Source organism: Streptomyces sp. NPDC030296 (assembly GCF_055572815.1).
Genome location: NZ_JBVICQ010000019.1, coordinates 57,672 through 115,080 on the forward strand (window position 1 = coordinate 57,672; position 57,409 = coordinate 115,080).

Annotated in this window: 45 protein-coding genes and 4 pseudogenes (2 of these 49 only partly in view); 20 read left to right on the forward strand and 29 right to left on the reverse strand. The window is 69.8% G+C overall.

The genetic code is table 11. The features are described 5' to 3' along the window. Nucleotides 1-207 carry the 5' end (the start) of a glycoside hydrolase family 6 protein gene (locus tag ACZ4Z3_RS37385; protein WP_468505233.1) on the reverse strand. The gene continues 1,515 nt to the left of window position 1, outside the view, so the window shows 207 of its 1,722 coding nt (coding positions 1-207); its start codon is at nt 205-207; the stop codon falls past the left edge of the window. Nucleotides 208-1,104: 897 nt separating this feature from the next. Here ACZ4Z3_RS37385 and ACZ4Z3_RS37390 point away from each other — a divergent pair. Further along, on the forward strand, nt 1,105-4,020 hold the full coding sequence (locus ACZ4Z3_RS37390) for a glycoside hydrolase family 48 protein (RefSeq protein ID WP_468505234.1): 2,916 nt from the start codon (nt 1,105-1,107) through the stop codon (nt 4,018-4,020). Between the two features lie 302 nt (nt 4,021-4,322). Further along, nucleotides 4,323-5,459, forward strand: coding sequence for a glycoside hydrolase family 12 protein (locus tag ACZ4Z3_RS37395; protein ID WP_468505235.1), 1,137 nt, complete (start codon nt 4,323-4,325; stop codon nt 5,457-5,459). Nucleotides 5,460-5,598: 139 nt separating this feature from the next. On the opposite strand, the gene ACZ4Z3_RS37400 is transcribed toward ACZ4Z3_RS37395, so the two are convergent. Continuing rightward, nucleotides 5,599-6,420 (reverse strand): glycoside hydrolase family 16 protein, encoded by an 822-nt coding sequence (locus ACZ4Z3_RS37400; protein WP_468505236.1) that lies wholly within the window; start codon nt 6,418-6,420, stop codon nt 5,599-5,601. A gap of 210 nt (nt 6,421-6,630) precedes the next feature. Between ACZ4Z3_RS37400 and ACZ4Z3_RS37405 the strand changes: the two genes are divergently transcribed. Beyond that, complete coding sequence (locus tag ACZ4Z3_RS37405; RefSeq protein ID WP_468505237.1) at nt 6,631-7,653, forward strand: LacI family DNA-binding transcriptional regulator; 1,023 nt, start codon at nt 6,631-6,633, stop codon at nt 7,651-7,653. 142 nt (nt 7,654-7,795) lie between these two features. On the opposite strand, the gene ACZ4Z3_RS37410 is transcribed toward ACZ4Z3_RS37405, so the two are convergent. The 8 genes from ACZ4Z3_RS37410 to ACZ4Z3_RS37445 form a co-directional block, all read right to left on the reverse strand. After that, the gene (locus ACZ4Z3_RS37410; protein ID WP_468505238.1) at nt 7,796-8,263 is read right to left on the reverse strand and encodes a LutC/YkgG family protein; all 468 of its coding nucleotides are present in this window, start codon (nt 8,261-8,263) and stop codon (nt 7,796-7,798) included. A gap of 164 nt (nt 8,264-8,427) precedes the next feature. Next, nucleotides 8,428-9,927 carry a LutB/LldF family L-lactate oxidation iron-sulfur protein gene (locus tag ACZ4Z3_RS37415; RefSeq protein ID WP_468505239.1) on the reverse strand — a complete coding sequence of 500 codons (1,500 nt, stop codon included), beginning with the start codon at nt 9,925-9,927 and terminating at the stop codon, nt 8,428-8,430. After that, a complete protein-coding gene (locus ACZ4Z3_RS37420) occupies nt 9,924-10,664 on the reverse strand; it encodes a (Fe-S)-binding protein (protein WP_468505240.1) in 741 nt (246 codons plus the stop codon). Before ACZ4Z3_RS37420 ends, ACZ4Z3_RS37415 begins: the two co-directional genes overlap by 4 nt. Before the next feature lie 13 nt (nt 10,665-10,677). After that, nucleotides 10,678-10,989, reverse strand: coding sequence for an L-rhamnose mutarotase (locus tag ACZ4Z3_RS37425; RefSeq protein ID WP_468095377.1), 312 nt, complete (start codon nt 10,987-10,989; stop codon nt 10,678-10,680). Next, complete coding sequence (locus tag ACZ4Z3_RS37430; protein ID WP_468505241.1) at nt 10,986-11,996, reverse strand: aldo/keto reductase; 1,011 nt, start codon at nt 11,994-11,996, stop codon at nt 10,986-10,988. Before ACZ4Z3_RS37430 ends, ACZ4Z3_RS37425 begins: the two co-directional genes overlap by 4 nt. Then, a complete protein-coding gene (locus ACZ4Z3_RS37435) occupies nt 11,993-12,766 on the reverse strand; it encodes an SDR family NAD(P)-dependent oxidoreductase (RefSeq protein ID WP_468505242.1) in 774 nt (257 codons plus the stop codon). The genes ACZ4Z3_RS37430 and ACZ4Z3_RS37435 overlap by 4 nt, the downstream gene beginning before the upstream one ends. Then, a complete protein-coding gene (locus tag ACZ4Z3_RS37440) occupies nt 12,763-14,100 on the reverse strand; it encodes an L-fuconate dehydratase (protein ID WP_468505243.1) in 1,338 nt (445 codons plus the stop codon). Before ACZ4Z3_RS37440 ends, ACZ4Z3_RS37435 begins: the two co-directional genes overlap by 4 nt. An 11-nt stretch (nt 14,101-14,111) precedes the next feature. After that, nucleotides 14,112-14,963: a fumarylacetoacetate hydrolase family protein gene (locus tag ACZ4Z3_RS37445; protein WP_468505244.1), complete on the reverse strand. Its 852-nt coding sequence runs from the start codon at nt 14,961-14,963 to the stop codon at nt 14,112-14,114. Nucleotides 14,964-15,829: 866 nt separating this feature from the next. Between ACZ4Z3_RS37445 and ACZ4Z3_RS37450 the strand changes: the two genes are divergently transcribed. The 4 genes from ACZ4Z3_RS37450 to ACZ4Z3_RS37465 all read left to right on the forward strand — a co-directional run bounded on the left by ACZ4Z3_RS37450 (nt 15,830) and on the right by ACZ4Z3_RS37465 (nt 20,448). Then, nucleotides 15,830-16,879, forward strand: coding sequence for a sugar ABC transporter substrate-binding protein (locus ACZ4Z3_RS37450; protein ID WP_468095370.1), 1,050 nt, complete (start codon nt 15,830-15,832; stop codon nt 16,877-16,879). Between the two features lie 147 nt (nt 16,880-17,026). Next, nucleotides 17,027-18,622 carry a sugar ABC transporter ATP-binding protein gene (locus ACZ4Z3_RS37455; protein WP_468505245.1) on the forward strand — a complete coding sequence of 532 codons (1,596 nt, stop codon included), beginning with the start codon at nt 17,027-17,029 and terminating at the stop codon, nt 18,620-18,622. 2 nt (nt 18,623-18,624) lie between these two features. After that, nucleotides 18,625-19,668, forward strand: a complete 1,044-nt coding sequence (locus tag ACZ4Z3_RS37460) for an ABC transporter permease (RefSeq protein ID WP_468505246.1) — start codon at nt 18,625-18,627, stop codon at nt 19,666-19,668. A 78-nt stretch (nt 19,669-19,746) separates the two neighbouring features. Then, nucleotides 19,747-20,448, forward strand: a complete 702-nt coding sequence (locus ACZ4Z3_RS37465; protein WP_468095364.1) for a FadR/GntR family transcriptional regulator — start codon at nt 19,747-19,749, stop codon at nt 20,446-20,448. Nucleotides 20,449-20,683: 235 nt separating this feature from the next. Here ACZ4Z3_RS37465 and ACZ4Z3_RS37470 read toward each other — a convergent pair whose 3' ends face one another. Both ACZ4Z3_RS37470 and ACZ4Z3_RS37475 read right to left on the reverse strand, forming a co-directional pair. Then, nucleotides 20,684-20,941, reverse strand: coding sequence for an RICIN domain-containing protein (locus ACZ4Z3_RS37470; RefSeq protein ID WP_468505247.1), 258 nt, complete (start codon nt 20,939-20,941; stop codon nt 20,684-20,686). Further along, on the reverse strand, nt 20,859-21,107 hold the full coding sequence (locus ACZ4Z3_RS37475) for a hypothetical protein (protein WP_468505248.1): 249 nt from the start codon (nt 21,105-21,107) through the stop codon (nt 20,859-20,861). Before ACZ4Z3_RS37475 ends, ACZ4Z3_RS37470 begins: the two co-directional genes overlap by 83 nt. Before the next feature lie 127 nt (nt 21,108-21,234). Between ACZ4Z3_RS37475 and ACZ4Z3_RS37480 the strand changes: the two genes are divergently transcribed. Beyond that, complete coding sequence (locus ACZ4Z3_RS37480; RefSeq protein ID WP_468505249.1) at nt 21,235-22,185, forward strand: expansin EXLX1 family cellulose-binding protein; 951 nt, start codon at nt 21,235-21,237, stop codon at nt 22,183-22,185. Nucleotides 22,186-22,361: 176 nt separating this feature from the next. Here ACZ4Z3_RS37480 and ACZ4Z3_RS37485 read toward each other — a convergent pair. The 12 genes and pseudogenes from ACZ4Z3_RS37485 to ACZ4Z3_RS37540 form a co-directional block, all read right to left on the reverse strand. Then, nucleotides 22,362-24,115 (reverse strand): annotated as a pseudogene (locus ACZ4Z3_RS37485) (MMPL family transporter). 1,059 nt (nt 24,116-25,174) lie between these two features. Then, nucleotides 25,175-25,417 (reverse strand): lactate racemase domain-containing protein, encoded by a 243-nt coding sequence (locus ACZ4Z3_RS37490; RefSeq protein ID WP_468505250.1) that lies wholly within the window; start codon nt 25,415-25,417, stop codon nt 25,175-25,177. A 126-nt stretch (nt 25,418-25,543) separates the two neighbouring features. Beyond that, on the reverse strand, nt 25,544-26,437 hold the full coding sequence (locus ACZ4Z3_RS37495) for an amidohydrolase family protein (RefSeq protein ID WP_468505251.1): 894 nt from the start codon (nt 26,435-26,437) through the stop codon (nt 25,544-25,546). A 221-nt stretch (nt 26,438-26,658) separates the two neighbouring features. After that, a pseudogene (locus tag ACZ4Z3_RS37500) lies at nt 26,659-26,793 on the reverse strand (sugar kinase); the annotation flags it as partial. After that, a complete protein-coding gene (locus ACZ4Z3_RS37505) occupies nt 26,742-26,969 on the reverse strand; it encodes a hypothetical protein (RefSeq protein ID WP_468505252.1) in 228 nt (75 codons plus the stop codon). The gene ACZ4Z3_RS37505 and the pseudogene ACZ4Z3_RS37500, both read right to left, overlap by 52 nt. Beyond that, nucleotides 26,966-27,286: an SDR family oxidoreductase gene (locus tag ACZ4Z3_RS37510; protein ID WP_468505253.1), complete on the reverse strand. Its 321-nt coding sequence runs from the start codon at nt 27,284-27,286 to the stop codon at nt 26,966-26,968. Before ACZ4Z3_RS37510 ends, ACZ4Z3_RS37505 begins: the two co-directional genes overlap by 4 nt. Continuing rightward, a complete protein-coding gene (locus ACZ4Z3_RS37515) occupies nt 27,283-28,326 on the reverse strand; it encodes a zinc-dependent alcohol dehydrogenase (protein ID WP_468505254.1) in 1,044 nt (347 codons plus the stop codon). The genes ACZ4Z3_RS37510 and ACZ4Z3_RS37515 overlap by 4 nt, the downstream gene beginning before the upstream one ends. Nucleotides 28,327-28,686: 360 nt before the next feature. Continuing rightward, nucleotides 28,687-30,030 (reverse strand): enolase C-terminal domain-like protein, encoded by a 1,344-nt coding sequence (locus ACZ4Z3_RS37520; protein ID WP_468505255.1) that lies wholly within the window; start codon nt 30,028-30,030, stop codon nt 28,687-28,689. Between the two features lie 971 nt (nt 30,031-31,001). Further along, a complete protein-coding gene (locus ACZ4Z3_RS37525) occupies nt 31,002-31,934 on the reverse strand; it encodes a helix-turn-helix domain-containing protein (protein ID WP_468505256.1) in 933 nt (310 codons plus the stop codon). A gap of 383 nt (nt 31,935-32,317) precedes the next feature. Continuing rightward, a complete protein-coding gene (locus ACZ4Z3_RS37530; protein WP_468505257.1) occupies nt 32,318-33,481 on the reverse strand; it encodes a 2,3-butanediol dehydrogenase in 1,164 nt (387 codons plus the stop codon). Further along, a complete protein-coding gene (locus tag ACZ4Z3_RS37535) occupies nt 33,478-34,827 on the reverse strand; it encodes an MFS transporter (protein ID WP_468505258.1) in 1,350 nt (449 codons plus the stop codon). Before ACZ4Z3_RS37535 ends, ACZ4Z3_RS37530 begins: the two co-directional genes overlap by 4 nt. A gap of 31 nt (nt 34,828-34,858) precedes the next feature. Then, nucleotides 34,859-35,392 carry a 2,4'-dihydroxyacetophenone dioxygenase family protein gene (locus ACZ4Z3_RS37540; protein WP_468505259.1) on the reverse strand — a complete coding sequence of 178 codons (534 nt, stop codon included), beginning with the start codon at nt 35,390-35,392 and terminating at the stop codon, nt 34,859-34,861. A 326-nt stretch (nt 35,393-35,718) separates the two neighbouring features. Here ACZ4Z3_RS37540 and ACZ4Z3_RS37545 point away from each other — a divergent pair, with 326 nt between their 5' ends. The 4 genes from ACZ4Z3_RS37545 to ACZ4Z3_RS37560 are packed head-to-tail and all read left to right on the forward strand — an operon-like array spanning nt 35,719 to nt 39,490. After that, the gene (locus ACZ4Z3_RS37545) at nt 35,719-36,648 is read left to right on the forward strand and encodes an ABC transporter ATP-binding protein (protein WP_468505260.1); all 930 of its coding nucleotides are present in this window, start codon (nt 35,719-35,721) and stop codon (nt 36,646-36,648) included. Beyond that, the gene (locus ACZ4Z3_RS37550; RefSeq protein WP_468505261.1) at nt 36,648-37,481 is read left to right on the forward strand and encodes an ABC transporter permease; all 834 of its coding nucleotides are present in this window, start codon (nt 36,648-36,650) and stop codon (nt 37,479-37,481) included. Before ACZ4Z3_RS37545 ends, ACZ4Z3_RS37550 begins: the two co-directional genes overlap by 1 nt. Nucleotides 37,482-37,505: 24 nt before the next feature. Next, nucleotides 37,506-38,825 carry a sensor histidine kinase gene (locus tag ACZ4Z3_RS37555; protein WP_468505262.1) on the forward strand — a complete coding sequence of 440 codons (1,320 nt, stop codon included), beginning with the start codon at nt 37,506-37,508 and terminating at the stop codon, nt 38,823-38,825. Continuing rightward, nucleotides 38,822-39,490, forward strand: coding sequence for a response regulator (locus ACZ4Z3_RS37560; RefSeq protein ID WP_468505263.1), 669 nt, complete (start codon nt 38,822-38,824; stop codon nt 39,488-39,490). Before ACZ4Z3_RS37555 ends, ACZ4Z3_RS37560 begins: the two co-directional genes overlap by 4 nt. A 432-nt stretch (nt 39,491-39,922) precedes the next feature. Here ACZ4Z3_RS37560 and ACZ4Z3_RS37565 read toward each other — a convergent pair whose 3' ends face one another. Further along, nucleotides 39,923-40,528 (reverse strand): TetR/AcrR family transcriptional regulator, encoded by a 606-nt coding sequence (locus tag ACZ4Z3_RS37565; RefSeq protein ID WP_468505264.1) that lies wholly within the window; start codon nt 40,526-40,528, stop codon nt 39,923-39,925. Between the two features lie 348 nt (nt 40,529-40,876). Here ACZ4Z3_RS37565 and ACZ4Z3_RS37570 point away from each other — a divergent pair, with 348 nt between their 5' ends. Both ACZ4Z3_RS37570 and ACZ4Z3_RS37575 read left to right on the forward strand, forming a co-directional pair. Continuing rightward, nucleotides 40,877-42,094 carry an oxygenase MpaB family protein gene (locus ACZ4Z3_RS37570; RefSeq protein ID WP_468505265.1) on the forward strand — a complete coding sequence of 406 codons (1,218 nt, stop codon included), beginning with the start codon at nt 40,877-40,879 and terminating at the stop codon, nt 42,092-42,094. A 108-nt stretch (nt 42,095-42,202) separates the two neighbouring features. Further along, nucleotides 42,203-43,711: an MFS transporter gene (locus tag ACZ4Z3_RS37575; RefSeq protein WP_468505266.1), complete on the forward strand. Its 1,509-nt coding sequence runs from the start codon at nt 42,203-42,205 to the stop codon at nt 43,709-43,711. A gap of 341 nt (nt 43,712-44,052) precedes the next feature. Here the strand turns inward: ACZ4Z3_RS37575 and ACZ4Z3_RS37580 are convergent, their stop codons facing one another. Together ACZ4Z3_RS37580 and ACZ4Z3_RS37585 are read right to left on the reverse strand one after the other, a co-directional pair. Next, a complete protein-coding gene (locus tag ACZ4Z3_RS37580; protein WP_468505267.1) occupies nt 44,053-45,492 on the reverse strand; it encodes a glycoside hydrolase family 43 protein in 1,440 nt (479 codons plus the stop codon). A gap of 576 nt (nt 45,493-46,068) precedes the next feature. Continuing rightward, nucleotides 46,069-47,508: an RICIN domain-containing protein gene (locus tag ACZ4Z3_RS37585; protein ID WP_468505268.1), complete on the reverse strand. Its 1,440-nt coding sequence runs from the start codon at nt 47,506-47,508 to the stop codon at nt 46,069-46,071. A gap of 378 nt (nt 47,509-47,886) precedes the next feature. Here ACZ4Z3_RS37585 and ACZ4Z3_RS37590 point away from each other — a divergent pair, with 378 nt between their 5' ends. The 3 genes and pseudogenes from ACZ4Z3_RS37590 (at nt 47,887) to ACZ4Z3_RS37600 (ending at nt 53,158) form a co-directional block, all read left to right on the forward strand. Continuing rightward, entirely contained in the window at nt 47,887-50,190 is a 2,304-nt protein-coding gene (locus tag ACZ4Z3_RS37590) for an alpha-L-fucosidase (protein WP_468505269.1), read from the forward strand. 77 nt (nt 50,191-50,267) lie between these two features. Continuing rightward, nucleotides 50,268-52,645: pseudogene (locus tag ACZ4Z3_RS37595) on the forward strand (glycosyl hydrolase family 95 catalytic domain-containing protein); the annotation flags it as partial. After that, nucleotides 52,625-53,158, forward strand: a complete 534-nt coding sequence (locus tag ACZ4Z3_RS37600) for an RICIN domain-containing protein (protein WP_468505294.1) — start codon at nt 52,625-52,627, stop codon at nt 53,156-53,158. The pseudogene ACZ4Z3_RS37595 and the gene ACZ4Z3_RS37600, both read left to right, overlap by 21 nt. A 274-nt stretch (nt 53,159-53,432) precedes the next feature. On the opposite strand, the gene ACZ4Z3_RS37605 is transcribed toward ACZ4Z3_RS37600, so the two are convergent. Next, nucleotides 53,433-54,398 (reverse strand): pirin family protein, encoded by a 966-nt coding sequence (locus tag ACZ4Z3_RS37605; RefSeq protein ID WP_468505270.1) that lies wholly within the window; start codon nt 54,396-54,398, stop codon nt 53,433-53,435. A 140-nt stretch (nt 54,399-54,538) separates the two neighbouring features. On the opposite strand from ACZ4Z3_RS37605, the pseudogene ACZ4Z3_RS37610 reads away from it, so the two are divergent. The 3 genes and pseudogenes from ACZ4Z3_RS37610 to ACZ4Z3_RS37620 form a co-directional block, all read left to right on the forward strand. Next, a pseudogene (locus tag ACZ4Z3_RS37610) lies at nt 54,539-54,991 on the forward strand (MarR family winged helix-turn-helix transcriptional regulator); the annotation flags it as partial. Nucleotides 54,992-55,131: 140 nt separating this feature from the next. Next, complete coding sequence (locus ACZ4Z3_RS37615; RefSeq protein WP_468505271.1) at nt 55,132-55,611, forward strand: MarR family transcriptional regulator; 480 nt, start codon at nt 55,132-55,134, stop codon at nt 55,609-55,611. Nucleotides 55,612-55,690: 79 nt separating this feature from the next. Further along, nucleotides 55,691-56,041, forward strand: a complete 351-nt coding sequence (locus tag ACZ4Z3_RS37620; RefSeq protein ID WP_468505272.1) for a tetratricopeptide repeat protein — start codon at nt 55,691-55,693, stop codon at nt 56,039-56,041. Here the strand turns inward: ACZ4Z3_RS37620 and ACZ4Z3_RS37625 are convergent. Beyond that, nucleotides 56,038-57,409, reverse strand: partial view of a PepSY-associated TM helix domain-containing protein gene (locus tag ACZ4Z3_RS37625; protein WP_468505273.1) — the 3' portion only. The gene runs 62 nt beyond the window's last position; 1,372 of the gene's 1,434 nt are visible here — the last part of the coding sequence; its start codon lies beyond the right edge, outside the window — the gene reads right to left on this strand; it ends in the stop codon at nt 56,038-56,040. The two genes, ACZ4Z3_RS37620 and ACZ4Z3_RS37625, sit on opposite strands and share 4 nt — an antisense overlap.

Below are 57,409 nucleotides of genomic sequence, written 5' to 3' on the forward strand. Positions count from 1 at the left end.
CACCGACCAACCCGACTTGGCAGCCGCGTTGTTGGTGATGGTGACGGCAGCGGTGAAGCCGGTGTCCCACTGGTTCTGCACCTTGTAGTCCACCGTGCAGGGTACGGAGGCGGTGGCGGCACCGGCCGGTGCCGTGAGAAGCGCAGCCCCTGAGCTTCCGGTGAGCAGCGCGAGGGCGGCGAGCAGTGAGGTCCTGGTGCGACTCATGAGTGTGGGTTCCTTCTCCTTCGACATTCTTCTACTGATCACGGCCGCGCAGGCGGTTGCGCGGTCCGATGGCGTGCAGGGGGGCGTAGTGTCGTGGTTCGAGACCGGGGACGGGGCGCAGGAGCGGTGCCGGGTCCCCGCTCCGTCCCAGGTGGGGCGGTTCGCGCCGGGAGCGACCGGATCGCCCGCCAGGTCGGTGGGCTCGTGCGGTAGCCACAGCTCGAGGTCGCCGGGGTATGCCGGTCCACCCGTCAGGATCACGTTCTTCGCTCGGACGGAGCGCACATGAGCGTCCATCAGGTCCGTGTCGGCGACCTCGCACGAGGCGGCCGGTCGGCTCGGATCCCTCGGTCATGGCGGGCACAGTCGTGCCGGAGCGGGACCGGGCGGTGTTCCGGTCCTGGGTGAGCTTGCGACCGTCGGTGAAAGTCGAACGGTTGTGTCCGACTGTGTGACGCGGCGGACTTGTCGGTGCTTTGCGCTGATCCGTGGAAGCCGTTGTCCCACTGGCCGTGGACGGTGTACTCCCTCGGCCCGGGGAGGCATTGCTCCCTGGGCCGAGACCATCGGGACGGCCGTGGTGGCGACGAGCGTGTCGGCGCCCGCAACGGCTGATAACGAGGGTGGGGGGTGTCGCATGAGCGACTCCTTGCAGTTGAGCGCGCCGTGACCGACGCGTCACCTGGTTGGAACCGCTCCCACTGGTGCGAAGGAAGGTAGCGCCCAGTGGTGCGGTTGCCCAGAGGTGCAGCGAAACTTTTCGACAACCAACCGGTTTTGCGCCTTCGACTCTTCAAGCGTCTTGACCGCCACTGCCCGCATCCCCATGATGGGAGCGCTCCCACTGCCCAAGACTTGTCCTTCCCCGAGCCGCAAGCCGCTAGGAGGAACCAGTTCATGGAGCCCGGACGCAAACGCAGAGCCGTTCGGCGGGTGTGGACCGCCGTGGCGACCGCCTTAACCCTGCCCCTGTCGTTGCTGGCCACAGGTTCGACTCCCGCCCAGGCAGCCGCACTTCGGTGCAGTGTCGACTACAAGACGAACGACTGGGGCTCCGGCTTCACCGCGGACCTGACGATCACCAATCGCGGTACGGACGCCATCGACGGCTGGACTCTCACGTACAGCTACCCGGGCAACCAGAAGCTCAGCAACGGCTGGAACGGCACCTGGTCCCAGTCGGGCCAGGCGATCACCGTGAAGGACGCCGGCTACAACGGGCGGATCGCCGCCGGAGCCGCCGTGTCGACCGGCGCCCAGTTCAGCTACAGCGGCACCAACGCCGCCCCCACGAACTTCGCGATCAACGGCACCAGCTGCACCGGCGCCCACCAACCCCCCATCACCGTGCTCACCAGCCCGGCGGCCGGCGCCGTCTACACGCAAGGAGACGCGGTGCCGCTCGCGGCCACCGCCGCGGCCGCAGACAACGCCACCATCAGCAAGGTCGAGTTCTACGACGACACCACACTGCTGGGCACGGACACCACGGCGCCGTACTCGCTCTCGACCTCAAGTTTGACCGTGGGCAGTCATTCACTCGTCGCGAAGGCCTACGACAGCCTCGGCGCGTCCGCGTCGTCCACGCCCGTGGGCATCACGGTCGCCTCAGGGCCCACTGTGGTCGCCACGCCCACCCAACTGGGTATCCAGCAGGGCAAGACGGACACGTACGAGGTGAAGCTGTCGAAGCAGCCGTCCTCGAACGTCACCGTCAACACGGCCCGGACGGGCGGTAATTCAGGTCTGTCGGTGACCGGCGGCGCCTCGCTCACCTTCACGCCGCAGAACTGGAACACGGCGCAGAAGGTGACCATCACCGCCGACAGTTCCGGTACCGGCGCCGCGACCTTCGAGTCGACGGCCCCCGGGCACGCGAAGGCCTCGGTCACCGTGACCCAGCTGGGAGCGACGAAGGCGTACGACGCCCGTTTCCTGGAGCTGTACGGCAAGATCACCAACCCGGCGAACGGTTACTTCTCGCCCGAGGGCATCCCCTACCACTCGGTCGAGACGCTGATCGTCGAGGCGCCGGACCACGGTCACGAGACCACGTCGGAGGCCTACGGCTACCTGCTGTGGCTGCAGGCGATGTACGGCAAGGTCACGGGTGACTGGTCGAAGTTCAACGGTGCCTGGGAGATCATGGAGAAGTACATGATCCCGACCCACGCCGACCAGCCGACCAACTCCTTCTACAACGCGTCCAAGCCGGCGACGTACGCGCCCGAGCTGGACACCCCGAACGAGTACCCGGCCAAGCTCGACCCGTCCGTCGCGGCAGGCCGGGACCCGATCGCGGCGGAGCTGAAGAGCGCGTACGGCACGGACGACGTCTACGGCATGCACTGGCTGCAGGACGTCGACAACATCTACGGCTTCGGCAACTCGCCGGGCAAGTGCGAGGCGGGTCCGTCGGACACGGGTCCGTCGTACATCAACACCTTCCAGCGCGGCGCGCAGGAGTCGGTGTGGGAGACGGTGCCGCAGCCGACCTGCGACGCCTTCAAGTACGGCGGCAAGAACGGCTACCTGGACCTGTTCACCGGTGACTCCTCCTACGCCAAGCAGTGGAAGTTCACCAACGCCCCGGACGCCGACGCGCGTGCGGTGCAGGCCGCGTACTGGGCCGATATCTGGGCCAAGGAGCAGGGCAAGGGGTCGGACGTCTCCGCGACCGTGAGCAAGGCCGCGAAGATGGGCGACTACCTGCGGTACGCGATGTACGACAAGTACTTCAAGAAGATCGGCAACTGCGTCGGCCCGTCCGCCTGCCCGGCGGGCACCGGCAAGGACGCCTCGCACTACCTGCTGTCCTGGTACTACGCCTGGGGTGGCGCCACCGACACCTCGGCGGGCTGGGCCTGGCGCATCGGCTCCAGCCACTCCCACAGCGGCTACCAGAACCCCCTCGCGGCCTACGCACTGGCAAACTACGCACCGCTGAAGCCGAAGTCGGCGACGGGGCAGGCGGACTGGGCCAAGTCGCTGGAGCGGCAGATGGAGTTCTACCGCTGGCTGCAGTCGAACGAGGGCGCCATCGCCGGCGGTGCGACCAACAGCTGGGAGGGCCGGTACGCGACGCCGCCGGCCGGGAAGTCGACCTTCTACGGCATGTATTACGACGAGAAGCCCGTCTACCACGACCCACCGTCCAACCAGTGGTTCGGCTTCCAGGCGTGGTCGATGGAGCGGGTCGCCGAGCTGTACCAGCAGACGGGGAACGCGACCGCGAAGACCGTCCTGGACAAGTGGGTCAAGTGGGCGTTGTCCAAGACCACGTTCAACCCGGACGGCACCTACCGGATCCCGTCGACACTCCAGTGGTCGGGCCAGCCCGACACCTGGAACCCGTCAAGTCCCGGTGCCAACAGCGGACTTCACGTCACCGTCGCCGACTACACCAACGACGTCGGTGTGGCGGCCGCGTACGCCAAGACCCTGACGTACTACGCCGACCGGTCCGGCGACACCGAGGCCGCGTCCGCGGCGAAGAAACTGCTGGACGGGATGTGGTCCAACTACCAGGACGCCCTGGGCATCGCCGTCCCGGAGACCCGCACCGACTACAACCGCTTCGACGACGGTGTCTACCTCCCGAGCGGGTGGACGGGCACCATGCCGAACGGTGACGCGATCAACGCGTCGTCGACGTTCGAGTCGATCCGGTCCTTCTACAAGAGCGACCCGGCCTGGTCGAAGATCGAGGCCTATCTGAAGGGTGGGGCCGTCCCCTCCTTCACGTACCACCGGTTCTGGGCCCAGGCGGACATCGCCCTGGCCATGGGCTCGTACGCGGAACTCCTCGAGTAGCCCCCGCCGAGGCCCGCGTGCGCGACCCCGTCACAAGGAGACGGGGTCACCCGCCGGGCGGCCCCCAGCCACACGGGGGCCGCCCGGTGACCGCCCGCTTCTCCACCGCTCCGTGAGCCTGTCCGCCTGGCATCGAGTTGTCCTCCGCGTGAACGACCCGCAGTCTCGGGATCCACACGAGAGGGCTGCACGCACCACCTTGTCAGGTACATGCCCCTCTCATAGAGTCCCCCTAAAAAGGAACTGGGAGCGCTCCCATTCTGAGTGCCCCTCTCCCCCCACATCCACTGCGGAGGAGCCGCATGCAACCATCACGTCATCAAGCCCGCAGGGTGCGCGCCCTGACCGGTGCGCTGCTCACCTCACTCGTCGCGCTGGCAGCGCTTCTCACAAGCGCTTCGACGTCGCACGCCGACACAACGATCTGCGAGCCGTTCGGCTCCACCACCATCCAGGGCCGTTACGTCGTGCAGAACAACCGCTGGGGGACCAGTCAGCCCCAGTGCATCGCCGTCACGGACTCGGGCTTCAGGGTTACCCAGGCCGACGGCTCGGTCCCGACGAACGGCGCCCCGAAGTCCTACCCGTCCGTGTACAACGGCTGCCACTACACCAACTGCTCCCCCGGCACGAAGCTCCCGGCACGGCTGAACTCGATCGCCGACGCTCCCACGAGCATCTCCTACGGCTACGTCGGCGGCGACGCCGCGTACAACGCCTCGTACGACATCTGGCTGGACCCGACGCCCCGCACCGACGGCGTGAACCGGACCGAGATCATGATCTGGCTCAACAAGGTGGGCCCGATCCAGCCCATCGGCTCCCAGGTCGGCACGGCGAGCGTGGGCGGACGCAGCTGGCAGGTGTGGCAGGGCAGCAACGGCTCCAACGACGTGCTGTCCTTCGTCGCGCCGTCGGCGATGGACAGCTGGAGCTTCGACGCGATGGACTTCGTCCGGCAGGCCGTCTCCCGCGGACTCGCACAGAACGACTGGTACCTGACGAGTGTTCAGGCGGGCTTCGAGCCTTGGCGGAACGGCGCGGGGCTGGCGGTGAACTCCTTCTCGTCAACCGTCAACCTCGGCGGCGGCACACCCGGCCCCGGCACTCCCAGCGGACCCGCGGCATGCAAGGTGGCCTACAGCACCAGCGTGTGGCAGGGCGGCTTCACCGCCGATGTCACCTTGACCAACACGGGTTCCTCGCCGGTCAACGGCTGGAATCTCGCGTTCACCCTGCCCGCGGGGCAGACGATCACCGGCGCGTGGAACGCCGGGATCTCTCCGTCGTCGGGAGCGGTCACGGCCGGCAACCTGGCGTACAACGCGTCTCTTGCGCCTGGCGGCCAGGTCTCCTTCGGCTTCCAGGCCTCTTACAGCGGCAGCTTCGCCAAGCCGGCCGCCTTCAGCCTGAACGGCACTCAGTGCACCACCGCGTGATGTCTTCAGGATGACTCGCCTGACCCGAGCCGCCGGCCGGCCGCCCCACTGCCGAGCACACACCGGACCCGAGTCGCAGTCACTCACCCGGGACCCGCCCGCCAGTCTCGTGCCTGACGGGCGGCGGGTCCCGTCTTTCTCATGAGGCACCCGTCTCCGACTGTTCGAGTGCGTTCCACCCGCGCACACCGTGGACATGAGCGGTCTTCGGGTAGGAGGTCTCGGCGTCCGAGCGTGGGCCGATCTCGAACAGGTCGATCATCAAGAAGAGCGGGTAGGTGGGAGCCTGACGCGTCCGCTTCACCATGACGCCCTCGCAGCCGATGATCGTGCCCGATGGCCCCCACACAGCCGTCCAGGTGTGGGGTTTCGAGGCGTCCAGGGGAAGGACGACTTCCGTCATGTCGGTTGTCAACCGCCTGTCCGAATGCGCTTTCACCCCGCACCGGGCGTGACTCCGCCCCTCGCCGACGGCGTCGGCGTCGATCTCGAAGACACAGATCTCACCGCTCTCCCCCTCCGACAGATGCTCCGTGCCCACAAGCCACGCCGCGAGCATGCACCCCTCGTCCACGCTCGCGCTCACCGTCACCTCCACCCGTCCGGCCGTGGGCGCCCAGAGCAACCGCTCGGGGGTCTCCGTGCGGACGGCGAGTCCGTCGGAACGGTGTCGGTGTGTTCCCCGGTGAGAGCCCACCGGGCCGGAGAACACCCCGGTCTGCACATTGGACACACGGAGCGGAGCGTCCTCCTCTCGCCAGTCCGGCTGGTCGGCGTCGATACGCAGCCGGAGTCCCGAATCGTCGATGTCGTAGCGTGCCCGAGACCGCTCGGGTGACGTCCAGTGAGGCAGATAGTGATCGACCCAGCGATCCTTCCTGAGCTGCGGACCGGCGAAATCGTCCTCGAAGTCAGGCTCACGAGCCGGAGAATCGGGGAGCAGCAGGACATCTTCACCCATGCCACCATCGTCCCAGACGACGGCCCCTGCCGTGTCGGCGCCGCTCCCCCGGTGCGCGGAACGAAGCCGGGGATGTGCACAGCGCGTTGACTCATGAATGACGCGAACGCGACGTCGTCACCTGGCCGACTCAGCACGGGTCACGCCGGGAAGCCGTGTGCCCCGTTCCTTCGCCCCGTAAGATCGGATGATCTCGTGGGGGAGGTGGTCATGGGCAGGCGACGCCCCGGTACACCAACGCTGGAAGAGGTCGCCGCTCACGCCGGGGTGGGGCGTGGCACGGTGTCTCGCGTCATCAACAACGCGGCCGGTGTGAGGGAGTCGACGCGCGAAGCCGTGCAGCGAGCCATCGAGGAGCTGGGGTACGTTCCCAATCTCGCGGCGCGCTCCCTGGCCGGGCAGCGGACCGATGCCGTCGCTCTCGTCCTGACGGAGCCCGACTGGCGCGTGTTCGCCGAGCCGTTCTTCTCGGAGATCGTCCGCTCGCTCGGGGACGCGCTGGCGCACACCGGGATGCAACTGCTGCTGACGCTGGTGCGCTCGGACATCGAGCGCAAGCGCTTCCTGGAGTACGCGCGCGGCGGTCGGGTCGACGGGGTACTGCTGTTGTCCGTGCATGCGGGAGACCGGCTCCCGGACATGCTCGCCGAGGCGCGGCTGCCGACCGTGATGCTGGGCCGCCGCTCGGGCGACGAGTACGTCAGTTACGTGGACGCGGACAACGTGGGCGGTGCCCGCAGCGCCGTCTCCCACCTGTTGGCACGGAGCCGCGGAACGATCGCCACCATCACGGGGCCGCTGGACATGTACGTCGCCCAGTGCCGGCTGCGCGGCTACCGGGATGCTCTGACGCTTGCCGGCTTGAGGTACGAGGAGTCCTTGGTCGCCGAAAGCGACTTCTCGGAGGACAGCGGGCGCCGCGCCATGGCGGAACTCCTCGAACGGAACCCGGACATCGACGGCGTCCTCGCCGCGTCGGACACCACGGCGGCGGGGGCTCTGCATGCACTGCGTGCGGCGGGACGGCGCGTACCGGAGGATGTCGCCGTGATCGGTTTCGACGACTTTCCGCTGGCTCAGCGCACCGATCCGCCTCTGACCACCGTGCGTCAGCCGCTGGAGGAGATGGGCCGGGCCATGATCCGGCTGCTCCTGGAGGACATGGACGAGCCGTCGGTGGCCTACCGCCACGTCATCCTCCGCACGCAGCTGCAGGTCCGTGAATCGGCGTGACGAGCGTCGTCGCCCGCCGGGTGTCCCGAGCCGGAGACGACCGCCACGGGTTTCGGGAGCGCTCCCACTCGCTGGGCCGTGCCGGCGGCCCACCGCTCGGGTACATCGCCCACCATCGCCTGCTGCCACCCGGATCCGGCCGCTACGTGTCCCCGATGACAATGATGTCCAGCGTCCGCGGTCCGTGCACGCCCTCGACGCGGTCCAGCTCGATGTCGCTGGTCGCCGAGGGACCGGACACGAGCGTCAGGGGCCGGTACGGATCGATGCGGCCAAGAGCCTCGGGCACATCGAAGACGATCTGGCCCTCGCGGACCAGGCAGATGTGCTGGTCCGGAAGGAGGGTCAGGGCCCGGCGCCCCTGGCCGGGGCCATGGTCGAGTATCACGGTCCCGGTCACGGCGATGGCGGTCGCGGCGGTGGTGAGCACCGCGTCCGCCGCGTCGAGCTGCCCCGGCGTCAGCGGCGGGGAGTCCTGCAGCCGGGACCAGGGTCCCTGGGGAATCAGGTCGGCGGGAAGGCCCGGCGGGACGACCAGCGAACGTGCTCCGGTCCGCACCAGCGCGTCCTGGACCGCTACGGCGGCCCGGGCCACCGGAACACGGACCACCGTGGCACGGTACTCGGCTGTGCGTTCGCTGAAGAGCCCGACGATGTCCGGCGCCGCGTGGTCAGTCCGGTGGGCGGGTGAAGAGGGTGCGTCATCGGGGCTCTCGGAGCGGGGCACGTCGGTCAGTGCTTTCCTCACCGCCCGCACAACGGCGTCACGGCCGGTCACCGGCGCGCCTCCTCATTCGTCGTCGTATGGTCTTCTGTTCCGTTCACGGCTTTCGTCCTGCGCCACCACGCGCGCAGTGACTCCCGTGGGGGCGCCGGCGTGTCCCGGGTGCCCGTCCAGCGGGCCAATGGACCCGGCAGGGCCCCGATCCGGCCGTCCCGGGCCACGAGACGGGCGCCGAGCGCGGCCAGCCGCTGAGCCGCCGCCAACCGCGTCGGGGAGGACAGAACCGATCCGGCGGCCTTCATGGCGAGCGCCTCGACGGTGGGCAGGAACCGACCACGGCGTTTGGCCTCCACGGCCTCGGCGCGCAGGTGGACCAGCACCTCCGGGATGTTGATCTTCACGGGGCAGGCGTCGTAGCAGGCGCCGCAGAGAGTCGAGGCGAAGGGAAGGGAAGCCGCGTTCTCGACGCCGACGAGCTGCGGGGTGAGCACGGCGCCGATGGGGCCGGGGTAGACGGAGCCGTAGGCGTGACCGCCGGTGCGCTCGTACACGGGGCAGACGTTCAGGCAGGCCGAGCAGCGGATGCAGGACAGCGCCTGGCGGCCCGCCTCGTCGGCCAGGGTGGCGGTGCGGCCGTTGTCGAGCAGCACGAGGTGGAAGTTCGTGGGGCCGTCGCCTTCGGTGACCCCCGTCCACAGCGATGTGTACGGGTTCATCCGCTCGCCGGTCGAGGAGCGCGGCAGCAGTTGCAGGAAGACGTCCAGGTCGGCGAAGGAGGGCAGGACCTTCTCGATGCCCATGACGGTGATGAGGGTGTCCGGCAGGGTCAGGCACATCCGCCCGTTGCCCTCCGACTCCACGACCACCACCGTGCCGGTGTCGGCAGCGGCGAAGTTGGCACCGGAGACGGCGACCTTGCACCGCAGGAACTTCTCGCGCAGATGCAGCCGGGCGGCTTCGGCGAGCTCGCGGGGATCGTCACCGAGCCCCTCGGGGGCCGGTCTGCCCCACTCCCCCATCTCCCGCAGAAAGATCTCCCGGATCTCGGAGCGGCCCCGGTGGATGGCCGGCACGAGGATGTGGGAGGGGCGGTCACCGCCCAACTGCACGATGAGTTCCGCGAGATCGGTCTCGTAGGCACGGATGCCCGCGTCGGCGAGCGCCTCGTTGAGGCCGGTCTCCTGGGTGGCCATCGACTTGACCTTGACGACCTCGCTCTCGCCGGTCGCCTTCACCAGGTGGGTGACAATGCGGTTGGCGTCGGCGGCGTCCGCGGCCCAGTGGACCGTACCGCCCGCGGCGGTCACCGCCTTCTCCAGCCGCAGGAGATGGTGGTCGAGGTGGCGCAGGGTGCGGTGTTTGACCGCCGCCGCCCGCTCGCGCAGTTCCTCCCAGTCGTGAAGTTCGGCCGCTGCCTTCAGCCGTTTGTCCCGGATGGTGCCGGTGGCGCGTCGCAGGTTCGCCCGCAGCCGGGTGTCGGCGAGCGCCCCTCGGGCGGCCTCGGGGAAGGCCGGGGTGCCCAGCCACACGACGTTGTCGGCGCCGCTCACCGTGTGTCTCCTTCGGTGGCGGCCAGAATCTCGGCCAGGTGCCGGGTTCCGATGCCCGTGCGGAGTCGGGACAGGCCGCCGCCGATGTGCGTGAGGCAGGAGTTGTCGCCGGCGCACAGGAACTCGGCGCCGGTGCCTTGGACGTGGTGCATCTTGTCGGCCAGCATGGCGTTGGAGACCTCGTGGTTCTTCAGGGCGAAGGTGCCGCCGAAGCCGCAGCAGGTGTCGGCGGCGGGCAGTTCGACGAGGTCGATGCCCTTCACGGCGCGCAGCAGCCGCAGTGGCCGGTCGCCGACGCGCAGCATGCGCAGGGAGTGGCAGGTCGGGTGGTAGGTGACACGGTGCGGGAAGTAGGCGCCGACGTCGGTGACGCCGAGGACATCGACGAGGAGTTCCGACAGTTCGTACACCGTCGGCGCCACCTCCTCGACCGCCTCGGTGAGGGCGCTGTCCCCGTACTGGGCGGCGACCACCCGGTGGTGGTCGCGGACCATGCCCGCGCAGGAGCCGGAGGGGGCGACGACGGCGTCGTAGCCCGTGAAGACCTCCGCGAACCGGCGCACCATCGGCAGGGTCTCGGGGCGGTAGCCGGTGTTGAAGTGCATCTGGCCGCAGCACGTCTGGCCCTGCGGGAACTCCACGGTGTGGCCCAGGCGTTCCAGGAGTTGAGTGACCGCCCGGCCGGTGTCCGGGAACATCGTGTCGTTGAAGCAGGTGATGAAGAGGGCTATGCGCATGGGTGGGTCCCGGTCACAGCTGCCACACCACGGGCAGTGAGGCGTCGGCTCCGTCGGCGGAGTAGTCGTGTACGACGTCCAGCAGTTCGGCCATCCTCGCCTGCCAGGCGATGTTGACCGGCAGCTTCTCGAGTGCGGCGATCATCGCCGGGTAGTCCTCGACTTCCAGGAGATGGAACAGGTCGGTACCGCTGCGCCAGATCGTCCACTCACTGACCCCCGCGGCGCGGATCGCCGCGGTCAGTTCCTCGGGGACCTCGCGGTGCGCCGCCTCGTACTCCGCGATGCGGTCGGCTCGGACCTTGGTGTGCAGGGCGACTCTCATGGCGCCTCCTTCGACGGTGTGGCGGTGGGGGCCGGCGTGTCCGGGGCCAGCAGTCCTTCGGCGTGCAGTTCGTCCCACAGTGCGGCGGGGACCGGGTGCCGCAGCTGGTCCACGGTGTCGCGCACTTCCTCGGCGGAACGGGCTCCGCTCAGGACGCTCGCGACCGCCCGGTGGCCGAACGGGAAGTGCAGGGCGGCGGCGCGCAGCGGCACACCGCGGCGTGCGGCGATCGCCTTGAGCCGCAGGGCCCGGTCCAGGACGGACCGCGGGGCGGGCGCGTAGTCGTACGTCGCACCGGGCCTCGGATCGGTCAGCAGCCCGGAGTTGAACACCCCGCCGACGATCACGCTCCTTCCGCGGGCGGCGGCCCCGGGCAGTACCTCGGCGAGCCCCTCCTGTTCCAGCAGGGTGTAGCGGCCGGCGAGCAGGACCACGTCGATGTCGGTTTCCCGCAGGAAGCGGGCGGGCAGCGCGCAGTGGTTGGTTCCGATGCCGATCGCCTTGACGACACCTTCGTCCCGCAGCCGCTCCAGCGCCGGATACGCCTCGGTGAGGGCCTGCTCGGCGTGGTCGTCGGGGTCGTGCAGGAGGGCGATGTCGACGCGGTCCAGACCGAGGCGGTCCAGGCTCGCTTCCAGGGAGCGCAGCACTCCGTCGGCGCTGAAGTCCCAGACACGCCGATGAGTGTCGGGGACGGCGAAGCCGTGCGCGAGGTCGTCGCCCCCGCCGCCCCCTGGATTCGGCTCCAGCAGCCGTCCGACCTTCGTGGACACGGTGTACGTGTCCCGGGGGTGGTCGCACAGGGCGGTGCCCAGGCGGCGCTCGGACAGGCCGAGCCCGTAGTGGGGGGCGGTGTCGAAGGTGCGGATGCCCGCGGCCCAGGCGGCGTCCACGGCGGCGAAGGCCGCCTCGGCGGTGACCGGGCGGTAGAGGTTGCCGATGCCCGCGGCACCGAACGAAAGTTCGGTGACCCGGACACCGGTGCCGCCCAGGGGCACTGTCCTCATGAGTCGGCCGCCGGGCGGAGTCTGAGCCCCTGCATGCCGCCGTCGACGGCGAGGGCCGTACCGGTCACGGAGGCGGCGGCCGGGGACGCCAGATAGACCACGGCCGCCGCGATCTCGTCCGCGGTGACCAGGCGGCCCATCGGCTGGCGTGCGTTCAGGGCGGCACGTTCCGCCTCGGGGTCGTCGGCGGCGCCCAGGAGCCGGGCCACCCAGGGGGTGTCCGCGGTGCCCGGGTTGACGCAGTTGACGCGGATGCCCTCGCGGACGTGGTCGGCGGCCATGGCCAGGGTGAGGGACAGCACGGCGCCCTTGCTCGCGGAATACAGGGCGCGTTGCGGGAGGCCAGCCGTGGCCGCGATCGAGCCGATGTTGACGACGGCCGCGGTGCCCGGGCGGGCGGTGGCAGCGCGCCGCAGGTACGGCAGGGCGGCGCGGGTGGTGCGCACCATGCCGAGGACGTTGACGTCCAGGACGCGGTGCCACTGTTCGTCGGGGTTGTCCTCGACGGTGCCGACGGCGCCGGTGCCCGCGTTGTTGACGAGGATGTCCAGGCCGCCGAGCCGCGCGGCCGCTTCCGTCACGGCGCGGCGGACCGAGGTGTCGTCGCCGACGTCCGCCTTGAGGGCGTACAGCGGCTCCGGCACCGCGGACGGTTCCAGGTCGAGCACGGCCACCGCCGCGCCTTGCGCGGCCAGCGTCTGGGTCGTGGCCAGTCCGATGCCGGACCCGCCGCCGGTGACGATGGCTCTGAGGCCTGACATCCCGGTCATGCCACCTCCTCCCGTCCGGCGCGGTCGGTCACCCAGAACGTCCCGTCCGGGTAGCGGTACTCGGCGATGGACTCCTCCTTCATCGTGGCGGAGAAACCCGGTGCGAGAGGCGCGGTGTAGTGCCCGTCGCGCATCACCACGGGCACGGTGAAGTGCTGGTGGAGGTGGTCGACGTACTCGATGACGCGGTTCTCGGTGGTACCGGACAGGGCCAGGTAGTCGAACATCGACAGGTGCTGCACCAGCTCGCACAGCCCCACCCCGCCGGCGTGCGGACACACCGGCACCCCGAACTTCGCGGCGAGCAGCAGGATGGCCAGGTTCTCATTGACCCCGCCGACGCGGGCGGCGTCGATCTGGAGCACGTCCAGGGCTCCGGCCTGGAGGAGCTGCTTGAAGATGATGCGGTTCTGCACGTGTTCGCCGGTGGCCACCTTCACCGGCGCGACCGCTTCACGCACGGCGGCGTGTCCGAGGATGTCGTCGGGGCTGGTGGGCTCCTCGATCCAGTACGGGTCGAAGGCGGCGAGCGCGTCGGTCCAGCGGATCGCCTCGTCCACGTTCCACCGCTGGTTGGCGTCGATGGCGATGCGTATGCCGTCACCGACGGCGGCACGGGCGGTGCGCAGACGCCGGACGTCGTCCGCCAGGTCCGCGCCGACCTTCAGTTTGATCTGGGTGAACCCGTCGGCGACCGCCTGCTTGGCCAGCCGGGTCAGCTTGTCGTCGGAGTAACCGAGCCAGCCGGGCGAGGTCGTGTAGCCCGGGTATCCGCGGTTCACCAGCACGGCCTCGCGCTCGTCGAGCCCCGTGCGGCCCTCGCGCAGGAGGGTGAGGGCGTCCTCGGGGGTGAGGGCGTCGGCGATGTAGCGGAAGTCGACCTGGGACACCAGCCACTCCGGTTCGGCGTGGGCGAGCAGCCGCCACAGTGGCTGACCGGCTCGCTTGGCGGCCAGGTCCCACACGGCGTTGACGACGGCGCCGATCGCCATGTGCATCACGCCCTTCTCGGGGCCGAGCCAGCGCAGCTGACTGTCGCCGATCAGGTCGCGGCTCAGCGAGCCCGGGTCGGCGCACAGCTCCGTGACGGAACGGCCCACGACGTGGTGGCGCAGGGCTCCGATCGCGGCGACCTGCACATCGTTGCCGCGTCCGATGGTGAAGGTGAAACCGTGGCCTTCGAGCCCGTCACCGGCGTCCGTACGCAGCACGACATAGGCGGCGGAGTAGTCGGGGTCCGGGTTCATCGCGTCGGAACCGTCCAGCTCCCGCGAGGTGGGGAAGCGGACGTCGTAGGTGTCGACCGCGGTGATCCGGGCTGAGTTGGCAGTCAAGGGGGTGCCTTTCACGCTTGGCCGAAGGTCTGGCGCTGGCTGCCGAGCCTGTCGACGGAGAGTTCGACGATGTCGCCGGGGCGGAGGTAAGGAGTGCCGGGCAGACCGAGAGCCACGCCCGCGGGCGTACCCGTGTTGATCACGTCGCCCGGCTCCAGGACCATGTACTGACTCAGGTACGCCACGACGTGGTCGACCGGGAAGATCATGTCGCTGGTGTGACCGTCCTGCCGCTTCACGCCGTTGACGCTCAGGTGCAGCCCGAGGTCCTGCGGGTCGCCGACCTCATCGGCGGTGACCAGCCAGGGCCCGAGGGGATTGAAGGTCTCGCAGGACTTGCCGAGGTCCCACTGCGGGGAGTACTCCAGCTGGAACTCACGCTCCGAGACGTCATGGCTGATCGCGTACCCGGCGATGACGGCGTGCGCGGCCTCGGGGCCGTCCAGGTACCGGGCCCGGCGGCCGATGACGACCGCGAGCTCGACCTCCCAGTCCGTCTTCACCGAGCCCCGAGGGACGAGCACCTCGTCGTAGGGCCCGACCACGGTTACCGGGTCCTTCATGAACACCACCGGCCGCTCCGGGATCGCGGCACCGGTCTCGGCGGCGTGGTCCCGGTAGTTCAGACCGACGCAGACGATCTTTCCGGGGCGGGCGACGGGTGGACCGATCCGCAGGCCGTCAGCGTCCACAACGGGGAGGGCTCCTGCCGCGACCGCGGCGCGGGCACGGTCGATGCCGTCCGAGGCGAGGAACGCGCCGTCGACGTCGGAGGTCACGGAGGACAGGTCCAGCAGCCGGCCGTCGTCGGTGCGGACAGCGGGCCGCTCCTCGCCGGGGGCGCCGACTCGTAGCAGTTTCACTGGCGTTTCCCTTGCCATAGGGGGTTCAGGGAGGGAGTGACGGTCGGTCGTACGGGCCATTGCCGCCGGTAGCGCCCCGACCGGACCGTGCGGAGAGCCTCAGCGGCCCACCCCCTCAGTCATCGGATGAATGGCGGCATCGAGACTGTAGACGTAAGGAAACTCGCTGACAACGGATTCCTCGGATGTTTTTTCCCTGACCTGAGCGTTCACTCGGACATGACGGGGAGTTACACCCTGCTCGCCGCTGATGCGGGGGTGGCCACCGATGTTTCATCCGATGACTCCGTGCGAGCCAGATGGGGGAGACTCCGCTGGTGGCAGCCCTGGCCGTGTACCGCCGACCCTGGCCGGAGTGGGTGACAGCAGCCCGGCGGCGCCGTTCCGTCGGCGTGACGGCCCAGCGGACGCAGCGGCCGTTGCCGAATCGTGAGGCGCGGCCGCTCGGTGCAACCCGATCGACTGTCCTGGCATAGGCACAGGTCACAGCCTGGCTCACCAGTCCGTCTGACGCGTTCGTACGGGGCCGCTCGGCATGGTTTCGCCCTGCTGCCCAATTCAACGGCCACGTAGTCTTGTCAACTTCGGCAACCCCGTCGTAACGTCCTCGACGTCCGAGAGACATCGGAGGAATGGCCCGGGGGCCCCCGGCGCCCTTCCGAACCGTCGGATACAGCCTCTGGCCTGCGTCTTTCGGGCAGACTCTCCCTCCTTCCCGTCCCCCTCGGGCGCGGTCCCGCACTGCCTTGTGCCGGGCCACCCTCTGCCCGGCCCGCGGCCTCGCCCGTCCTCTCCGGCAGGCGAGTACGCCTCCCTCTCATCGCTGTCTCGCGGTCCTCCGCCCCGTCAAAGGAGACAACACGGCCATGAAGCTCACTCGCACCCGCTCCACTGCCACAGCCGCCACCGCCGTGCTCGCGGTCCTCGCCCTCGCCACCGCGTGCAACCGGAGCGGCTCGGAGTCGGGCGGCTCGGGCGGTGACAAGCCGGCCATCGGCATCGACCTTCCGCGTTCGGACTCCGACTTCTGGAACTCCTACGCGCAGTACCTGAAGAAGGGCATCAAGACGGACGGCGTCAACGCCCTGCCGATCAGCAACTCGCAGAACGACGTCACCAAGCTCGTCGCCAACGTCCAGGTCTTCGAGAACACCGGAGCGAAGGCCGTCGTCATGGCGCCCCAGGACACCGGCGCCATCGCCTCCACCCTCGACACCCTCGCGTCCAAGAAGATCCCCGTGGTCAGTGTCGACACCAGGCCCGACAAGGGTGAGGTCTACATGGTGGTCCGCGCCGACAACCGGGCGTACGGCACCAAGGCATGTGAGTTCCTCGGCAAGCAACTCGGCGGCAAGGGCAAGGTCGCCGAGCTGCAGGGCGCCCTGGACTCCATCAACGGACGCGACCGCTCCGAGGCGTTCGCCGAGTGCATGAAGACGAAGTTCCCCAAGATCAAGGTCTTCGAGCTGCCCACCGACTGGAAGGGCGACGTGGCCTCCGCCAAGCTCCAGTCGCTGCTCGCCCAGCACCCGGACCTGAACGGCATCTACATGCAGGCCGGCGGTGTCTTCCTCCAGCCCACCCTGGCACTGCTGGAACAGAAGAAGCTGCTCAAGCCGGCGGGCCAGAAGGGCCACATCAGCATCGTCTCCAACGACGGCATCCCGCAGGAGTTCGACGCCATCCGCAAGGGTCAGATCGACGCCACCGTCTCCCAGCCCGCCGACCTCTACGCCAAGTACGCCCTCTACTACGCCCAGGCCGCGGCCGAGGGCAAGACCTTCAAGCCGGGCAAGACCGACCACGACTCCACCATTGTCAAGATCCCGAACGGTTTGGAGGACCAGCTGCCCGCCCCGCTGGTGACCAAGGACAACGTGGACGACAAGTCCCTGTGGGGCAACAACGTCGGCTGACAACCGGCAGCCACCGGCCGCGTCAGCGCCGGGGGACCTCATTCCCCTCCCCCGGCCGCGGTCCCCCGACCCGGATCGGGCCGGCTCCTTGCTCCCGGTTCCCGATCCCCGGCCCCCACCATCCGTACCCGAAGGACGGTATCCACCATGGCGGACACCGCCACCAGCCCGGCGAGCGGCCCTGGAACCCGGGCCCCGGTCGCCGAGGCGACCGGCATCAGCAAACGATTCGGCGCCACCGTCGCCCTGCGCGACGCCCGCATCAGCATCGCCGAGGGCGAAGCGCACGCCCTGGTGGGCCGCAACGGCGCCGGCAAGTCGACGCTGGTGTCGATCCTCACCGGCCTCCAGCAGCCCGACACCGGTTCGCTGCACTTCTCCGGTGCGCCGGCGCCCGCCTACGGCGACATCGACGCCTGGCGCTCGAAGGTCGCCTGCGTCTACCAGCGGTCGACCGTCATCGGTGATCTGACCGTCGCCGAGAACCTCTTCCTGAACCGGCAGAGTCCCGGCGCGGTGCGTCCCATCCGCTGGAAGCAGCTCAGGCAGCGTGCGGAGGAACTCCTCGGCGAGTACGGCGTGGCCGTCGACCCCGCCGCACGGGCCAGGGACCTGACCGTCGAGCAGCGGCAGTTCGTGGAGATCGCCCGCGCGCTGTCCTTCGGTGCCCGTTTCATCATCCTGGACGAGCCGACCGCGAAGCTCGACGCCCGCGGCATCGGCCGCCTCTTCGACAAGCTCCGGGACCTGCAGGAGCAGGGTGTCGCCTTCCTCTTCATCTCCCACCACCTGCAGGAGGTCTACGACCTCTGCACCACCGTCACGGTCTACCGCGACGCCCGCCACATCCTGACCGCACCCGTGGCCGAACTGGGGCACCACTCCCTCGTGGAGGCCATGACCGGCGACGCGGCCACCGTCGCCGCAGGCCCCGCGAGCGCTTCCCCGGCCGCACCGGCCGACGGCACGGAGCTGCTGCGCATCGACGCCCTCACCCTGCCCGGCGCCTGCGAGGACGTCTCCCTGGCGGTCCGCTCCGGCGAGGTGGTCGGGCTCGCCGGAGCCACGGCCAGCGGCAATGTGCAGGTGGGCGAGACCGTCGCCGGTCTGCACCGTGCCAAGGACGGCCGGATCACCGTCGGCGGCAGAGTCGTGCGCACCGGCAGCGTGCCGTCCGCCCTGGCCGCCGGAGTGGGTTTCGTCCCCGAGGACCGCCATCTGCAGGGCCTGGTCAACAACCGGAGCGTGGCGGAGAACGCGACGCTCACCGTCACCGACCAGCTCGGCCCGTTCGGCACCGTCCTGCCCGCCCGGACCAGGGTCTTCGCCCAGCGCATGATCCGCGACCTCGACATCAAGACCCCGGCGGCCGCCACCCCGGTCTCCGCGCTCTCCGGCGGCAACCAGCAGAAGGTCGTCGTCGCCCGCGCCCTGGCCACCGACCCTCACGTCCTGGTGGCCATCCGTCCCACCAACGGCGTCGACGTCAAGTCCAAGGAGTTCCTGCTCGGCAGGATCCGGCGGGCCGCCGACGAGGGCAAGGCCGCCCTGATCGTCTCCGACGAACTGGACGACCTCAGAACCTGCGACCGCGTCGTGGTCATGTTCCACGGACGGGTGGTCGCCGAGTTCGACCGCGGCTGGAAGGACGAGCACCTCGTCGCCGCCATCGAGGGCGTCGCCGACACCAGCACTGCATCCGCCGCGTCCGCGGCGTCCGGCACTCACCAGCACGGAAGGTAGACATGTCCGCCACCACAGATGTCACGGAGCCCGCACCGAGCACAACGGAGCAGGCCGCGGCGGACACCGCCCGGCGCCGACTCGATCTCGGTCGTTTCCGTGAACTGTCCCTGGTCCCGGCCATCCTCGTGCTGGGTCTGATCGGTTTCATCGTCTCGCCGGCCTTCCTCACCGCCGACAACCTCATCGGTGTGGCGCAGCAGTCCACCGAACTGAGCCTGCTCGTCCTGGCCACCGCACTGATCCTCATCTGCGGGCGCATGGACCTGTCGCTGGAGTCGACCATCGGCGTTGCCCCGGTCATCGCCGTATGGCTCGTCCTGCCGACGACCGGTGGGCGGTTCACCGGGCTCGGGCTCTTCCCCGAGTGGACGGCGGTTCCGCTGTGCCTCCTGGTCGGCGTGGCGATCGGCGTCCTGAACGGCTTCCTCATCCTCAAGCTGCGCCTCAACGGGTTCATCGTCACCCTCGGCGGTCTGACCATGCTGCGCGGCCTCCAGGTCGCCCTCTCCGAGGGCCAGTCGATCGTGGAGCTACCGTCCTCGTTCACCTACCTGGGCAAGGCGTCCTGGCTCGGCGTACCTGCGGCCATCTGGATCTGCGCGGTGCTGTTCGCGGCGGGGGGCAGCGCGCTGGCCTGGCTGCGGCACGGCCGGGCGCTGTTCGCCATCGGCGGCAACGCGGAGGCGGCCCGCACCGCCGGCATCCGCGTCGACCGGATCGTGTGGGCCGTCCTCATCCTCGGCAGCCTGCTCGCCGCGTTCGCCGGCATCCTCTACAGCGGCCACTACGGCTCCATCTCCGCCACCCAGGGAAGCGGCTGGATCTTCCAGGTCTTCGCCGCGACCGTCATCGGCGGGGTGAGCCTGAACGGCGGAAAGGGCTCCGTGTTCGGCGCCCTCACGGGAGTCCTGACGCTCCAGCTCGTCGTCAACGTCATGACTCTGGCGGGCGTACCGGCGCTGTGGAACCAGTTCCTGAACGGCGCCATCATCATCGTCGCCCTGATCATCTCCCGCTTCGCCTCCGGCGAGAAGCAGGAGTAGCGGTCGCCCCCTCCGCCCCGGCCCCGTGCCGAGTGGCGGAGCGGCGCTCGTACGTCCCCCGCGCAGGAAGGCACGCACGTGGCACTCACCGACGAGGCGATGGACAAGATCAAGGCGATGATCGTCGCAGGCGAACTCGCGCCCGGCTCCCGCCTGCCCAAGGAGGAGATACTCGCCGCGCAGCTGGGCCTGTCCCGCAACTCGCTGCGCGAGGCCGTCCGCGCGCTCACCGCCATGCGCATCCTCACCGTGCGTCAAGGGGACGGCACCTATGTGTCCAGCCTGGAGCCCCATCTCCTCCTCGAGTCGCTCTCCTTCGCCTCGGACGTCTCCCAGGGACGGACCGCCCTGCAACTGCTCCAGGTGCGCAGACTCCTGGAGCCACAGGCGACCGGGCTGGCCGCCGCCCTGCTGACCTCCGAGGACCTGCAGGAACTCGGCGACATTCTGGAGCGGTCCAAGTCGGCCGCCACGGTCGAGGAGTTCATCGTCCACGACATCGCCTTCCACGTGAGGATCGTCGAAGCCGTCGGCAACCCGGTGCTGTCCATGCTGCTGCGCGTGCTGTCCACCCGCACCCAGCGGGTACGCATCGTCCGGGGCAGCCAGGCCCGGCGCACCGTGGACAACGCGCACCGAGACCACCAGCAGATCCTCGGCGCCCTGCAGGCACGCGACGCGCTGCTGGCCGCCTCGGCCGCGACGGTGCACATCACCGCCGTCGAACAGTGGCTGGCGGCCAGTCTGAGCGAGGCACCGGAGGAACCTCTCGCGGGCTGACCGCGCCCGTCCCCCGTGCTCCCGCCGCCGCCCGACGCCCCCTCCCATGCCGGCCGGGCGGCAGTCATGGGGACGTCGTACGTACGGGGGCGATACCGAAGTGGCACACCACTGCTCTGCCGAACAGCACTCCAGCCCTGACCCGTAACCATCGGGACGGCATGACCGGCCCAGGCGTGTACGAGCAGAGGTCGGTGCCCGAAGCGACGGCAGCCGGCGGTGCGGTTCCGGCGCCTCAGGAAGTGGCCCTGCTGTGAGGCGAGTGGGACGTTGTCCACGTCAGTGCAGGGGACGACCGTATCGCCGACAACGGTGCGTGACGCAGATCGATGTCGGCTCCGTCGGCGGTGCTGCCCTCGTCGACGGCGAGGCAGAGCCCGCTGTAGCGGTTGATGAGGACGTAGTAGCCGTCACCGGTGAGCGTGACGGCCCGGTGCTGCTGGGGGGCGTCCGCCCGGATGGGCCCCGCCTTCCACGTCGGCGACCTTGCCACTGTGCCGGGCGACGAGCCGGTAGACGGTGCCGTTGCCGTTGCCGTTGCCGTTGCCGTTGCCGTTGCCGGGCAGCGTGGTGGACACCCGTGCCGGTTTGGCGGTGCGGCCGCCGAGGCGCAGTCCGCTGACGTCGGCGTAACCGCCGGTGGCGACGGCGCCGACCACACCGTCCGGGGGCGCTCCGTCTCCCAGCCGGGTCGGCGCCAGGGCTCCGAGAAATCATCGGCAACCTTTTCGCCTCCCGCGGTCACTGAGTAGTGCACCACGTCTCGATCTTCCGAAACGGACAGTAATGAACACTCCAAGGCAGGCCGCGCGGCAGCGCAGACACAGACGCAGGCTCATCCTGGGCAGCACGGTGGCGCTGACCGCCGTGAGCGTTCTCGCCTACCTGCTCATGTGGTCCTCACCCGACCGCACCGAGGATGCGAAACCTGCCGCGGCTGCCCCCTTCGCCACCTCCCACAAGAAGGCCGCCACCGCCCCGGCCACCAAGACAAGCACCCCGAGCGCGATGGCGAGCCCGACCGGTTCCCCCAGCCCGAAGGCTTCCGCGACGACGACAGCGGCGCCGTCGCCCGAAGACGCCTCTCAGCCCCGGCGAGAGGCGTCGACCACGACCCCGTCAGCAGGACGGATCAAGCCCGGCGCTACCTATCGGGGCGTCGCCACCGCCTACAAGGCCGGCGTCGGAGACGGCGCCTGCCTGTTCGGCCCGAGCTCCGACCTCATGATCGCGGCCATGAACACCACCGACTACGAGACGTCCAAGGCATGCGGCGCGTACGTGCTCGTCCGGGCGGCCAACGGCAAGTCCGTCACTGTACGGATCACCAACGAATGCCCCTCGCCCTGCGCCCCCGGGCAGATCGACCTCAGTGAACAGGCCTTCGCCAAACTCGCCGACCTTAAGGTCGGCCGACTCCCCATCACCTGGAGCCTGATCAGCCCGAGCACGGTCGGCACGATCTCCATCAGGTACAAGACCGGGTCCAGCCAGTACTGGTGCGCCATCCAGGCGATCAACCACAGGAATCCGGTCACCGGGCTGGAGGTCCGCACCGCAGGCGGCTGGCGGAAACTGCCCCGCACCTCCTACAACTACTTCACCTCCGCCGACGGCAGCGGGTGCGGCGGTGCGATCAGACTCACCGACATCTACGGCGAACGGCTGACCATCACCGGACTCACGGTGCGGCCGAATGTCGTCCAACCTACTCAGGTCCAGTTCGCCCGGCACTGAGCCCACCGCCCGTCCGAAGCCACCGACGGTTTCCCTCGACGTCCTGAGGGCATGGGCGACGGCCGCGCACCGGCGGCCGGCCGTTGCCGACAGTGTGACGCACGCGCCGCACGGCGTAAGGGGCGGCTGCACAGCGTCGCTGTGCAGCCGCCCGCGTGACTGGGATGCGTCCCGGCTCAGGACACCAGCACGGGTTCCGAGGCGGGCTTTGGTTCCGAGGCGGGCTCGCTGGGCTTTGCTACGGCCTTCTGCAGACGTGTGCCCTCGACGTCCAGGTCGGGCAGGACACGGTCGAGCCAGGCGGGCAGCCACCAGGCGTGTCGTCCGGCGAGGGCGAGGACGGCAGGGACCAGGGTCATGCGGACGGCGAAGGCGTCGATGGCCACGCCGACGGCCAGCGCGAAGGCGATGGGCTTGATCAGGGCGTCGTCGAGGGGGAAGAACCCGGCGAACACGGTGAACATGATCAGGGCGGCCGCGGTGACGACCCGTACGCTGTGCCGCGCGCCGTCGATCACCGACCCGCGGGCCACGCCGGTGTGGACCCACTCCTCCCGCATCCCGGAGACGAGGAACACCTCGTAGTCCATGGCGAGTCCGAACAGCACGCCGACCAGGATGATCGGCAGGAAGCTGACGACGGGACCGGTGTGGTCCAGGCCGAAGGCGTCCGCCAGCCAGCCCCACTGGAACAGGGCGACGACCGTGCCGAGCGCGGCGCCGACCGACAGCAGGAATCCGACGGTGGCCTTGAGCGGGATCAGCAGCGAGCGGAACACCATGGTCAGCAGGATCAGGCTCAGCCCGACGACGATCGCCATGAACGGCAGCAGGGAGTCGCTGAGCCGGTTGGAGACGTCGATGTTGACGGCGGTGGTTCCGGTGACCGCGCCCCTCGCTCCGGTCGTCTCGCGGATGTCCGGGGCCGCGGCCCGTATGTCGCGGACGAGGCGGCCGGTGCGGGCACTGTCGGGACCGGTCTCGGGGATGACCTGGATGACGGTCTGCGCGGGATCGCGTGTGGGCACGGGGGGCAGCACCGCCTTGACACCCTTGACATTCCGCAGCTTGTGCGCGACCTGAGTGCCCGCCTGCTCACCGGGCCCGGTGCGGGTCTCGGTCAGCACCAGGAACGGGCCGTTGAAGCCGGGGCCGAACTTGTCGCCGACCACGTCGTACGCCTTCCGCTCGGTGGAACTCACCGGGGCCGAGCCGTTGTCCGGCAGGGCGAGACGCAGGTCCACCGCCGGGAGCGCGAGCGCCACCAGGATGCCGGCGACGGCCAGAACGGTCAGCAGGGGCTTGGCGACGACCGACTTCACCCAGCGGGTGCCCAAAGCGGCCCTTCCCGTGGATTCGCCGGAGTCGACGGCCCGCCGGGCCGCCTTGCTGCCGGCCTTGGGGGTCAGCCGGGCGCCGAGGAATCCGGCGAGAGCCGGAAGCAGCGTGATCGCGGCCAGGACGGCGATGAGAACGGCGCCGGCGGCGCCGAGGCCCATCGTGGTCAGGAACGGGATGCCGATGACACTGAGTGCACCGAGTACTGCACCTGCACGATCGCGGTGGTCCGGTCGGTCGAGACGGCGCCGGAGGTGGTCGGACCTATGACGGCGATGACCTGGGGCACCTTCGCGGCCGCCGCCTCGGCTCCGGCGATGGCCGCCGTATGGGGGGCCTCGGTGACGCGGTGGCCCTCGGGGGCGGTGAAGACGATCTGGGCAGCCGCTCCGGAGGCCTCGGGCAGCGTCCTGCCGAGCGTGTCCAGAGCCCGCTGCGAGTCGGTCCCCGGCACGGTGAAGCGGTCGTCGAGCTTGCCGCCGAAGACACCGACGCAGGTGATGAGCGCGGCCAGGACCACGAGCCAGATGCCGAGCACCAGCTTGCGGTGGCGGTAGGCACTTCGGCCCAGCCGGTGGAGCAGGACAGCCATGACGACCTCCCAAAGTCGGTGGAGGGATTCCCGGACGCCTCGACACGGACGCCGGACGAGCAGTGGGCGGCTCGGCTCCGGCAGCCGAGCGGTTGGGGACATGGAGGGCGGTGCAGCGCCGCACGTCGACTCGGATCGATCCGCGCGATCGACTTTATTACTCGCTCAAGTCGACTGCCCAAGTCACTTGCGTGACATGGTTCCCGCCGTCGTGATCGGTGCGGGGCCGGCCGGTCCGGCGGCGGCGCGGGAGGGCGTCGCGGCGGGCAGGTCCATGGCCGCCCTGGAGGCCTGCGACCGGGGGACAGCATCAAGGAGCCGGGTAATGCGCCGGTGTCCACACCTTCGCGGCCAACTCGACGACCTGACCCGTTCGGACAACTCGACCACCGGCCGCCGAGGCCCTCTTGAGCGCCTGTTTTGTATTACCGAGTCGCGCAGGCCACATTCGGGGACGCGAGCGTCGAGGACACGATCGCCCCGCTCCCCGAGGCACGGTGGCCCACCGGGGCGGGAACAGCCCCGCCACGCACCGGCTGTTCACAGAGCTGACGACGTCCACGCCCGCCAACTGACACGGCAAGATCCTTCGGACGGCCCGACTGACCGGCTCCATCGGGTTCATGAGCTGGACGACGTCAGGGCTTCGTGCGCCGTGGTTTCGGAGTTGAGTCGTCCGGACCGAAAGGGTTCGACCCGTTGCGGCATCTCACCGAATCCGGTCGCCGTCAGTGTCCGCCGGAGGCCGGGCAGCACGGACACGCGGTCAGCAAGCGGAGCGTCCACCTCGACGCGGACGGTGTCGCCCAGGTGGCGGACCCTGAGATCGCCCTCGTGATTCCGTGCGCGGCCGGAAGCGCGCGCAACGCGGACTCGACGCGAACGAAGCGGGCCGGGCGGGGCGGGGTGGCCTGGATGCCGTAGCGGTCCCGCTCACGCCCGGACCCCCTTGAAGCAGGGAATGGTCTGACGGGCCCGCCAGCAGGACGCACACCCTGGATCCGGGGCCCGCGGCGGCGAGTGTCTCGGGGACAGTGGCGGAGATGCCGCCGGTTAGTTTCAGGTTCGCGGGAAGTGCGGCTCGACGAAGCCGGTGGTGATCCGGACGTCCGCCTCGGCCCACGCACGGTTGAGCAACACCGGCACGTCGTCGCCGTACCTGCCCATCCAGGTCAGCTGTCCCGGATCGCGGGCGTCATGGTCGACGATCCGCACGCGGTCCACGGTCTCGCCGCCGCGCATCTGGCGCAGCTCGGCCTCGCTGTTGCCGCGGTGGGTGCCTGTGGCGACCAGGATGATCACTTAAATGGGTGGCCCGGCGACAGAAGTTGTGCAGCGCCGAGCGCAGTACGGCCGTCTGGTCCGCGGCTGCCTCAGTGGGCCGGCATGAGAACGGTCGCCGCGCGCGCCCGTGGGCGAAACGCACTTTCACAGGTCCTCCCTCCTCAGTCGGTAGGCGCGAGTCGCCGTACCGCCGAAGACCTCGGAGCACTCGGCTTCGGTGAGGCCCACGGTCAGCTCCTCGGCGGCGGCAACGACCTGGTCGTACGAGGCTGCCAGCAGGCACACCGGCCAGTCCGAGCCGAACATCACCCGCTCCGGTCCGAAGGCGTCCAGCACCACGTCGGCGTAGGGCCGCAGCGTGGAGGCGCTCCAGTGGTCCCACTCGGCCTCGGTGACCATGCCGGACAGCTTGCAGAACACGTTGGGCTGCGCCGCCAGCTCACGGATCAGTGACGCCCACGGCTGGAGTTCCCCCCGGGCGATGGGGGGTTTGGACAGGTGATCGAGGACGAACGTCAGTTCCGGCAGCGCTCGTGCGGTGGCGATGGCGGCGGGCAGTTGGTGCGGGAGGGTGAGCAGGTCGTAGGTGAGGCCCGCGGTCGCGACCACGTGCAGGCCCCGGTGTACGTCGGGTCGGGTCAACCAGTCGGGATCCGGTTCGCTCTGGACCAGGTGGCGCAGTCCCACCAGGAGTTCGCCGCCGGGCGCTGTCCGCAGCGCGGACAGCGTGTGGGAGAGGCGGTTGGAGGTCAGGTCGGCCCAGCCGACGACCCCTGCCACCAGACCGGTCCTCGCGGCCAGGGTCAGGAACTCCGCGCTCTCGTCGGTCTCCGGCAGGACCTGGACCAGGATCGTGCGGTCGATCCCCACCGCCGCGGCCTCCCGTGCCAAATCCTCCAGGGTGAAGTCCCGCCGTAGCGGGGCCATGTCCGGCTTGTCGAGCCAGTGGTGCGCGCGGCGGCGCGGGCCGGTGTCCGCCACCGTGCGAGAGGCGGACACCGGCCGCCAGATGTGATGATGTGCGTCGATCCTGGTCATGGTCTCTCCGGTTGGAGGTCGTGCGATCCGATGCGGACAGTGACGCCACGACCGGATCTTCGGAGGCTCAGCGCAGACCCGTGCATAATCCCAGCTCTGCGCGCTGGGTGGTGGTTGCCGATCACCGACGCCCCGAAGCCCACCTCGATGAGGGCACGGACGTGTTCCGGATCTTCCGCTGGTGCAAGACGTGCTCCTGGGATCCGTGGGCGGGGCGCCGGTCAGCGTCTGACGTGGGCCGACCCGCCCCCAATGAGCGCCTCGACCTCGGCGAGCGAGGCCATAAAGACGTCTCCGGGCGTGGTCATGGTGAGCGCGCCGTGGGCGGTGCCGTAGACCAGGGCGCGCTCCAGGCCGGCTCACGGCATCTCCGGACTACCTCGATGAGTGTGCGGAAGGTGACCTCCGCGCACCGGGCGCCGCCCGCGGCGAGCGCGTCGGCCAGCGGGCCGGCGGTGGCCGGGTGGGCCACGGCCGGCACCGGCATGATCCGGGCGCCGGCCAGCACGGAGGTCAGGTCGGCGCCGCTCATCGGCCCAGCCACCCACCGTCGACCGGAAGGATCGTGCCATGAACGTACGCTGCCGCGTCCGAGGCCAGGAACACGGTGGCGCCCGCGAGGTCGTCGGCGCTGCCCCAGCGGCCTGCCGGGATGCGGTCCAGGATCGCCCTGCTGCGCACCGGGTCGTCAACATCCTTCTCCACCGCACTGCCGGACTCCTCCAGCGAGGCGCTCACGCCGATGACGTCGGCCCCGGCCTCGGCGAGCGCGCGGGCCATGGCCCGGCCGATCCCGCGCCGGGCGCCGGTGACGACGGCGAGCTTTCCGGTGAGGTCGAAGGCGGTCATACGGCGGCTCCCTGAGCGTCGTCGGTGCAGTCCACGAGGATCTTCATCACGTCGCCGCCGCCCTCCAGGGCCTCGAAGGCGGCGGGCGCCCGCGTGAGCGGCACGACCTTGCTGATCAGCCGGTCGGCCGGGATGGTGCCGTCGGCAACCAGGGTCACCGCCGTCTCGAAGTCGGAGCGGTCGTACAAACGGGCGCCCACGAGTGTCAGTTCGCGCCAGAAGAAGCGATGCAGGTTCACCTCACGGGGGCGGGAGTGGATGGCCACAAGACACAGGCGGCCCCGCACGCCCAGCACGTCGACCGCCGTGTCGACGCCGGCCGCCGCGCCGGACACCTCGAAGGCGACGTCCGCGCCCGCGTCCCCGGTCCACTGCTCCACGAGCCGCGGCACGTCGACGTCGGCCGGGTTCCACGCCGTCAGTCCCAACTCCTCGGCGAGCAGCCGCCGGTGGGCGCTCAGCTCCACCACCCGGACCTCGGCGCCCGCGGCTCGCGCGACCAGCGCGATGAGGATGCCCACGGGGCCGCCGCCGACCACGACCACCTGCTCGCCCTCGGCGACCCGGGCCCGGCCCACGTCGTGCACGGCGACCGCCGTCGGCTCGACGAGCGCGGCACGGTCCAGGGGAAGGGAGTCGGGCAGCCGGATGAGCGTCGAGGCGGGCACGGTCCAGCGCTGCTGCATCGCGCCCGGAGAGTCGATGCCGATGAAGTCCAGGTGCTGGCAGATGTGCTGGTGGCCGTTGCGGCAGGCGGGGCAGGTGTCGTCCCAGCGCAGCGGCATCACGGTGACCGCGTCGCCCGGCTGCCAGCCCTCGACGCCCGGGCCGACGCGCAGGACGCGGCCGGCCATCTCGTGTCCCAGGACGGCGGGCGCGGCCACCCGGGCGTCCATGTCGCCGTGGAAGATGTGCAGGTCGGTGCCGCAGATGCCGACGTACGCGGGAGCCACCTCCACCTCACCCGGTCCGGGAGAGGAAGGCCCCGCGGCAGCCGTGTCGAGGGTGCGGGCGGAGATGTAACGGACGGCGAGTGTCATCGTGTCGTCAGGGTCCCTTCAGCGCGGACGCCGATGGTGTCCTCGTCCTTCTTGTCAGGGCGGTCTGTGAAAGGTGGTCGCCGTAGTGGAGAGCGCTGCCTGGCGCTCGCCGGCGAACAGTCGGCCGACACTTCGCGGGTGTGCGGCCCGTCTCCGGGACCATCTGCGTGCGGTGCACAGTCGGGGACCAGGCCGGCGCTCACCGGCCTCCGCGAAGCGAGGAGCGGGCGCGACCGCCGGAGGGCGTCGACGCCGCAGAGGCGTCGGCTGGGCGCGTGACAGGACTCGCCCCGCCGGTGAGGAGACGGCCCGAGTCCCGCGCATGAAGGGCGTCGACCAGGGGCGTCAGACACGGGGGCGTCAGACACGGGTGGTCCAGACGGGGCCGTCGGGGTAGGTGTACTCCTTGAGGGAGGCGGGGTGCATCTGTGCGCTCAGTCCGGGCAGGGTCGGCGCCAGGTAGTGGCCGTCGGCGATGCGGACCGGGTCGACGAAGTGCTCGTGCAGGTGGTCGACGTACTCGATGACCCGGTCCTCGGTGGTGCCGGAGACGGCGACGTAGTCGAACATCGACAGGTGCTGGACCATCTCGCACAGGCCCACCCCGCCCGCGTGGGGGCAGACCGGCACGCCGAACTTCGCGGCGAGCAGGAGGATCGCGATGTTCTCGTTGACGCCGCCGACCCTGGCGGAGTCGATCTGCACGATGTCCACCGCCCCGGCCTGCATCAGCTGCTTGAAGACGACCCGGTTGGCGATGTGCTCGCCGGTGGCGACCTTGATGGGGGCCACGGCCCTGCGGACGGCGGCGTGACCGAGGATGTCGTCGGGGGACGTGGGCTCCTCGATCCAATAGGGCTCGTAAGGGGCCAGGGCGCTCATCCAGTCGATCGCGGGCTGCACGTCCCACCGCTGGTTGGCGTCCACCGCGATGCGGATGCCGTCGCCGACCGTCTCACGGGCGGTGCGCATGCGCCGCACGTCGTCCTCCAAATCCGCGCCGACCTTCAGCTTGATCTGGGTGAAACCGTCGGCAACGGCCTCGCGGGCCAGGCGGGCCAGCTTCTCGTCCGAGTAGCCGAGCCAGCCGGGGGTGGTGGTGTAGGCGGGGTAACCGCCCTCCAGCAGACGGTTGACGCGTTCGCCACGGCCCGGTTCGGCGCGCTTGAGAATGTCCAGGGCCTCCTCGGGGGTGAGGGCGTCGCTGAGCCAGCGGAAGTCGACCTGAGCGACCAGGTCTTCGGGCGACATTTCACCGAGGAAGCGCCACACGGGCTTGTCGGCGCGCTTGGCGGCGAGGTCCCAGGCGGCGTTGACGACCGCGCCGGTGGCCATGTGGATGGCGCCCTTCTCCGGTCCCAGCCAACGCAGTTGCGGATCGTGGACGAGAGAGCGGGAGAAGGCGCCGAGGTCGGCGCAGACCTCCTCGACCGAGAGTCCCACCACGTGCGGGGCCAGGGCCGCGATGGCGGCGGCCTGAACGTCGTTGCCGCGTCCGGTGGTGAAGGCCAGGGCGTGGCCCTCGAGTCCGTCGCCGGCGTCGGTGCGCAGGACGACGTACGCGGCGGAGTAGTCGGGTTCGGGGTTCATCGCGTCCGACCCGTCCAGGTGCTCGGAGGTCGGGAAGCGCACGTCCAGGACGTCCAGGGCGGTGATACGGGCAGGGGTCGGGGGTGCCGGGGAAGCGGACGGGGCGGATGGCATGGCGCAACTCCAGTGCGGGCAGGGGCGATGCGGCCTCTGACGACGAGATGTGGGCGGCGGAGGAGGCCGGTTGGCCCGTCGCGATGCGCGAGATGGCCTGGGGAACACCACCCACTAAAGATAGGATGTATTTATAAAGCCTCACACGCCCTGCCGTCCAGAGTGCAAGGAAGGGAGCAGGTCGAATCGTTTTCCGTCGAGCAAGCCACGACGCGCTCCCGCAAGAAGCATCCGACCAATCCCCGCTACTCCGTAGCGCGAACTCGCCACGGACGCCGGTAGGACATGGCATGCCCGACAGCGTCAAAGGCTCTGCATTCCTGCACACTGATGGACAATCCCGTCATCCCGGGCCCGGTCAACGCCCACCCGCACACCTGGCAGACCGCGCTGCGCTCCGCGGTCCAGGGCCCGCAGTGTTCCTCCCCCGAGGCCGCGGTGGCCTATTCCCACGTCGGCGCGGCACGCGGGCTTGCCGTCTCGATGCACCAGAGCGGCGGGGAACCCGCACCCGGCTGGGAGGCCGTGCGCGCCGCCGGGCTGTTCCGCGCCCTCGCTCGGTACCGACATCGACACCGCCGTGCCCGGCAAGCTCCTCACCGCCGCCCGGACCGCCCCGGCCCACCAGCGCGACCTGGACCACGCCCGTCACCTGCAGACGACCGGAATGCACGCCTGCTTACTCACATCCGCACCTTTGGGGATTTATGCGGAGTCGACATCGCCGGCCGCAGCAGCGGGACCGGGTCGGGGCGGTAGGACTCCATCAGCTCGGCTTGACGGACGAGTTCGGCCGGTCCGGCCAGGGGAACGTCGTTCGGTCGCCGGTGACGTGCGTGTCTGAGCTTGTCCTACCGTCCAGGCGTGGGCCCGAGACGGTCATTCGTAAGATCGTCGGGCTCAGGGCCGGGCACAGCGGTCAGCCCGTGGCCGTCCGATGGGTGCGCGCACACTGTCCCGCAGACACCGGTTCAGCTGTTGAACGGGCGCGTTTCTCCGGGTGTGCGGCCGAAACGGCTCCGGAAGACCCGGGTGAAGTGGGCCTGACTGGCAAAGCCCCAGCAATGGGCGACTTCGGCGATCGTCAGATGGCGGGAGCTCGGATCGGCGAGCACCTGCCGGGCCTTGCCGAGCCGCTGTTCGAGGATGTATCGGGAGGGGCTCACCCCGGTCGGCTGGAAGATACGGCTGAGGTGCCGCGCGGACACTCCGATCGCCTCCGCGACCCTCCCGGAGCTCAGCCCGGGGTCGGTAAGGTGCCGGGCTATGTAGTCCTTGGCCACCGCCAGCTGGGAGAGCATGGCGGGCGACGCGGAACCGCCCAGCCTCGGTGCGGCCAGCGTGCGGACGAGGTCCAGCACGGTGGCCTGGGTGCTGACCGAGTCCTCGCCGCCCTGCCCCGTGACCCAGTCGGCCAGTACCGCCTCCAGCGCGGAAGCCTGGGCACCTTCGGCGGGCGACCCCGTGCCGAGCAGTATCGGTGCGGACACCTCGCCGGAGGCACACTGCGCGGCGAACACCTCACGCGGGATGTCCACCAGCAACTGACGCATGGGAGAGGGGAACCCGAACAGATAGGGCCGCCTCGTGTCGTAGAGAATCAGGTCGCCCGTCCGCAGGGTGACGCAGCCGCCCTCGTGGAAGAACACGCCGCTGCCTGCCGTCAACAGCGTGACGAAGATCGAGTCCTTCGGCAGGGCCCGGCAGGTCCGTGGGGTCCGTTCGATGACGTGCTCGTTGCCGGCGATCTCGGCCAGCCGCAGGTCCCCCAGCTCGACGTTCGTCTCCGTGGCCAGCAGGCCCTCCCGCGAGTACGACGAGCATGTCAAGCCCACCAGAGCCTGGCGGTTGTGTTCCTCCCAGAAGTCGATGCGGTCCGCCGGATCGACCGACTGCGTGGACACGCGGGAGACGATAGGCAGGTTCACCTGAATCTCCTTTCCCGCCCGTGCTTCCCTGATGACTGTGGTGCGGGACTGTTCTGCCGTGACAACAGGGAGTCGATCCGGCCGCTGGGCTGGGCCTCGTGCTCTGACGTGAGGGCCGTCGGAGGTGCCTGGTGCTGTCTCCGGGCGAGAGTACCTCCCGGTGCGCTGCCGCGTCACGGCTCGCGCAGGCGGGGGCCCGGCGTCCGAGCCCCCTGCTGGCGCGTTCACGCGGCTGCCGTCCGTCGTGTGCTCGGCCGGCCGGGACCGGTCAGTCGGGAGGCGCCGTCCCGGGGCCGGCCGGAGTGCGAGCCGGGGGCGCGCAGGCCGGCCCACGCCTGCACGATCGCGGTGAGCCCGAGTCAGCACCTCCTCCCGCTGTCCGAGGTCGTACGCGTCGCGGTCTCGGCTGACGCCGTGCAGGGGACGAGGTGGTCGAGGCCGTCACGGTGTGCGGCGGGGTCGACCAGGATCTTGACCTGGTTTCCCGGACCGTCCAACAGCGCCTCGAAGCCACGGGGGACCAGAGCGTCGAGGGCGATGGTCGAGGTGACGACCGGTGTCAGATCCAGCCCTCGCTCGGCGACGAGCCGGATGAGTTCCGGATAGGTCTCGCGGTAGCCGACGCTGGAGACGATCGACTGCTCGTTGTTGACCAGTGCGAAGGTGTCCAGGGACACCTGAGGGGCCAGACCGACGAGGACGACCCGGCCGCCGCGCCGAGTCGCGGCCAGGCAGGTGCGCAGGGCGCTCTCGGATCCGACCACTTCGAACGCGACATCGACGCCCTCACCGCCGGTCAGCTCACGGATACGCTCCCCGGCTCCTTCCTCCACGCCGGCGTCGACCAGATCGGTGGCGCCCAGCCCGGCGGCGCGGTGCAGGCGAGCCGGGGAAACGTCGACGGCGACGATGCGCCGCACCTCGCGTTCGGCGGCGAGCCGGACGGTGAGCAGGCCGACCGGGCCCAGGCCGACCACCGCCACTGTCTCGGGCAGGGCCCCGGCGCGCCGTAGGGCGTGCAGGGCGACCGAGGCTGGTTCGAAGAGCGCGGCCTGCTCCAGCGACACGTTCTCGGGGAGGCGGTGCGCCATATAGGCGGGGATGGCGGCGTACTCGGCCATGCCGCCGTTCCCCATCAGCCCGGCGAACCCGAAGTGTCGGCAGATGTTGTACTCACCTGCCCGGCACCGTGGGCACTCCCCACACCGGTAGTTCGGTTCGACCGCCACCCGGTCGCCGACCGTCAGGTCGTTCACCGACGCCCCGAGGGCCACTACGGTCCCACAGAACTCATGGCCGAGGACGAGCGGAGCTGTGACGCCGGAAGCCGGATGCGGCTTCGCGACGGGGATCGCGTGTGGTCCGTCGACGTACTCGTGCAGGTCGCTGCCGCAGATGCCGCAGTAGGCGACCTTGATGAGCACCTCGCCGCGCCCGGGTGTGGGAGCGTCCACCTCGGCTATCCGGACGTCCCTGGCTCCGTACCAGACAGCGGCCCGCATACGCCGCGTGTCGGCCCTCATTCGGCCGCTCCCGCCACCACCGCGCCCGGGCCGACCGCGGCCTCGGCCCGGGCGGCCCGCCGACGCAGCACGCCCGGCGCGGTCTCCCGCAGGCCGAGGGAGAGCAGAACGACGGCGACGGCGCCGCCGGCGGAGATGAACATGGCCGTCTGCAGGCCCCAGACGTCCGAGGCGCGCCCGGCGATCACCGGAGCGAGGAAGCCACCGGCCAGCTCGCCGACTCCCATGACCAGGCCGAGTGCGGTGGCCAGCGCGCCACGGGACACCGTCTCGGCGGGGATGGTGGCCATGAACAGGGTGAAACAGCCGAGCCCGGTGTAGGTGAGCACGATAACCAGGGCCAGCACCACCGGATCGGTGACGTAGACCACTGCCAGCGGACACAGGGCCGCTGTCGCGGAGAAGGCGATCATGGTCGGCTTGCGGCCGATGCGGTCGGAGACGGCCGGGGTGAGGAACCCCCACAGGACCCACCCCACTCCCAGGCAGGTCATGACGCCGCTCATGGTGCTCGGGGAGAAACCCTTGACGGTCAGCAGGTACGTAGGGGTGAAGGTGACGATGACGATGAACCAGGTCAGGTAGCAGCACGCGATCGCCATGCACAGGACGATGTTGCGGTGTCCCAGAACCTCCCGCACCGACGGCTTGGAGGCGGCCGTCGTCTCGGGGACGGCCTCGGCATCGACGGTGGCGACCTGGATCCGGCCGCCGGGCGGCACCTCCCTGACCGACTTGGCGATCCAGACCGCGATGAGCAGACCAGGCACGATCGTCACGAGCAAGGCCGTGCGCCAGCCATGGAGCTCGGCCAGCCACACCACCGCCAGCGGGGCGAGGATCCCGCCCATCAGGCCTGCCGACGAGCCCTGGAGCAGCCCCATGTTGAGACCGCGACGGCTCTCCCGGGACGCCTCCACCATCAGTGACTGGGCCAGCGGCAGCACGGCTCCCTCCGCCACGCCCATCAGGGCCCGGGCGACGAGGAGGCCGAGGAAGCCCGTCATCAGCCCGCCCGCCGCGGAGAAGCAGGAGAAGAGGACCACCGCGGCGATCAGAATGGGTCTGCGTCTGCCGAGTTTGTCCGACAGCCGGCCGGCGACCAGCCCGGACAGTGCCCAGGTGAGGGCCAGCACTCCGGACAGGGTACCCAGTTCGGTGTTGGACAGATGGATCTCTTTGCTGATGAACGGGGCAAGGAACGGCAACGCCTGGCGGTCGAAGAAGACGAATCCGAAGGCCAGGAAGAGGATCAGCAGCAGCCGGTTCTCATAGCGGTGTGCTGCACCGTCGGTGGCCCCGGGCGCTTCTGCGTCGGGCCGCACACGGGTACGGATACGTGACATCGGAACCTCGTTCGGAGCGGCGGGACCGGGGTCACCGGAAGAGTGAGTTGACGTAGTCGGCACCGATGCCGACCCTCTCGTAGTGGTTCCTGCACAGCTCGATGTAGTCGTGGACATCGAAGTAGCCGGTGGTGTTGCCGTCCTCGTCCAGCCAGATCAACGGCCCCTTGACGATGAAGAACGCCTTCATCGGCTCGTCGCTCTCGTAGGCCACCAGCGTGTGTCCCTCGCCGGGGGCCTCGTAGACGAAGTCACCGGCCCGCGCGGTCCAGGGCCGCTCCAGGTAGCCCCACTTGCCGGAGATCGTGTACGCGAACACCTCGTGCGGGTGGTAGTGCCGGTTGACGAGTCCGGCCTGCTTGGCGCAGAGGATGTCGGCCCAGGAGTTGTCCTTGACGTTGATCCACAGCGGGCGCGAGCCGACGGTCTCGCTGAGCGGTGCGTAGTACCGGTCGTCGTCGGTGGCCACCTGGGACAGAAAGACCTCCGGTTGTGCGTCGGGCTTCACCGAGTCGGTGATCGGCTTGAGGCCCTTCCAGAATTCCGACCTGGCTTCCTCGGGCATGTTTCGGCTCCTTTTCGTCGAGGTGGCCGACAGTGAACCCCTAGAGCCGTGGCCAGGTCTTTCCCGTGGGAGACATGGCGGATTGCCTGTTTGGGACATGCGCCGTCTCCACGACCTCCGGTGCGCGGCGGTGGGCCGGCTCCCCCACCTACCCGCCGGCGTGTCATACCTGAGGCGTACCGGCGATCAGCGCCGAGTGGCACCGCCGTACCACTCGGGCGGTCAAGTGTCCCCCGTGGTCCCAGGGTTCGGGCCGGCCGCGCTTCTAACGTCGGCTGCACAGGCCGCGGCGCTCGCCCGGCCCAATCCGAGGGAAAGGCCCACCCATGATCGAAGCGCGTGAGCTGACCAAACGGTACGGCGACAAGACCGTCGTCGACGAGTTGAGTTTCACCGTCAAGCCCGGTGAGGTCACCGGCTTCCTCGGCCCCAACGGTGCCGGCAAGTCCACCACCATGCGCATGATCGTCGGCCTGGACTCCCCCACCAAGGGCTCGGTGACGGTCAACGGCAAGTCGTACGCGAAGCACATGGCACCGCTGCACGAGATCGGCACCCTGCTGGAGGCCAGGTCCGTCCACCCCGGCCGCAGCGCGTTCAACCATCTGATGGCGCTCGCGTACACGCACGGCATCCCGCGCCGCCGGGTCGACGAGGTCATCGAACTGGCCGGACTGACCAGCGTGGCCGGTAAGCGGGTCGGGGCCTTCTCGCTCGGCATGGGCCAGCGGCTCGGTATCGCGGCGGCCCTGCTCGGCGACCCCGCGATCGTCATGCTCGACGAGCCGGTCAACGGCCTGGACCCCGAGGGCGTGCTGTGGGTGCGCAATCTGCTGCGTTCGCTGGCCGACGAGGGCCGGGCGGTGATGCTCTCCTCGCACCTGATGAGCGAGACGGCGATGATCGCGGACCATCTGGTGATCATCGGCCGTGGGCGGCTGCTCGCGGACACCACCGTCGACGACTTCACCCGGGAGGCGAGCGGCGGCGGCGTGAAGGTCGCCTCCGCCGAGGCCGGCAGGCTGCGCTCGCTGCTGGCGGGGCCGGACATGACGATCTCCTCCTCGTCCGCCGAGGAACTCCTGGTCTTTGGACGCGATGCCCGGGAGATAGGGCGGATCGCGGCCGAGCACGGGGTGGCGTTGTACGAGCTCACCCCGCAGGCCGTCTCGTTGGAGGCGGCGTTCATGGACCTGACCAGGGACGTCGTCGAGTACCAGAGCCATCCCGTCGAGACCGAGCGAAAGGCAGCCTGATGACGGTCACCGAACTCTCCCCCACCCGGACCAACACCCCGGCCTACAAGGTCACCGGTCCACGGGTGCTGCGCGCGGAGTGGGCCAAGTTCTGGTCGCTGCGCTCCAGTTGGATCACCCTCGCTGTCGCCGTGGTCCTGCTGATCGCCCTCGGCTCGATCGCCTCCGCCACCTACAGTCCCGACGCGCCCGCCCAGGACGGACCGCCCGGACCGGGTTCCGGCGAGCAGGACGCGGTCAGCCTCGCCCTGCTCGGGGTGACCTTCGCGTCGCTGGCCGTCGGTGTGCTCGGCGTCCTGTTGTCGGCCGGCGAGTACACCACCGGCATGATCCGCTCCACCCTCACCGCCGTTCCCCGCCGTCTGCCGGTCCTGTGGTCCAAGGCCGCCGTGATCGGCGCCGTCATCCTGGTCCTGACCACGCTCGGCGCCCTCGCCGCCTTCCAGCTGGGCACCGTGGGCCTGGACGGCGAGAAGATCGCCCTGTCCCTGGGCGACGACGGTGTACTGCGCAGCCTGGCCGGGGCCGGCCTCTACCTCGCCCTGGTCGCCGTCGCGGGTGTGGCCCTGGGCATGCTGCTGCGCTCCAGCGCCGGGGCGATCGCGGTCCTGGTCGGCGTCCTGCTCATCCTCCCGGGCCTGGCCTCCCTGCTGCCCGACTCCCTCTACGACAACATCAACCCCTACTTCCCCAGCAACGCGGGCTCGGCGATGTACGCCCTGCACGACTCCTCCGACGCCCTCTCCCCCGGAGCGGGACTCGCCGTCTTCGCCGGGTGGGTGGCCCTCACCCTCGCCGGAGCCGCCTGGCGGCTCCTCAAGAACGACGCCTGAACGGCGGTGCGAGACAGTGGGATCATGAGACAGACGCCCGCGACCCTCACCCGGGGGACGGCCACCGCGCCGTCCCCCGGGCTCGCCGACGCCTGGGCACACCCGCTCCTGGGCCGGATACTGCGCGGTCGGAGCGCCCGACGCCGACTGGACCAGCGGCATCCGTGGGTGCTCGACACCGCGGTCGTCCTCGTCGTCGCCCTGTTCAGCCTCCCCGACCTGCTCTCACCCGGCCGCCACGGCCCCTTCGGGGACACGACGGACCGCAGCCAATTGCCGATGCCGGTGCTGGTCGCCTTCGCCGTCGCGCTCGTCGTACCGCTGTGGTGGCGCCGCAGGGCCCCGGCCGCCACGTACTGGGTGATCTCCGCGGTGTTGCTGGCTCAGTGGTCGCTGGGTGTGTGGCAGCAGACCGGCATGCCCGCGCTCATCGCCCTCTACAGCCTTGCCCTGCACGGATCACTGCGCGCGCTCGGCGTGGCCGCCGCTCTCACCACGGCCGAACTGGCCATGGCGGTGGGGCTACTGGCCCCTGTCGAGCACCCGTTCCTCGGTCTCTTCTTCCTGATGGGCACGGCGACGGCGGCCATCGCCATCGGCCTGACGCTGCGGATCCGCCGCCTCTACCTCGCGGCACTCGAGGACCGGGCCACACGCCTGGAGATCGAGCAGGTCCAGCGCATCCGGCTCACCACCGCCGCCGAACGCACCCGCATCGCCCGGGAGATGCACGACATCGTCGGCCACAACCTCTCCGTCATGGTCAGCGTCGCCGACGGCGCCGCCACCCTCGCCGCCAACCGCGGCGAGACGTCCGCCGACGCCCTGCGCATCCTCGCCGACACCGGCCGCCAGGCGATGAGCGAACTCCGGCAGGTCCTCGGCGTGCTGCGCGACGAGCGGGGCCCTGAAGAGGACGAACGGCTGCTCGGCCCACAGCCCGGCATCCGGGACCTGGACGCGTTGCTGACGCGCGTTCGAGCGGCGGGGCTGCCCGTGACCTACCGGACGACGGGCGACCTCGACGCCCTCGGCAGCGGCGTTCAGCTCACCGTGTACCGCGTCGTCCAGGAAGCCCTCACCAACACCCTCAAACACGCCGGCCCGGCCGCCACGGCCGATGTCACCGTCACCACGGACACCGACACCGTGCACATCAAGGTCGCCGACACCGGCGCAGCCGCCGCCGGGGCGCGGTCCGGCGACGCCGGGCACGGCCTCGTCGGCATCCGCCAGCGGGCCGCCATGTACGGCGGCACCGTCACCCTCGGCCCGCGTGCCGCCGGCCACGGCTGGCTCGTCGACGTCGTCCTCGAAGTAGCCCCAGGAGATCATCAGCCATGACCACCGTCCTCATCGCCGACGACCAGCCCCTGCAACGCATGGGCGTGCGCATGCTTTTGGAGGGCACGCCCGGCCTGACCCCGGTCGGCGAGGCGGGACACGGCGCAGAGGCCGTCCGATTGGCTGCCGAACTGCGCCCCGACGTCGTCCTCATGGACATCCGCATGCCCGGCATGGACGGCATCGAGGCCACCCGTCGCATCATCGCCGCGGGCGGCCGCACCCGCGTCCTCATCGTCACCACTTTCGACCTCGACGAGTACGCCTACGACGGCCTGCGCGCCGGCGCCGGCGGCTTCCTCCTCAAGGACGCCCGCCCCGAGGAACTCGTCGCCGGCATCCACGCGGTCGCCACCGGCGACGCCGTCGTCTCCCCCCGCCTCACCCGTCGCCTCTTGGACGCCTACACCAACCGGGTCCTGGCCCCCGGGGACAGGCCACCCGCCCAGGACCCCCGCCTGAGGACCCTCACCGACCGCGAGCGCGAAGTCCTCGTCGCCATCGGCCAGGGCTGGACCAACACCGAAATCGCCGAGCGCCTCGTCCTGACCGAATCCACCGTCAAGAAGCACGTGGGCCGCGTACTCGCCAAGATCGGCGCCCGCGACCGCATCCAGGCCGTCATCACGGCGTACGACACCGGCCTGGTCAGGGCCAAGTCGTAACCGGCCGAGGCCTGCCACGGGCCGCTCCGAGCCGTCAGCCGCGGGCCGGAGCGGACGTCGACATCCGGTGGGCGGCGCAACTGCTCGCACAACACCCGTTCGTGGTCCGGCTTGGCGAACGGTTCCTGCACGGATACCCGAGCCGCTGGTCACCGGTGCCATGGGCCTGTAGGAGGGGACGGCCGTCACACCGAAGTACCTGACGCCGGTGCCCGACGCGTTGGAAGTCGCGAGGATCAGCACGCGGGTACGGCCGCCGACAGCGACGTTCCGGCCGGTGGCCTCGACGCCGTCGGTGCCGAGCGGGGACGGCATCGCCGTCTTGGAGGGGCGAACCGGCGTCAGGTCCAGCTGCAGCGGATCGCCCCGCGCGATCTGTGCATCGAGCCTGATACGGGCTCCAAGATCCGCCGGACGGGCACCCGGCCGAGCTCACCGGCCGCTTGGCGCACCCGTCGCGAGGAGTCCGTTGACCACGAGCGTCGCCAGCGCCTCCGCTGTGTCCGTGAGCTGCTGTGACGAGGCGGATTCCGGTCGGCCGAGGCGCCGCGCCAGAGGGCCCTCCACCATTCCCGCGACGGGCGGGATGACAGCGAAGAACAGCACGTCCTTCGGAATGGGCGCCATGCGTCCGGAGGCGACGAGCCGCTCGATGCTGGGCGTCATGAGCTGAAGGGTCGGAGCGACGAAGCGCTCGTACAGAAAGTCCAACCGTTCGGTGTCCCGGGACGACTCGTCGACGAAGACGCGTCCGATCAACGGCGTGTCCGCCGCGGCGCGGTAGAAGCCGGTGACGATCTGGCGCAGCCGCTCGGCATCGTCGATCCCGGAATCCGCCTGTAGCAGGCCCTCCAGTTGCGGCCCCAGCGCATGGTCCATGACCGCACGCCAGAAAGCCGCCTTCGACCCGTACCGGTCGTTGATGAAGTTGTGGCTGACGCCCAGGCGGCGGGCCAGTTCACGTGCGGAGGCACGGTCGTAGCCCAGCTCCGCGAAGGCCTCGAGGCCCCGCTGGAGGATGCTCTCCTCCTCGGGCACCGCCGGAGTGCCGGCCCCTGGGCGCCCCGGCCGCCTGACGGACTCGGTTCGTACTCCCATCACTGCCTCCATGACTGCTGGTTCGTTCCTGCGCGGCATGCACCTCACAGGCGTCGTTCGTCGGCCTCGCGCTCTTCCCGAAGAGACCTGCCTCGGCTGCCTACGGGGGTTGCCCGCAGCCCAACCCTGGGCTCACGAGAAACAAGCTTACTTGACACCTGTCAGATTGCTACTAATCTGACAGGTGTCAGAGGCTGTTCGTGACGGACATCCCACCTTCCCGACCGGCTCGGGGAACTGAGTGCGTCCGACGCCCTGCTCGCACCTTCTCGGAAGTGAGAGAGCCACATGACCGCGAACCACACCCCCCACACACCCTCCGAACGAGTGATCGCCCTGGAAGCGGTGGGCCGCCGACCCTCCACAAAGGCCGACCGCATGGCGCCGCTGATCACCGCCGGAGATCCGCTCGCCGACGCCGTCATCGCCGAACTGGACCTCCACGGCCCCAAGGCGCGGCAGGCTCTCGACGCCGGTCTGAGGAAAGGGCTGGCAGGTCTCGACGAGCGGCCCCGGGAAGCCGTCGCCGCGCTGTTGAAGCAGGTGGAGACGACCCCTTCCTGGGTCGACCCTCTGATGCTCCACCGCGGCGACACCGTGAGCCTGTCCGTCCCGCCCCTGTGGTTCGGTCTTTGCGTGATCACCAGTGCGCTCGCCCACACCTACGCCTCCCCGGCCACCGCACGGCTGCTGATCCGAACCGACAGGCCGACGCCGACCTTTTCGCGCCGGCTCGCGGAGACCGGGGTGTGGGCGCGGCAGATCATCCGGCCGGGAGGGCTCCTGCGCGGAGGGCCGGGGTACGTGGCCACCGTCGAGGCCCGGCTGCGCCACGCCCGCATGCGGGCCGCATCCCTCACGGACTGGGACATGGGCGTCCCGGGTCTGCCGATCGGTCAGCTCGACATGGCACGCGCCTGGCTCGGCTTCACCCTCACCGCCTGCCAGGCCCTGACGGCCGTGGGCATCGACATCACTGCCGAGGAGGAGAGCCACCTCTACCGGTACTGGTCCTACGTCGCCCATCTCCTCGGGCTGGACGAGCGCCTGTACAAGGACGTCGCCGACCACGCCGGCGCCCGCCGCCTGCAGGACCTGCTCAACACCATGACGGCCACACCCGATGACACCTCACGCGCTGCGACAGCCGCCATGATCGGCGCGCAGGCCCACGCGACGGCTCACGCGCCGGGCGCGGTCCTGTCCGAGAAGCAGCTGGAAGACCTCATCCACCGCGTGCTGCGGCGGTCCCTCGGGGACACGGCAGCAGACCGGCTGGGCATCCCCGACGTCCCGGCCGCGACCGACCTGATGCCGCTGATCAGCACCTTGAACCGGCAGGCCCGGTACTGGCAGACCTTCTCCCCCGCCTCGGCGCAGGCAGCCCGCCGACAGGCCGCCGAAGAGCCCGGGCCCGGATCGCAACCGATCGCGGCTGTCCTTCCCCTCGGTGTCGCTCTTCAGCGCCGTGCGGGAGCCCGTCGCTCAGGTACGCCGGCGGCCTGACGGCTACGCGATCACAGACCGCGTCACGTGACGAGCTCCAACGAAGCAGCCGTCCGCATCACATCACCGCACCTTCTGCTCCTTGACCACTTCTCTGGAGACTTCGTCATGTCGCAAACGTCCCTCGACACACCGGCCGAGGGCACCGTGTCCCCGCTCCCGTCCACCGGCGCACCACCTCGCCATCGCTGGTGGATCCTCACCGTCATCGGCGTGGCCCAGCTCATGGTGGTGCTCGACTCGACGATCGTGAACATCGCCCTGCCCTCGGCCCAGAAGGACCTGGGCTTCTCCGACGGCGACCGGCAGTGGGTCGTCACCGCCTACGCCCTCGCCTTCGGCAGCCTGCTGCTGCTCGGCGGACGCATAGCCGACCTGTTCGGCCGCAAGATCACCTTCCTGGTCGGACTGGTCGGCTTCGCCGGGGCCTCCGCCTTGGGCGGCGCCGCGAACAGCTTCGAGATGCTGGTCGCCGCGCGCGTCGGTCAGGGCCTGTTCGGGGCCTTGCTCGCCCCGGCCGCGATGTCGCTGCTGACCACGACGTTCACCGACCCCAAGGAGCGCGCCAGGGCCTTCGGTGTCTACGGCGCCATCGCCGGCGCCGGCGGTGCCATCGGCCTGCTGCTCGGCGGTGTGCTCACCGAGCACCTCGACTGGCGCTGGACCCTTTACGTCAACCTCGTCTTCGCCGGTGCGGCGTTCCTCGGAGGTGCCCTCCTTCTGCGCCGTTCCCACCGCGACAAGACCACCAGCCTGGACATCCCCGGCGGCGTCCTCGTCGGCGGCGGCCTGTTCAGCCTGGTCTACGGTTTCGCCAACGCCGAGAGCCATGACTGGAGTTCGCCGCAAACGTGGGGCTGGCTGGTCGCCGGAGTCGTCCTGCTCGCAACGTTCACCGTGTGGCAGACCAGGTCCTCCCATCCTCTGCTGCCCCTGCGCGTGCTGGTCGACCGCAACCGCGGCGCCTCCTTCGTCGCCGTGTTGATCAGCGGCGCCGGCATGTTCGGGGTGTTCCTCTTCCTCACCTACTATCTGCAGCAGAGCCTCGGCTACACGCCCTTCGAGACCGGGCTGGCCTTCCTGCCCATGACCGGCGCGCTGGTGATCAGCTCCGCCCTTGCCACCAACGTGCTGATCCCCCGCATCGGCCCCAAGCCGGTGGTCCCGCTGGGCATGGGCCTGGCCGCCGCCGGCATGGTCTGGATGACCGCCCTCGACCTGCACAGCTCCTACGTCACGGACGTCCTGCCGACTCTCGTCGTGGTGGGTCTCGGCCTCGGCCTGGTGATGCCCCCTGGCATGAGCCTGGCCGTCACAGGCGTGGACGCCGAGCACTCCGGGGTCGCCTCCGCCACCGTCAACGCCATGATGCAGGTCGGCGGCTCGATCGGCACCGCCCTGCTCAACACCCTCGCCACCAGCGCCGCCACCGACTACATGACCGGCAAGGACCCCAGGGACCCCGCCGTGCAGGCCCATGCGGGCCTGGAGGCCTACTCCACCGCCTACTGGTGGTCGGCCGTCTTCTTCGCCGTCGGACTGGTCATCAGCGTCATCCTCTACCGACGCGGCGTGCCGGAGCAGGACCCGGACGCCGCCCCCGTCGTACACATGTGACGTCCGAGAAAGGGCCGGACCGACCCGGTGCAACGGGTCTGTCCGGCCCTTTCGGCGCGCCGGCGTCGCCGGTCCTCTGCGGCGGGAAGTCGTACAGCCGACGTGGGGCGTCGGCCACCGACGGAGGTGGGCGACCGGCACCCTGGTCGAGCGCACCAGCCCGCTACGGGCATCGCGCGCGGCAACAAGACCCCCGCCGAAGCCATACCAGAATTACCCACAGGCCCATTGACCGAGTGATTCGCGACGACTGCGGGATGCCGCCCGCCGCCCGTCCCCGGTGGGAGAGCGGGCGGCAGGCTGGAGGTCGCCCGAGAGCGTCGGCCTGCTTGTAGGTGGGGTCAGCTCGACACGCGGAAGGTGGCGTCGGCGCGTGCTGTCGTGGTGCTGATGGGGTCGAGGCGGAGCTGGTAGGCGTAGTGGCGGATGTAGCGGTCGGGGAAGTTGTACGACTGGAAGGAGGACCAGGTGGCGTCGGCGAGGCCGGCGACCTGGCGGAAGGTGGCGTCGGCTGCGAACTGGGCGGTGCCGTCGTTGCGGACCAGCTGGAAGTCGTAGTTGGCGTGGCGCAGGAAGTAGCCGGGCATGTTCACCGACTCGAAGGAGACGGTGCCGGTGCCGGCGAGACCGGGCCTGATCCGGAACTTGGCGTCGTCGCTGGTGATGTTCTGGTCGATGCGCACGTCGAAGTCGGCGTGCCGTACGTACCGGTCCTGGAAGTTGTACGACTGGAGCCGGTTGGCCGCGGACCAGCGGGTGAGCACGCGGCTCTCCTCGGCGGCCGTCAGGTTCAGGATCGAACCGTGACGCTTCTTCGTCCCGCCCATGTTGTAGCTGCCCGACGCCGGAATCTGGTAGGTGCCGGGGGCGGAGGGGTTGGCCGTCGTGACCGGCATGTAGCCGCGTCCTGTGGCGTACTGGTCGAGGTAGAGCGCCCACTCGTTGCGGTCGCGGAACTTCATCCACATCGGGCCCTCGACCGTGTTGCCGGGTCCCTGTGTGCCGGTCAGGCCGATGCCCAAGAGGTTGCCGAGATGCGTCCAGGTCCCGAGGATCGAGTTGCTGCCTTCCAGGGTGATCTGGCCGTCACCTGAGGCGCGCACGTAGCGGTAGTTGCCGACGCCGGCCGGCACCTCGACGATCTGGGTGTCGATGATTTCCTGGGTGCCGGGGCGGTCGATGTAGATCTGCGGGGTGGTGATGGTGCGGAAGTCGCTGGTGCGGGCGTAGAAGATACGGTGCTTCGTCGCGCCGTTGTGGGGCACGTTCGTCGCCCAGTACAGGACGTAGTCGTTGGTCGCCGGGTTCCAGATCGCCTCGGGTGCCCAGGCGTTGCGCCCGTCGGGGATGGCGCCGGCGACGTTGAGCAGCCACGGCTGCGACCAGTTGACCAGGTCCGTCGACTCCCACACCACCAGGTTGCGGCTGCCGTTGTTGATGGAGTCCGCCCACGACTGCCCGCAGGCGATGCACAGGTCGGTCGCGATGATCCAGTACTTGCTGCCGTCGGGCGAGCGGACCAGTGCGGGGTCGCGCACCCCCTTCGTGCCGACCGTGGAGCGCAGGGTCACTCCCCCGCCGTTGAGGTCGTTCCAGTGCAGGCCGTCGGTGCTGTGCGAGAAGTAGATCTGCTGACCGTTCGACCCCTCCCCGATGAAGTGCGCCATCAGGTAACCCGGGTCGGCGGCGGCCGCCTGCTGGGGTGTGGCCAGGACTTGGGAGGTGAAGAGCAGGCAGGCGGCGACCAATATCGCCGACAGCCGCGCGAAAACAGCGGACATGTGCATTTCCTGTCGTTCTACCATGCCAGCGTCGGGTGAGAAGAGCAGTGGGATGGCATGGGCGGCTCGGTGTTGAGGGGATACGCGGCTACCGGACGACTTTTCTCCCCACCGAGGCGCAGGGGGCCGTCGGAGGGGCGCGACGCCAGCGTTTCGTTCGAAACCTCGGACATCGTTCGTAAAGTCGGGCACATTCAAATGGGAGGAGAGGGACTCGTCAATACCTTTGCCAACTGTGTTCGCGGACCCGAGGGGGCGGTTGCGCTCGGCGAGCGCGGTGACGCAGCACGCGGTCCGGCCGCTGGGGGGCGATGGATGTGGTTGGTGGCCGAGCGCACGGATCTTCGACGTGTTTCCGCGCAAGGTGTTGACACCCGCTCGGCAGCTCCCGACTTCCGACGTGTGCGCGGCACGCCCCCAGCGGCGGTCATGACATGACCGGTACGGCCCAGGCGCGGTACCACGGGGTGGTCACCTCCGTGGTACCCCGCCGTTCGCCGGACCCTTTCCACCGCGACGACAGCGAACCCGGCCCGGTCCTGTGTCGATGGCAGGCACCGGCCCGTGCCGGCCGGTTCAGCCGGTCAGGCGTCGGAACTGCTGGTTGGTGCCGGTGCCGCAGGGCCACTGGATCAGACGAGCGCCGTTGACGGTGGAGGCGTCCTTGACGTCCAGGCACTTTCCGCTGTGCCGGGCCACCAGGCGGTAGTAGCCGTCTCCCTGGTCCTCGAACCGCCACTGCTGGTTGGTGCCCGTCGTACAGCGGTACTGGTTCACGAAGGCACCGTCGGCAGTGGAGTTGCCCCCGACGTCCAGGCACTTGCCGCTGTGCTGGGCGAGCACACGGACGTAGCCGCCCCCCGCGTCCTGCAGCCGCCACTGCTGGTTGAGGCCACCGCCGCAGGTGTACTGGAGGGCGACCGCGCTGTCGGCGGCCGAGTTGTCGGTGATGTCGAGGCACTTGCCGCTGTGCCGGGCGACCAGGTTGTAGTAGGGGCCGCCGCCCACTCCGCTGACCGTGCCGGCGGCGGTGTCGATGGCGATCTGCGGGTACCACGGCAGGTTCATGGTGGTCCGGGTCGGGAAGGTCAGCGGCAGCCAGACGTACTGGGATTCGTTGACCGTGCCGCCCATGGAGTTGCCCCAGCGGTCACCCATGTACAGGTACGAGGTGCCCTGTGTGCCCTGGACGGGCAGGACGAACGTGGTCTGGGAGCCGTAGCCGGTGTCGTCCCCGGCGTCGGCCATCGCGGTCCACGGACCGGTGATGCTGGTCGCGGTCGCGTACTTCTGCTGGTTGGGCTTCCAGCCGCTGTTGCCGGAGGTGAGCATGAAGTAGACGCCGTCCCGCTTGAACAGCGCCGGTGCCTCCCTGAAGGTGCCCGCCCAGGGGTTGGCGACCAGGCTGCCGTAACCGGTGTAGTCGGCGGTGAGCCTGTAGATGTGCAGGTCGGCGTTACCGGCCGCGGAGGTGATTTGGTACGCGGTGCCGTCGTCGTCCTTGAACAGGGTCATGTCCCGGGACGTGGTGCCGGACGGCGGCCGGAAGCTGCCCCTCCATGTGTAGTCACCATCGACGTTGTCGGAGACGGCGACCGCGGCACGAGCCTGGGTGTAGTCGCTGCCGTTCTCCTTGTGCATCCACATCACGAACTTGCCGGTGGTGCTGTTGAAGATCACCTTCGGCCGCTCGATGTTGGCGACCGCCAGCTCGGGATCGCTGGCCTGCGTCAGCGCGTGGTTACGGAACTCCCAGTTCCTCAGGTCCGTGGAGCGGTAGACGGAGACGGCCTTGAAGGTGTTGTCGGCGTTGCGGTTCTCACCGAACCAGTAGTAGTAGGAGCTGACCTTGATCACTCCGCCGCCGTGGGCGTGCACCACGGCTCCCGTGGTGTCGGTGAACTGCGTCCCGTTGGTCACGGTGACCGGGGCGGCGTGAGCCGGCAGGCCGCCGACCAACAGCGCGAACACGCCCAGGAGGAGGGCAAGGAGAGGTGTGAACGCACGTCTGAGCATCGGTCCTCCGCTTCCAGTGACAGGCGGTCGATGTTGAAGCCTGTTCGGATCTGTCGCAGGACGGTAGGTTCCGGGTGCGCCCCCGTCAATGGTTACCGTAGCGTAAATACATCCCATGTAAGTCGCTCCACCAAGCCGAAGTAGCTACCAAGCACCCAATTAACTTCAGGCTTGTCTGTCTCAACTATGGACAAGAGCGCTCTCGGTGCCCCCTAATTCATCCAATGTCTCGGGCGGCTGGCGACCATGTGTCGCACCGCCACGGCGCCCCCGGCTACTCACTCCACGCCCGAGCCGCATCACCGTCCGTGCTGTTCTGTGAACAGTCAGGAGAGAATTTTGTCCAAACCGATCAGTCGCCGCACAGTGCTGACCGGCATGGCCGCCATGACGGTTGCCGCCGCCGTCTCACCAACGCTGGCGACACCCGCCCATGCCGCCACCGCCCCCCAGCCGCTGCCCCTTCTCCCGCTGCGGATCCCCAAAGTGGACCTGGGCATCGAGCAGCAGTCCGACGAGAGGATCCAGTGGCTGCAGGACGCCAAGCTGGGGATGTTCATCCACTGGGGCGTCTACTCGGGGCCCGCCAAGGGCGAGTGGTACATGGAGAACGCTGCCGTCACGCCCGAGAACTACAAGAAGTACTTCACCGACGCGACAAGCGAGCAGTTCACGGCGAGCGCCTACAAACCGGCCGACTGGGCCCAGTTGGCCAAGGACATGGGCGCGAAGTACGCCGTGCTCACGACCCGCCACCACGACGGCTTCGCCCTGTGGCCGTCCACCCACCCCAACGCCTTCCACGCCGGCCAGGCACCGATGCAGCGGGACCTGATCGGTGAGTACGTCACCGCCGTGCGCAACGCCGGTCTCAAGGTCGGTCTCTACTACTCCCCGATGAGCTGGCGCTACCCCGGCTACTACGACGTCAACGGCACCAACTGCCTGCCCAACAAATGGGGTTACACCACCGATCCCGCGCACAAGGAGAACGCGAGGATCATGAAGAACGAGGTGTACCAGCAGGTCAAGGAGCTGATGACCCAGTACGGCAAGATCGACGACATCTACTGGGACGGCGGCTGGCTGGGCCAGCGCGGCTCGGACGCGGACGCCGCCTACTTCTGGGAAAGCGGCAAGCTCCGCGACAGCACCAACCAGTGGCCGGTGGACGCCGCCTACAGCGACACCGACCCCGCCACCGGCAAACCCCTCGGCGTGATGGGCGTCGTCCGCAAGCACCAGCCCGAGATCGTGGTCAACTTGCGCTCCGGCTGGATGGGCGACTACCTCAGCGAGGAAGGCGGCTCGATCCCCTCCGGCGCCATGCGTACCGGGCGGGTGGTGGAGAAGAACTTCACCATCTGCGGCACCTGGGGCTACAAGGCCGGCGCACCCGTGATGAGCTACGGCAACATCATGAACATCCTGGTCAACTCCTGGGTGCGCAACATGACCGTCCTGCTCAACGTCGGCCCCGACCGCACGGGAGTGATCCCCGCCGACCAGGGCGCGGTGGTGCGCAGGGTGGGCTCCTTCCTGTCCATCTGCGGCCAGGCCGTCTACGGCACACGCAGCGGACCTTGGGAACCGGTGGACGGCCAGTACGGCTTCACGTACAAGGACAACACCTTCTACGCCCATCTGCTGCCCGGCTACAGCGGCACCTCCTTCACCACCCCCTCCATCGGTGACGCGCAGGTCACCCGCGTCTTCGACGTGGCCACGGGGACCGACCTGCCGTACACCGCCGGCGCGGACGGCAGGGTGGCCATCACCGGCATCAACCGCACCCGCATCCCCGAGGACAGCATCGTCGGCGTCACGCTGGACCGCTCCGTGCAGCCGGCGAACATCGCCGCGGGCAAGACCGCCACCGCCAGCAGCGAGGAGGCCTCCAAGGGCAACACCGCGGCCAAGGCCGTCGACGGCTCAACCGCCACCCGCTGGAGCGCCAACAACGGCAACACGGGACAGTGGCTGAAGGTGGACCTGGGCACGACCAAGTCCCTCACCGGTACCCGTATCGCCTGGGAACTCGACGGCAAGAACTACCAGTACAAGATCGAGGGGTCCACCGACAACACCAACTGGACCACCCTGGTGGACCGCACCGCCACCACCAGCACCAGCCAGGTGCAGATCGCGGCCTTCCGTGCGCAGGCACGGTATGTGCGGGTGACCGTCACCGGACTGCCCAGCAGCGTCTGGGCCTCGATCCGCAGCCTGGAGGTCTTCGACCGGCCCATCACCGCGGACATCGGCACCTACCGGCTCGTGAACCGCAAGAGCGGCAAGGTCCTGGAGGTCAAGGACGCCTCGACCCTCGAAGGCGCAGGCATCATCCAGTGGCCCTGGACCGACGGCCCCAACCAGAAGTGGAAACTGCAGCCGAACAGCGACGGCTCCTACCGGCTGGCCAACGTCCTCAGCGGAAAGGTCCTCGGCAGCCCGGACGGCTCCGCCCAGGGCGCGGGCCTGGAGCAGGCCACCGACGACGGCGGCGACAACCAGTGGTGGAAGCTGGTCCCGTCCCAGACCAGCGGCTACTACCGGCTCGTCAACGTCCGCAACGGCTGGTGCGCCGACGTCAAGGACGCCTCCACCCAGGACAACGTCCCGGTCATCCAATGGCCCCCCACCGACGGGGCCAACCAGGACTGGCAGCTTCTCGCGCTGTAACGGCGCCAAGCGGGGGCGCGCCGCGGTGTGGCGCGCCCCCGCTCCCCTCTCCCTGAAACGCCTCCGGAGTCAACGCCATGGGCCTGCCCGACCAGCCTCTCGACCGCAGACGGTTCCTGACCGCCGCGGCACTCACAGCCGGGGCCGTCACGCTTCCCGGGCTTCTGCCCGGGCGGGCTGCCGCGGCCGTGCCGCCCCAGGTCGACCTCCCCGAGCGGGGCATCTACGACACGGGGACCGCGTCGGCGTGGACCGACGGTTTCGTGACCGGCAACGGCGAGTACGGCGCCGTCCTGTACGGGGCGCCCACGCTGGAGAAGGTCATCGTCAACCACCACCGGTTCGTGCTGCCCAACGGCACCCGCGACACACTGCCACCGGTGATCTCGGGCCGTCTGGCGTCCGTACGGGACAGGGCGCTGGCCGGGGACTACGCCGGGGCGCAGTCGAGCTTCGCCTCGGGCTGGAACCTGCGCTGGACGCAGACGTACCACCCCGGGTACGAGCTGCGGCTGAGCACGCCGGGCATGACCACGGTGAGCGACTACGCCCGGATCACCGACTTCCGCAGCGGAGAGGTCACCCACACCTGGACCGACCAGTACGGCACCTGGAAGCGCCACGCCTTCGCCTCCCGCGCCGACAAGGTCATCGTCCATGAACTGCTGCTGGCGACCGCGCGGACCGTCGACACCACCCTCAGCGTCAACACCGCGCTCGAAGGCACCCCGAGCAGCGTGACGTTCGCCACCACGGCCACGGTCAGCGGCGGCGACGGCTATCTGAACCTGCGCGGCACCTACCCCTCCGGTCAGGGCGCGCACGGCTACGAGGGCGTCACCCGAGTCGTCGTCACCGGCGCGAACGCCTCGGTCACCGTCAGCGGCTCCACCCTGGTCGTGGCCCGGGCCACCAAGGTGCTGCTGCTGACCAAGCTGGGCCGCTACGACACCGCCACCGGCTGGGACTCCAAGCCGCTGCACAGTGCGCTGGCCGCCCTCACCACGGACTACGCCACCCTGCTGTCCCGCCACAGGGCACTGCACTCGGCAATGTACGACCGCTCCAGCCTGGACCTGAACGTCTCCGCCGCGGACCGGCAGCTGTCCACCAGCGAACCGATAGCCCGGCAGAACAGTGACCGGACGGTCATCGACCTGGCCCTGCTGGAGCGGCTCTACGACTCCGGCCGCTACTTCTTCGTCAGCTCCAGCGGCATCCTGCCACCCCGGCTGACCGGCATCTGGACCGGCACCTGGAACGGTGCCTGGGCGGACGACTTCACCACCGACGCCAACGTCAACTTCCAGGTCGCCGGCGGCAACATCCTCGGCCTCACCGACGCCATGCAGGGCTACTTCGACCTGGTCCTCGGGCAGCTCGACGAGTGGAGGACCAACGCCAGGAACATCTATGGCACGCGAGGTTTCCTCGCCCCCATCCGGACCGACGGCGAGTCCGGCCACATGCTCCACTTCGACGGAAATTTCCCGGGGCAGACGTGGACCGGGGGCGCCGACTGGCTGCTCTACCCGCTGCTGGAGTACTACCAAGTCACCGGCGACGACACCTTCTACCGCACCAGGCTGGCCCCCGCCCTGAGGAACTGGCCCTGTTCTACGAGGACTTCCTCACCCGCACCGACGCGAGCGGCAAGGTCGTCTTCGTACCGTGCTTCTCCGTCGAGAACAAGCCCGGCAACACCAACCAGTACCTCTCGGTCAACGCCACCGGCGAGATTGCCGCGGGCAGGCACGCCCTCCAAGCGGCCATCGACGCCGCCAACGCCCTCGGCGTCGAGCAGGGCAGCGGGCAGGGTGTGGCCCGCTGGACCGCGCTGCTGGGCAAACTGCCCGCCTACCGCGTCAACAGCGACGGCGCCCTGGCGGAATGGGCCTGGCCCGGCCTGAGCGACCACTACAACAACAACCACGCCCAGCACATGTACGGCACCTGGCCGCTGCACGAGATCAACCCCGAGGACAAGCCCGACCTCGTCCTGAACGCCCGCAAGGCCCTCGACCTGCGCGGCGACGAGACCAAGGCCGCCCATGGCGCCATCCACCGGGCCTTCGCCCGCGCCCGCCTGAAGGACGGTGCCGGCGTCTACAGCAACATCAGGAAGATCCTCAGCAACGACATGGTCTTCAAGTCGCTGATGACCGCCCACAACCCCAATCCGACGATCTACAACGCGGACGCGGCCAACGCCCTGCCCGCGATGCTCTCCGAAGCGCTGGTGTACAGCCGCCCCGGCCTGCTGGAACTGCTCCCCGCCCTGCCCGACCAGCTCGCCAAGGGCGCCATCAAGGGAGTATGGGGCCGCAACCGGATCCTGGTCGAGAGCCTGACCTGGGACACCGCCGCCCGTACCGCCACCGTGGTCCTCACCTCGGACATCACCCAGAACATCACCCTCGTCTGCCGCCGCGGCATGACCTCGGTGAGCACCACCGCGACCGTCGCCGCCTCCTCGCTCGGCAACCACGCCCGGGTGGTGTCGCTCACCGCCGGCAGCCGGACCACGATCACCGTCGGCCTGCTCACCGGCGTCTTCCGCCTGGTCAACCGCAGAAGCGGCAAGGTGCTCGACATCAAGGACGAGTCGCCCCTCGACGGAGCCACAGCGATCCTGTGGCCGTGGACCGGCGGCACCAACCAGCAGTGGAGGTTCCAGCCGAACCACGACGGCTCCTTCCGCCTGGTCTGCGTCAAGAGCGGAAAGGCGCTCGGATCGCCCGGCGGGTCGACCGTCCAGGGCCAGGTGCTCGAGCAGTGGACGGACAGGTCGGAAGCCCACCAGTGGTGGAAGCTCGTCCCCGCGACCAGCGGCTACCACCGCCTCGTCAACGTCAAGAGCGGTCTGTGCGCGGAGGCGGAGAACGGCGCCACCGCTGACCGCACCCCGATCATCCAGTGGCCCGCCAACACCGGCTCCAACCAGGAGTGGCAGATCGTCGCCGTGTGAGCCGCCGGGCGACGAGCGGTGAGCATCGCCGGATGTGCCTCAGCTCCTCGCACCGTGCCGGCTGTCGCCCTCGCCGGACGCTCGTCCGGCGAGGCAGTTCGAGGACGTCCGGACAGCTGTGGAAGGTGCGGATCTCCTTGGGCGGCGAGGCTACGGCGACCGTGCCGTCGCACCTGCGACAGCCCCAGCCAACCTCCCCGCGCGACCGATGGGCGGGCGCGGAGCCCCGACGGCACGTCACCCACCCATCGCACCAATCCGCCATTTCCGCAGGTCAACGCACCCTTCCTCGTGGCTTCAGAGACGTCGGCGGCAGTTCGGGGGCAGGCAGCGGATCCCCGTCGTACCCCTTCACCACCCCGAATCTCGACCCCTCCATCCAGTCCTGACGAGCCTGTTCGATCTCCTCCTGCGACCGTCCGATCCAGTTCCAGAACATGATCAGCTCCTCCTCGAAGGGCTCGCCGCCGAGGAGCATGACGGACGCGTCGGAGTCGGCGCGCAGGGGGAGTTCGGTGCGTCCGCAGCCGAGGTAGAGCATGGAGCCGGGGAGGACCGGCACACCGTCGACGTGGGCCTCGCCGGACATGGAGAGGACCGCGTACTCGAAGTCGGGTTCGAGCGGGAGGCGGAGGTCGGCGCCCCGGGTGAGCGTGAGGTCGGCGCCGACGATCGGCGTGAACGTCGTGCCGGGTGACGTCGCGCCGTCGAGGGATCCCAGGATGAGAGTGGCCTCCAGGCCGGGCGCGGTGACGACCGGCAGCTCCGCGTGGTGCTCGAAGCGCGGGTCGGTGTGCCGGTGCGCGTCCGGCAGGGCGACCCACAGCTGGGCGCCGTGCAGGAAACGGGCGTGCGACCTGGGGCTCTCCTCGGAGTGGCTGATGGCCCGCCCCGACGTCATCAGACCCAGCTCACGCGGGCGGATCGTCTCCAGGCTGCCTGTGGAGTCGCGGTGCAGCACCTCGCCCTGGTGCAGCCAGCTGACGGTCTGCAGGCCCATGTGCGGGTGCGGCGGCACCTGCATGCCGGGCTCGTCGGCGATGTCGTCCGGCCCGTAGTGGTCGACGAACGCCCACGCGCCCACCATGCGGCGCCCCAGGTTCGGCAGCAGGCGCCGTACTTCCGTGGACTCGCCGAGTCGCACACGGCGGGGGCTCAGCAGCTCCCGCACGGGTTCGGCGACGACGAATCCCCGGCCGCCGCACACGCTCGGCACCGCCTGACGGTCAAGATTGCTCATGCCGCTCAACCTAGCCCCCGCCCGGCCCCTCCGTCAGACCGAACGCCTCCCCACCACCGTCCGACCGCATCCCCCGCTCCCGGCCTGCCCGCGTAGCGCAATAGTAGCCATGGCTATAGTAGCCATGTACTGTATTCCTCATGAGTTCGGCTTTCGAGGGCGCGACGCCCGGTTTCCTCGTGTGGCGCTTGTCCATGAAGTGGCGCGTCGCGGTCGACCGCGCGGTGGCGCCGCTGGGGCTGACGCACGCCCAGTACGCACTGGTGGCCTCGCTGCACGGCATGCACCGGGCCGGGCTGCGGCCCAGTCAGCGGCAGCTCGCCGACCACACGGGGCTGGAGGCGCTGTACGTGTCGAAGCTGGCCCGCGCACTGGAGACCGCCGGGCTGCTCGAACGGGCGCGGGACCCTCGCGACCCCCGCGCCGTGCGGTTGGCGCTCACCGGGGAGGGGCGCGACGTCACCCGCCGCGCGATCGACGTCGTCCAGGGCCTGCTGCACCAGCTGATGGAGCCGCTCGGCGGCCTCGACAGCGCCCGCGCACGGGAGTTCACCCGTGAACTGACGACCCTGCTCGACGTCCCCCTCCATCCAGACCTTCCCCTCGACCCAGCCCTTGTCGACCCGTCTCTTTCCGACCCGTCCCTGCCCGGCCCGTCTCTTCCTGGCCCGTCCCTTCCGGGCCCGCCCCCCACCGAGCACTCCCTTCCTTCTGAGCGCACCGAGGAGCAGTCATGACCACCCCTGCCACGACCACGCCCTCCACACCCACCCCGGCCGTCAACGGCCGTGTCATCGCTCTCGCCCACTACGCCGCCCGCGCCGCCCTGGAGACCGTGCTCACCCGGTACGACCTGACGTTCCAGCAGTCGGTGACGCTCCGCGTCGTCGCGGTCGCCGACGGGCCCGTCGCCCGCGAGGAGGTCGTGGACCAGGTCGTCCACTCCCTCAAGCTCAGCGCGGAGGAAGTACGCGGCGTCCTGGACGAGTTGGCCGCGGCAGAGCTGGTGGTGGCGGTCGACCGCCCCGCGGAGCCGGGCCTCGTCGCGATCACGGACGCCGGACGGGAGATCCATGCCAGGACCACCGCCGAGACCGGAGTGGTCTCCGCGAGGATCTACGCCGGCATCCCGGCGGAGGATCTCGCGGTCGCGGGCCGGGTGCTGGACCTCGTCACCGAGCGCGCCAACGCGGAACTCACAACCGGGCGCTGACCGGTCACCCCAGCACCCCCGCCGGGTCAGTGGAATATTCAACTGACTCGGCAGGTTGTCGGCGCCGAAGGAGGTCACAGTGGACACGACGTACTACGACCACGGGACACCGGCCGAGCGCTGGGAGCGCGCGCGGATGTTCTTCGACGCCGAGGAGTACGCGGCCGCCGCGCGCGTCCTCAGCGCGCTGGTCGAGGAGGTTCCGGAGCAGACCGGGCCCCGGCTGCTGCTGGCCCGTGCCTACTACCACTCCGCCCAACTGCGCCGTGCCGAAGACGAGTTGCGCGTACTCGTCGAGCGGGACCCGGTGGAGCACTACGCCCGGCTGCTGCTCGGCCGCACCCTGCAACGGCAGGCCCGGCACGACGAGGCGGAGTCCCACCTGCGCATCGCCTCGGCCCTCGCGGGCGACTTCGAGCGGCAGCGCTAGTCCGCGCCCTGCTCCGCGCCCTGCTTCGCCTCGGTTCGGCCCCCGTACGTCCGCTTGCCCTTGCGGTGGGCGATCTCGCCCAGGACGACGTCCACGGCGATGAACACGGCGAGCGGGATGCCGAGGAGCGGGACGAAGTAGCCGAGGACGGCGACGACCACCAGCGCGGGGACGAGGACCTGCGGGGGCACCTGCTGCCAGGCGCCGCGCGGGATCGGGCGGCCGAACGCGGAGGCCCGTCCGCGCTGCCACCACATGCGGTAGCCCCAGAGGATCAGCAGGACGAGGGAGGCCGCCAGCGCGATCAGCAGGAGCTGGTTGACCAGGCCGAACAGGACGCCGGTGTGGGCGTCGATACCCCAGCGGGTGAGCTTGGCCAGCACCGGGAAGTCGGCGAACCGGAGGGTGTCGGTGACCTCGGCGGTCGACGGGTCCACGGCCACCGCGTCCTGCTTGGTGGGCCAGCTGCGCTGGACCTGCTTCACCACGTACGCGGAAGACGCGTCGGCGGGCGGCACGATCTCGACCGGGTCGCCCAGGCCCTCCGCGCGGGCGGCGGCGAGGATCTTGTCCAAGTCGCCCTCAGGGGCGGCCCCTCCCTCCGCCGCACCCGTGCCGTGACCGCCGTGGTCGCCCGCCGCAGCGGAGATGGCCGGGGTGGCCTGGTGCAGTTCGGTGCGCAGGACGTCGATGTTGGCGCCGGCGTACGCCGACCAGGTCAGGCCCGTCGCCGAGAGGAAGAAGAACCCGGCCGCGGCCCACACACCGACCGTGCCGTGCAGGCCCAGGGTGCGGCGTCGGCCGCTGGTGCCGCGCACCTTGCGCTGGGCGCGACGGCGGCCGAACCAGAGGACGAGACCGCCGGCCGAGATGACCCACAGCCAGCTGGCGGCGAGTTCGCTGTAGAGGCGGCCGGTCTCACCGAGGTGCAGGTTGGCGTGGAACTTGTCGATCCAGGTCCGTAGCGGCAGTGCGCCGGTCGCGCCGTACTGCTCCAGCGCCCCGCGCACCTCCGCCGTGTACGGGTCGACGAACACCGCGAGCGTGTTGTTCTCGTCGACGCCCTTGACTCCGGAGAGCATCACCCGGGTCGTGGCGTCGTCCTCGGGTGAGGGACGCACCGCGGAGAGCGTGCCCTCGGGGTGCGCCTTGCGGGCGGCGGCCACCTGCTCGGAGATCGGCAGCTTCTCGTCGCCCACCTTCGCGACGGTCGTCTCGTCGGCGTAGACGATCTTCTCGATCTGGAACGAGGCGGCGTACAGTCCGCCTGTCAGGGCTGCGACCAGCAGGAACGGGGCGACCAGGACGCCCGCGTAGAAGTGCAGCCGCAGGACGAGCGGCCTGAGGGAGGCCCAGGCGCTCCTCGTC

Excerpts from the sequence above, each read along its gene's own strand:
- ACZ4Z3_RS37390 (WP_468505234.1), top strand. The coding sequence starts at position 1,105 with ATGGAGCCCGGACGCAAACGCAGAGCCGTTCGGCGGGTGTGGACCGCC.
- ACZ4Z3_RS37395 (WP_468505235.1), top strand. The coding sequence starts at position 4,323 with ATGCAACCATCACGTCATCAAGCCCGCAGGGTGCGCGCCCTGACCGGT.
- ACZ4Z3_RS37400 (WP_468505236.1), bottom strand. The coding sequence starts at position 6,420 with ATGGGTGAAGATGTCCTGCTGCTCCCCGATTCTCCGGCTCGTGAGCCT.
- ACZ4Z3_RS37405 (WP_468505237.1), top strand. The coding sequence starts at position 6,631 with ATGGGCAGGCGACGCCCCGGTACACCAACGCTGGAAGAGGTCGCCGCT.
- ACZ4Z3_RS37420 (WP_468505240.1), bottom strand. The coding sequence starts at position 10,664 with ATGCGCATAGCCCTCTTCATCACCTGCTTCAACGACACGATGTTCCCG.
- ACZ4Z3_RS37425 (WP_468095377.1), bottom strand. The coding sequence starts at position 10,989 with ATGAGAGTCGCCCTGCACACCAAGGTCCGAGCCGACCGCATCGCGGAG.
- ACZ4Z3_RS37430 (WP_468505241.1), bottom strand. The coding sequence starts at position 11,996 with ATGAGGACAGTGCCCCTGGGCGGCACCGGTGTCCGGGTCACCGAACTT.
- ACZ4Z3_RS37435 (WP_468505242.1), bottom strand. The coding sequence starts at position 12,766 with ATGACCGGGATGTCAGGCCTCAGAGCCATCGTCACCGGCGGCGGGTCC.
- ACZ4Z3_RS37450 (WP_468095370.1), top strand. The coding sequence starts at position 15,830 with ATGAAGCTCACTCGCACCCGCTCCACTGCCACAGCCGCCACCGCCGTG.
- ACZ4Z3_RS37455 (WP_468505245.1), top strand. The coding sequence starts at position 17,027 with ATGGCGGACACCGCCACCAGCCCGGCGAGCGGCCCTGGAACCCGGGCC.
- ACZ4Z3_RS37460 (WP_468505246.1), top strand. The coding sequence starts at position 18,625 with ATGTCCGCCACCACAGATGTCACGGAGCCCGCACCGAGCACAACGGAG.
- ACZ4Z3_RS37480 (WP_468505249.1), top strand. The coding sequence starts at position 21,235 with ATGAACACTCCAAGGCAGGCCGCGCGGCAGCGCAGACACAGACGCAGG.
- ACZ4Z3_RS37495 (WP_468505251.1), bottom strand. The coding sequence starts at position 26,437 with ATGACCAGGATCGACGCACATCATCACATCTGGCGGCCGGTGTCCGCC.
- ACZ4Z3_RS37505 (WP_468505252.1), bottom strand. The coding sequence starts at position 26,969 with ATGAGCGGCGCCGACCTGACCTCCGTGCTGGCCGGCGCCCGGATCATG.
- ACZ4Z3_RS37510 (WP_468505253.1), bottom strand. The coding sequence starts at position 27,286 with ATGACCGCCTTCGACCTCACCGGAAAGCTCGCCGTCGTCACCGGCGCC.
- ACZ4Z3_RS37515 (WP_468505254.1), bottom strand. The coding sequence starts at position 28,326 with ATGACACTCGCCGTCCGTTACATCTCCGCCCGCACCCTCGACACGGCT.
- ACZ4Z3_RS37520 (WP_468505255.1), bottom strand. The coding sequence starts at position 30,030 with ATGCCATCCGCCCCGTCCGCTTCCCCGGCACCCCCGACCCCTGCCCGT.
- ACZ4Z3_RS37530 (WP_468505257.1), bottom strand. The coding sequence starts at position 33,481 with ATGAGGGCCGACACGCGGCGTATGCGGGCCGCTGTCTGGTACGGAGCC.
- ACZ4Z3_RS37535 (WP_468505258.1), bottom strand. The coding sequence starts at position 34,827 with ATGTCACGTATCCGTACCCGTGTGCGGCCCGACGCAGAAGCGCCCGGG.
- ACZ4Z3_RS37540 (WP_468505259.1), bottom strand. The coding sequence starts at position 35,392 with ATGCCCGAGGAAGCCAGGTCGGAATTCTGGAAGGGCCTCAAGCCGATC.
- ACZ4Z3_RS37545 (WP_468505260.1), top strand. The coding sequence starts at position 35,719 with ATGATCGAAGCGCGTGAGCTGACCAAACGGTACGGCGACAAGACCGTC.
- ACZ4Z3_RS37550 (WP_468505261.1), top strand. The coding sequence starts at position 36,648 with ATGACGGTCACCGAACTCTCCCCCACCCGGACCAACACCCCGGCCTAC.
- ACZ4Z3_RS37555 (WP_468505262.1), top strand. The coding sequence starts at position 37,506 with ATGAGACAGACGCCCGCGACCCTCACCCGGGGGACGGCCACCGCGCCG.
- ACZ4Z3_RS37560 (WP_468505263.1), top strand. The coding sequence starts at position 38,822 with ATGACCACCGTCCTCATCGCCGACGACCAGCCCCTGCAACGCATGGGC.
- ACZ4Z3_RS37570 (WP_468505265.1), top strand. The coding sequence starts at position 40,877 with ATGACCGCGAACCACACCCCCCACACACCCTCCGAACGAGTGATCGCC.
- ACZ4Z3_RS37575 (WP_468505266.1), top strand. The coding sequence starts at position 42,203 with ATGTCGCAAACGTCCCTCGACACACCGGCCGAGGGCACCGTGTCCCCG.
- ACZ4Z3_RS37580 (WP_468505267.1), bottom strand. The coding sequence starts at position 45,492 with ATGTCCGCTGTTTTCGCGCGGCTGTCGGCGATATTGGTCGCCGCCTGC.
- ACZ4Z3_RS37585 (WP_468505268.1), bottom strand. The coding sequence starts at position 47,508 with ATGCTCAGACGTGCGTTCACACCTCTCCTTGCCCTCCTCCTGGGCGTG.
- ACZ4Z3_RS37590 (WP_468505269.1), top strand. The coding sequence starts at position 47,887 with ATGGCCGCCATGACGGTTGCCGCCGCCGTCTCACCAACGCTGGCGACA.
- ACZ4Z3_RS37600 (WP_468505294.1), top strand. The coding sequence starts at position 52,625 with ATGACCTCGGTGAGCACCACCGCGACCGTCGCCGCCTCCTCGCTCGGC.
- ACZ4Z3_RS37605 (WP_468505270.1), bottom strand. The coding sequence starts at position 54,398 with ATGAGCAATCTTGACCGTCAGGCGGTGCCGAGCGTGTGCGGCGGCCGG.
- ACZ4Z3_RS37615 (WP_468505271.1), top strand. The coding sequence starts at position 55,132 with ATGACCACCCCTGCCACGACCACGCCCTCCACACCCACCCCGGCCGTC.